At 70.5% G+C, this 55,137-nt stretch carries 51 protein-coding genes, 1 tRNA gene and 1 pseudogene (1 of these 53 only partly in view); 21 read left to right on the forward strand and 32 right to left on the reverse strand.

Annotation, left to right across the window (positions count from 1 at the left end; genetic code table 11):
• Positions 1 to 481 (forward strand): annotated as a pseudogene (locus ACODT0_RS29890) (DUF349 domain-containing protein); the annotation flags it as partial.
• 103 nt (positions 482 to 584) lie between these two features.
• Entirely contained in the window at positions 585 to 1,880 is a 1,296-nt protein-coding gene (locus ACODT0_RS29895) for a flavin-dependent oxidoreductase (protein WP_489042949.1), read from the forward strand.
• On the opposite strand, the gene ACODT0_RS29900 is transcribed toward ACODT0_RS29895, so the two are convergent.
• From ACODT0_RS29900 to ACODT0_RS29920, 5 genes are all read right to left on the reverse strand, one after another.
• A complete protein-coding gene (locus tag ACODT0_RS29900; RefSeq protein WP_261212804.1) occupies positions 1,877 to 2,683 on the reverse strand; it encodes a M90 family metallopeptidase in 807 nt (268 codons plus the stop codon). The genes ACODT0_RS29895 and ACODT0_RS29900 overlap by 4 nt on opposite strands.
• A gap of 14 nt (positions 2,684 to 2,697) precedes the next feature.
• Positions 2,698 to 3,474, reverse strand: coding sequence for a UDP-2,3-diacylglucosamine diphosphatase (locus ACODT0_RS29905; RefSeq protein ID WP_489042950.1), 777 nt, complete (start codon positions 3,472 to 3,474; stop codon positions 2,698 to 2,700).
• A 25-nt stretch (positions 3,475 to 3,499) separates the two neighbouring features.
• Positions 3,500 to 4,012 (reverse strand): peptidylprolyl isomerase, encoded by a 513-nt coding sequence (locus ACODT0_RS29910; RefSeq protein ID WP_057594469.1) that lies wholly within the window; start codon positions 4,010 to 4,012, stop codon positions 3,500 to 3,502.
• 32 nt (positions 4,013 to 4,044) lie between these two features.
• Positions 4,045 to 4,632, reverse strand: a complete 588-nt coding sequence (locus tag ACODT0_RS29915; RefSeq protein WP_082321896.1) for a peptidylprolyl isomerase — start codon at positions 4,630 to 4,632, stop codon at positions 4,045 to 4,047.
• Positions 4,633 to 4,743: 111 nt separating this feature from the next.
• On the reverse strand, positions 4,744 to 5,334 hold the full coding sequence (locus tag ACODT0_RS29920; RefSeq protein WP_057594467.1) for a tetratricopeptide repeat protein: 591 nt from the start codon (positions 5,332 to 5,334) through the stop codon (positions 4,744 to 4,746).
• A 251-nt stretch (positions 5,335 to 5,585) separates the two neighbouring features.
• Here ACODT0_RS29920 and cysS point away from each other — a divergent pair, with 251 nt between their 5' ends.
• The 6 genes from cysS (at position 5,586) to ACODT0_RS29950 (ending at position 11,086) form a co-directional block, all read left to right on the forward strand.
• Entirely contained in the window at positions 5,586 to 6,965 is a 1,380-nt protein-coding gene (gene cysS / locus ACODT0_RS29925) for a cysteine--tRNA ligase (protein ID WP_057594466.1), read from the forward strand.
• Positions 6,966 to 6,982: 17 nt separating this feature from the next.
• On the forward strand, positions 6,983 to 7,636 hold the full coding sequence (locus tag ACODT0_RS29930; RefSeq protein WP_057594465.1) for a DNA-3-methyladenine glycosylase family protein: 654 nt from the start codon (positions 6,983 to 6,985) through the stop codon (positions 7,634 to 7,636).
• Positions 7,637 to 7,652: 16 nt separating this feature from the next.
• Positions 7,653 to 8,633, forward strand: a complete 981-nt coding sequence (locus ACODT0_RS29935) for an acetyl-CoA carboxylase carboxyltransferase subunit alpha (protein ID WP_057594464.1) — start codon at positions 7,653 to 7,655, stop codon at positions 8,631 to 8,633.
• A gap of 19 nt (positions 8,634 to 8,652) precedes the next feature.
• Positions 8,653 to 9,618, forward strand: coding sequence for a tRNA lysidine(34) synthetase TilS (tilS, locus tag ACODT0_RS29940; RefSeq protein WP_489042951.1), 966 nt, complete (start codon positions 8,653 to 8,655; stop codon positions 9,616 to 9,618).
• Positions 9,619 to 9,697: 79 nt separating this feature from the next.
• The gene (locus ACODT0_RS29945; RefSeq protein WP_057594462.1) at positions 9,698 to 10,966 is read left to right on the forward strand and encodes an aspartate kinase; all 1,269 of its coding nucleotides are present in this window, start codon (positions 9,698 to 9,700) and stop codon (positions 10,964 to 10,966) included.
• Between the two features lie 27 nt (positions 10,967 to 10,993).
• Positions 10,994 to 11,086: transfer RNA gene (locus ACODT0_RS29950), tRNA-Ser, on the forward strand.
• Positions 11,087 to 11,257: 171 nt separating this feature from the next.
• Here ACODT0_RS29950 and ACODT0_RS29955 read toward each other — a convergent pair.
• Positions 11,258 to 11,494, reverse strand: coding sequence for a hypothetical protein (locus ACODT0_RS29955; RefSeq protein WP_057594461.1), 237 nt, complete (start codon positions 11,492 to 11,494; stop codon positions 11,258 to 11,260).
• Positions 11,495 to 11,814: 320 nt separating this feature from the next.
• Between ACODT0_RS29955 and ACODT0_RS29960 the strand changes: the two genes are divergently transcribed.
• A complete protein-coding gene (locus ACODT0_RS29960) occupies positions 11,815 to 12,135 on the forward strand; it encodes a hypothetical protein (protein WP_296725272.1) in 321 nt (106 codons plus the stop codon).
• A 159-nt stretch (positions 12,136 to 12,294) separates the two neighbouring features.
• Positions 12,295 to 12,522 (forward strand): hypothetical protein, encoded by a 228-nt coding sequence (locus ACODT0_RS29965; protein ID WP_057594459.1) that lies wholly within the window; start codon positions 12,295 to 12,297, stop codon positions 12,520 to 12,522.
• Between the two features lies 1 nt (position 12,523).
• On the opposite strand, the gene ACODT0_RS29970 is transcribed toward ACODT0_RS29965, so the two are convergent.
• The 8 genes from ACODT0_RS29970 to ACODT0_RS30005 are packed head-to-tail and all read right to left on the reverse strand — an operon-like array spanning position 12,524 to position 20,394.
• Positions 12,524 to 13,507: a Bug family tripartite tricarboxylate transporter substrate binding protein gene (locus ACODT0_RS29970; protein WP_064262298.1), complete on the reverse strand. Its 984-nt coding sequence runs from the start codon at positions 13,505 to 13,507 to the stop codon at positions 12,524 to 12,526.
• Positions 13,508 to 13,523: 16 nt separating this feature from the next.
• Complete coding sequence (locus ACODT0_RS29975; RefSeq protein ID WP_057594458.1) at positions 13,524 to 14,375, reverse strand: SDR family NAD(P)-dependent oxidoreductase; 852 nt, start codon at positions 14,373 to 14,375, stop codon at positions 13,524 to 13,526.
• Between the two features lie 49 nt (positions 14,376 to 14,424).
• Positions 14,425 to 14,949 carry a carboxymuconolactone decarboxylase family protein gene (locus ACODT0_RS29980; RefSeq protein ID WP_261212786.1) on the reverse strand — a complete coding sequence of 175 codons (525 nt, stop codon included), beginning with the start codon at positions 14,947 to 14,949 and terminating at the stop codon, positions 14,425 to 14,427.
• A gap of 35 nt (positions 14,950 to 14,984) precedes the next feature.
• Positions 14,985 to 16,520: an ABC transporter substrate-binding protein gene (locus ACODT0_RS29985; RefSeq protein WP_296725255.1), complete on the reverse strand. Its 1,536-nt coding sequence runs from the start codon at positions 16,518 to 16,520 to the stop codon at positions 14,985 to 14,987.
• Positions 16,517 to 17,548 carry an oligopeptide/dipeptide ABC transporter ATP-binding protein gene (locus ACODT0_RS29990; RefSeq protein ID WP_489042952.1) on the reverse strand — a complete coding sequence of 344 codons (1,032 nt, stop codon included), beginning with the start codon at positions 17,546 to 17,548 and terminating at the stop codon, positions 16,517 to 16,519. The genes ACODT0_RS29985 and ACODT0_RS29990 overlap by 4 nt, the downstream gene beginning before the upstream one ends.
• Positions 17,545 to 18,534 (reverse strand): ABC transporter ATP-binding protein, encoded by a 990-nt coding sequence (locus ACODT0_RS29995; RefSeq protein ID WP_489042953.1) that lies wholly within the window; start codon positions 18,532 to 18,534, stop codon positions 17,545 to 17,547. Before ACODT0_RS29995 ends, ACODT0_RS29990 begins: the two co-directional genes overlap by 4 nt.
• Positions 18,531 to 19,415: an ABC transporter permease gene (locus tag ACODT0_RS30000; RefSeq protein WP_422096746.1), complete on the reverse strand. Its 885-nt coding sequence runs from the start codon at positions 19,413 to 19,415 to the stop codon at positions 18,531 to 18,533. Before ACODT0_RS30000 ends, ACODT0_RS29995 begins: the two co-directional genes overlap by 4 nt.
• Positions 19,405 to 20,394, reverse strand: a complete 990-nt coding sequence (locus tag ACODT0_RS30005) for an ABC transporter permease (protein WP_489042954.1) — start codon at positions 20,392 to 20,394, stop codon at positions 19,405 to 19,407. Before ACODT0_RS30005 ends, ACODT0_RS30000 begins: the two co-directional genes overlap by 11 nt.
• Positions 20,395 to 20,707: 313 nt before the next feature.
• On the opposite strand from ACODT0_RS30005, the gene ACODT0_RS30010 reads away from it, so the two are divergent.
• Positions 20,708 to 22,390 (forward strand): long-chain fatty acid--CoA ligase, encoded by a 1,683-nt coding sequence (locus ACODT0_RS30010; protein WP_261212776.1) that lies wholly within the window; start codon positions 20,708 to 20,710, stop codon positions 22,388 to 22,390.
• Between the two features lie 25 nt (positions 22,391 to 22,415).
• Here ACODT0_RS30010 and ACODT0_RS30015 read toward each other — a convergent pair whose 3' ends face one another.
• The 5 genes from ACODT0_RS30015 to ACODT0_RS30035 are packed head-to-tail and all read right to left on the reverse strand — an operon-like array spanning position 22,416 to position 27,909.
• A complete protein-coding gene (locus ACODT0_RS30015) occupies positions 22,416 to 23,492 on the reverse strand; it encodes a phosphotransferase (protein ID WP_489042955.1) in 1,077 nt (358 codons plus the stop codon).
• Positions 23,493 to 23,506: 14 nt separating this feature from the next.
• Positions 23,507 to 24,634: an acyl-CoA dehydrogenase family protein gene (locus tag ACODT0_RS30020; RefSeq protein WP_479670045.1), complete on the reverse strand. Its 1,128-nt coding sequence runs from the start codon at positions 24,632 to 24,634 to the stop codon at positions 23,507 to 23,509.
• 40 nt (positions 24,635 to 24,674) lie between these two features.
• A complete protein-coding gene (locus ACODT0_RS30025) occupies positions 24,675 to 25,877 on the reverse strand; it encodes an acyl-CoA dehydrogenase family protein (protein ID WP_489042956.1) in 1,203 nt (400 codons plus the stop codon).
• A gap of 11 nt (positions 25,878 to 25,888) precedes the next feature.
• Positions 25,889 to 26,653: an SDR family NAD(P)-dependent oxidoreductase gene (locus ACODT0_RS30030; protein ID WP_057596516.1), complete on the reverse strand. Its 765-nt coding sequence runs from the start codon at positions 26,651 to 26,653 to the stop codon at positions 25,889 to 25,891.
• A gap of 23 nt (positions 26,654 to 26,676) precedes the next feature.
• Positions 26,677 to 27,909 carry an acyl-CoA dehydrogenase family protein gene (locus ACODT0_RS30035; RefSeq protein ID WP_489042957.1) on the reverse strand — a complete coding sequence of 411 codons (1,233 nt, stop codon included), beginning with the start codon at positions 27,907 to 27,909 and terminating at the stop codon, positions 26,677 to 26,679.
• A 258-nt stretch (positions 27,910 to 28,167) separates the two neighbouring features.
• On the opposite strand from ACODT0_RS30035, the gene ACODT0_RS30040 reads away from it, so the two are divergent.
• A complete protein-coding gene (locus ACODT0_RS30040) occupies positions 28,168 to 29,421 on the forward strand; it encodes a TetR/AcrR family transcriptional regulator (protein ID WP_261212766.1) in 1,254 nt (417 codons plus the stop codon).
• A gap of 6 nt (positions 29,422 to 29,427) precedes the next feature.
• Here the strand turns inward: ACODT0_RS30040 and ACODT0_RS30045 are convergent, their stop codons facing one another.
• The 4 genes from ACODT0_RS30045 to ACODT0_RS30060 form a co-directional block, all read right to left on the reverse strand.
• On the reverse strand, positions 29,428 to 29,991 hold the full coding sequence (locus ACODT0_RS30045; protein ID WP_479670043.1) for a carboxymuconolactone decarboxylase family protein: 564 nt from the start codon (positions 29,989 to 29,991) through the stop codon (positions 29,428 to 29,430).
• A gap of 25 nt (positions 29,992 to 30,016) precedes the next feature.
• Positions 30,017 to 30,868 (reverse strand): SDR family NAD(P)-dependent oxidoreductase, encoded by an 852-nt coding sequence (locus ACODT0_RS30050; RefSeq protein ID WP_261212764.1) that lies wholly within the window; start codon positions 30,866 to 30,868, stop codon positions 30,017 to 30,019.
• A 145-nt stretch (positions 30,869 to 31,013) separates the two neighbouring features.
• Positions 31,014 to 32,072 carry a LacI family DNA-binding transcriptional regulator gene (locus ACODT0_RS30055; RefSeq protein ID WP_057596511.1) on the reverse strand — a complete coding sequence of 353 codons (1,059 nt, stop codon included), beginning with the start codon at positions 32,070 to 32,072 and terminating at the stop codon, positions 31,014 to 31,016.
• 48 nt (positions 32,073 to 32,120) lie between these two features.
• Entirely contained in the window at positions 32,121 to 33,935 is a 1,815-nt protein-coding gene (locus tag ACODT0_RS30060; protein WP_261212761.1) for an ABC transporter ATP-binding protein, read from the reverse strand.
• A 147-nt stretch (positions 33,936 to 34,082) separates the two neighbouring features.
• On the opposite strand from ACODT0_RS30060, the gene ACODT0_RS30065 reads away from it, so the two are divergent.
• Positions 34,083 to 34,751 (forward strand): hypothetical protein, encoded by a 669-nt coding sequence (locus ACODT0_RS30065; RefSeq protein WP_057596509.1) that lies wholly within the window; start codon positions 34,083 to 34,085, stop codon positions 34,749 to 34,751.
• Positions 34,752 to 34,814: 63 nt separating this feature from the next.
• On the opposite strand, the gene ACODT0_RS30070 is transcribed toward ACODT0_RS30065, so the two are convergent.
• The 5 genes from ACODT0_RS30070 to ACODT0_RS30090 all read right to left on the reverse strand — a co-directional run bounded on the left by ACODT0_RS30070 (position 34,815) and on the right by ACODT0_RS30090 (position 38,560).
• Positions 34,815 to 35,009 carry a hypothetical protein gene (locus tag ACODT0_RS30070; protein ID WP_057598659.1) on the reverse strand — a complete coding sequence of 65 codons (195 nt, stop codon included), beginning with the start codon at positions 35,007 to 35,009 and terminating at the stop codon, positions 34,815 to 34,817.
• A 151-nt stretch (positions 35,010 to 35,160) separates the two neighbouring features.
• Positions 35,161 to 35,967, reverse strand: coding sequence for a PPK2 family polyphosphate kinase (locus ACODT0_RS30075; RefSeq protein WP_057596507.1), 807 nt, complete (start codon positions 35,965 to 35,967; stop codon positions 35,161 to 35,163).
• A 62-nt stretch (positions 35,968 to 36,029) separates the two neighbouring features.
• Positions 36,030 to 36,458 carry an RNA-binding S4 domain-containing protein gene (locus ACODT0_RS30080; protein ID WP_057596506.1) on the reverse strand — a complete coding sequence of 143 codons (429 nt, stop codon included), beginning with the start codon at positions 36,456 to 36,458 and terminating at the stop codon, positions 36,030 to 36,032.
• 3 nt (positions 36,459 to 36,461) lie between these two features.
• Positions 36,462 to 37,883: a sensor histidine kinase gene (locus ACODT0_RS30085; RefSeq protein ID WP_296739673.1), complete on the reverse strand. Its 1,422-nt coding sequence runs from the start codon at positions 37,881 to 37,883 to the stop codon at positions 36,462 to 36,464.
• On the reverse strand, positions 37,880 to 38,560 hold the full coding sequence (locus ACODT0_RS30090; RefSeq protein ID WP_261212757.1) for a response regulator transcription factor: 681 nt from the start codon (positions 38,558 to 38,560) through the stop codon (positions 37,880 to 37,882). The genes ACODT0_RS30085 and ACODT0_RS30090 overlap by 4 nt, the downstream gene beginning before the upstream one ends.
• A 198-nt stretch (positions 38,561 to 38,758) precedes the next feature.
• On the opposite strand from ACODT0_RS30090, the gene ACODT0_RS30095 reads away from it, so the two are divergent.
• The 6 genes from ACODT0_RS30095 (at position 38,759) to ACODT0_RS30120 (ending at position 46,246) form a co-directional block, all read left to right on the forward strand.
• On the forward strand, positions 38,759 to 39,718 hold the full coding sequence (locus tag ACODT0_RS30095) for a Bug family tripartite tricarboxylate transporter substrate binding protein (protein ID WP_057596503.1): 960 nt from the start codon (positions 38,759 to 38,761) through the stop codon (positions 39,716 to 39,718).
• A 94-nt stretch (positions 39,719 to 39,812) separates the two neighbouring features.
• Positions 39,813 to 40,364, forward strand: coding sequence for a tripartite tricarboxylate transporter TctB family protein (locus tag ACODT0_RS30100; protein ID WP_261212756.1), 552 nt, complete (start codon positions 39,813 to 39,815; stop codon positions 40,362 to 40,364).
• An 89-nt stretch (positions 40,365 to 40,453) separates the two neighbouring features.
• Positions 40,454 to 41,974 carry a tripartite tricarboxylate transporter permease gene (locus tag ACODT0_RS30105; RefSeq protein ID WP_057596501.1) on the forward strand — a complete coding sequence of 507 codons (1,521 nt, stop codon included), beginning with the start codon at positions 40,454 to 40,456 and terminating at the stop codon, positions 41,972 to 41,974.
• A 170-nt stretch (positions 41,975 to 42,144) separates the two neighbouring features.
• Positions 42,145 to 42,657 (forward strand): sigma-70 family RNA polymerase sigma factor, encoded by a 513-nt coding sequence (locus ACODT0_RS30110; protein ID WP_489042958.1) that lies wholly within the window; start codon positions 42,145 to 42,147, stop codon positions 42,655 to 42,657.
• A gap of 61 nt (positions 42,658 to 42,718) precedes the next feature.
• Complete coding sequence (locus ACODT0_RS30115; RefSeq protein WP_489042959.1) at positions 42,719 to 43,690, forward strand: FecR domain-containing protein; 972 nt, start codon at positions 42,719 to 42,721, stop codon at positions 43,688 to 43,690.
• A 126-nt stretch (positions 43,691 to 43,816) separates the two neighbouring features.
• Positions 43,817 to 46,246, forward strand: coding sequence for a TonB-dependent receptor (locus ACODT0_RS30120; protein ID WP_489042960.1), 2,430 nt, complete (start codon positions 43,817 to 43,819; stop codon positions 46,244 to 46,246).
• Here the strand turns inward: ACODT0_RS30120 and ACODT0_RS30125 are convergent.
• Genes ACODT0_RS30125 through ACODT0_RS30140 form a run of 4 tightly spaced genes read right to left on the reverse strand, consistent with a single transcriptional unit; the run spans position 46,243 to position 52,912 of the window.
• Positions 46,243 to 49,347: an efflux RND transporter permease subunit gene (locus ACODT0_RS30125; RefSeq protein WP_413763336.1), complete on the reverse strand. Its 3,105-nt coding sequence runs from the start codon at positions 49,345 to 49,347 to the stop codon at positions 46,243 to 46,245. The two genes, ACODT0_RS30120 and ACODT0_RS30125, sit on opposite strands and share 4 nt — an antisense overlap.
• 21 nt (positions 49,348 to 49,368) lie before the next feature.
• Positions 49,369 to 50,556: an efflux RND transporter periplasmic adaptor subunit gene (locus tag ACODT0_RS30130; protein ID WP_489042961.1), complete on the reverse strand. Its 1,188-nt coding sequence runs from the start codon at positions 50,554 to 50,556 to the stop codon at positions 49,369 to 49,371.
• Positions 50,553 to 52,151, reverse strand: a complete 1,599-nt coding sequence (locus ACODT0_RS30135) for an efflux transporter outer membrane subunit (protein WP_489042962.1) — start codon at positions 52,149 to 52,151, stop codon at positions 50,553 to 50,555. The genes ACODT0_RS30130 and ACODT0_RS30135 overlap by 4 nt, the downstream gene beginning before the upstream one ends.
• Entirely contained in the window at positions 52,148 to 52,912 is a 765-nt protein-coding gene (locus ACODT0_RS30140) for a CerR family C-terminal domain-containing protein (RefSeq protein ID WP_489042963.1), read from the reverse strand. The genes ACODT0_RS30135 and ACODT0_RS30140 overlap by 4 nt, the downstream gene beginning before the upstream one ends.
• 303 nt (positions 52,913 to 53,215) lie before the next feature.
• Between ACODT0_RS30140 and ACODT0_RS30145 the strand changes: the two genes are divergently transcribed.
• Entirely contained in the window at positions 53,216 to 54,742 is a 1,527-nt protein-coding gene (locus ACODT0_RS30145) for a sigma-54 interaction domain-containing protein (RefSeq protein ID WP_057594311.1), read from the forward strand.
• Positions 54,743 to 54,782: 40 nt separating this feature from the next.
• On the forward strand, positions 54,783 to 55,137 hold the start of the coding sequence (locus ACODT0_RS30150; RefSeq protein ID WP_489042964.1) for a DUF4272 domain-containing protein. The gene runs 755 nt beyond the window's last position; only the first 355 of its 1,110 coding nucleotides appear in the window; its start codon is at positions 54,783 to 54,785; its stop codon lies off the right edge, out of view.

Genomic DNA, 55,137 nt, shown 5'->3' on the forward strand with positions numbered 1-55,137 from the left:
CGAGGACCGCGGTCCTCGCCTGGGCGACACCGCCTTCCGTGCCCAGCGCGAGGCGCTCGAGCGTGCCGACATGGCACTGCGCAAGCTGGCGGCCCAGGCCCACGGCGAAGCGCTGACCCAGGTGCTCGGCGCCTGGGAGCAGCGCGATGCCGCGCGCCTGCCGAGCGTTCAGGAACTCGGCCGCGCGGTCACGCCCGCGGTGCGCAGCAGCTGGTCGCAGGCAATCGGCGCTTCGCCGGCCGCGCGTGCCGACGAGGCTGCCGAAGCGCTGCTGCGCCTCGAGATGGCCGCCGAAGTGCCCACGCCCGCCGAGCAGCTCGAAGCGCGCCGTGCGCTGCAGCTCAAGCTGCTGACCAAGCGCGGCGATCCGGCGCCGGCCCAGACCTGGGGCCAGGATGCCGGCAAGGTGCTGGCCGCTGCGCACGACGCGACCAGCGCGCGGCGCCTGCAGAACGCGCTGAAGGCGCTGCTGCGCAAGTAAGCGGCCGACGCGCCGCCGCGGGCCCGGGCGCCCGTGGCGAGCCCGGCATTCCTCGGGCCGCTTCGTGCGGCCCTTCCTTTTTCCGACTTTCGACGATCGCCGCATGGCCTCCACTCCTGACGCATCTCCCGTACTGATCGCCGGTGGCGGCATCGGCGGCCTTTCGCTCGCGCTGACCCTGCACCAGATCGGCGTGCCCTGCCGCGTGCTCGAAGCGGTGCCCGCGCTGCAGCCGCTGGGCGTGGGCATCAACCTGCAGCCCAACGCGGTGCGCGAACTGCACGAGCTCGGCATCGGCAACGACCTGCTCGACCGCATCGGCATCCAGGCGCGCGAATGGGCGCTGGTCGGGCGCAACGGCAACGAGGTCTATGCCGAGCCGCGCGGACTGCGCGCGGGCTACCGTTGGCCGCAGTACTCGCTGCATCGCGGCGAGCTGCAGATGCTGCTGTATCGCACGGCGCTCGAGCGGCTCGGGCCGGATGCGATCCAGCTCGGCCAGCGGGTCACGGGCTATCGCAACGGCGAGCAGGGCGTGACCGCGCTGGTCGAGTCGCGCGACGGCCAGCGCAGCGAGGTCGAGGGCCGCCTGCTGGTGGCGGCCGACGGCCTGCATTCGGCGGTGCGCGCGCAGATGCATCCGCAGCAGCCGCCGATCCAGTGGGGCGGCGCCATCATGTGGCGCGGCACCACGCCGGGCGTGCCGGTGCGCAGCGGCGCGTCCTTCGTCGGCGTCGGCTCGCTGCGGCATCGCGTGGTGCTCTATCCGATCTCGCCGCCCGATCCCGCCACGGGCCTGGCCACCATCAACTGGATCGCCGAGATCACGGTCGACAACGCGGAGGGCTGGACGCAGGGCGACTGGAACCGGCGCGTCGAACTGAAGGACTTCGCCCACCACTTCGATGGCTGGGACTTCGGCTGGCTCGACGTGCCCTCGATGCTGCGCGGCGCGAAGGAGGTCTTCGAGTACCCGATGATCGACCGCGACCCGGTGCCGACCTGGGTCGACGGCCATGTCGCGCTGCTCGGCGACGCCGCGCACGTGATGTACCCGGTGGGTTCCAACGGCGCGAGCCAGGCCATCGTCGATGCGCGCGTGCTCGGCGCCTCCATGCTCTCGCACGGCGTGACGCCGGCCGCGCTGCGCGCCTACGACGAGCGCCTGTGCGCCGACATCTCGGCGCTGGTGCTGCGCAACCGCGGAGCCGGTCCGTTCGGCCTGCTGGGCCTGGTCGACGAGCGCTGCGGCGGCGTGTTCGACGACATCGAGCAGGTCATTCCGGCGGCCGAGCGCGAAGCCTACATGGCGCGCTACAAGGCCGCGGCCGGCTTCGCGATCGAGACCCTCAACGCGGCGCCGTCGACGATCGCGCCGGGCGCGAGGATCGCCGCCTAGCCTCGGCTCGGCGGCGGGCCGAAGAAGCGGTCGAACAGTTCGAGCACGCCCGGAAAGTCGCGCCCGAAGTTCGCGCGGTTCACGAAGTAGGCCTCGCAGGCCACCGCGAAGAATTCGCCGATCGAGGTCGCGCCATAGTCGTCGAGCCAGGGCGGCTCGGCGCCGAAGCGCTCGGCCATGATGGTCTGCTCGCGGAAGGCCTCGTAGGCGGGCTGCAGCACGCCGAGCCAGGCCGCGCGCGCCTCGCGCGCATTGCGGCTGCCAGCGAAGCCCGGCGGCAGCGGCGGGCAGCCGTCGGCATCGCCGCCGCGCATGTCGATCTTGTGGGCGAACTCGTGGATCACCACGTTGTAGCCGCCCTCGCTGGTGGCGCCGCTGGCGAGCACGTCCTGCCAGCTCAGCATCACCGGACCGTGGTCCATGGCCTCGCCGGCCACGACTTCCTCGTATTCGTGGACCACCGAGGCCTCGTCGACCACCTTGCGCTGGGCGACCACCTCGGAGGGATGCACCACGATGCCGACGAAATCGTCGTACCAGACCAGGCCGCCGCGCAGGTGCAGCACCGGCAGCACGGCCTGCGCCGCGATCGCGAGCGCGACCTCATCGGTGATGACGAAGCCCTGGGCACCATGGAACTGCTTGTCGCGCAGGAACTGCGCCGTGAGCACGCGCAGCCGCTCGACGTCGGCGGCCGGGCGCTCGGCCAGGAAGGCATAGCGCGCGAGCGTGGCCTGCCAGGCGGCTTCGGGAATCGGGGGCAGGGCGCGCGGATGGCGCAGGCGGCGCAGCCAGTCGAGCATCGCGTGGGGTGTGTCTAGCGCAGATCGACGCGCTGGGCGCCCGCCGGGGACAGGCACAGCAGCTGCGCGCGGGGCGGATGCGCGGCGGCATCCCAGTCGCTGAGCACGAGGCGGCGCAGGCCGTTGCCGAGGTCGTGGTCGGCCGGGCGGTGCGTGTGGCCGTGGATCAGCGTGCGTGCGTTGCCACGCGCGAGCCAGTCGCGCGCCGCATCGGCATCGACGTCGGCCCAGACCACCGAGGGATCGCGCTTGCGGTCCTCGCTTTGCACGCGCATCGCGCGCGCGAGGGCGCGGCGCTCGGCGAGCGGGCGCGCGAGAAAGGCCGATTGCCACTCGGGCGTGCGCACCTGGGCGCGAAAGCGCAGGTAGTCGGTGTCGTCCAGGCACAGCGCGTCGCCATGGCTCAGCAGCCAGCGTTCGCCGTGCAGCACCAGCACCGTGGGATCGTCGAGCAGCGTGAGACCGCTTCGGGCCGCGAGCGCGGCGCCGACGAGGAAGTCGCGGTTGCCGTGCATGAAGAACACCGGCAGCCGCGCGGCCGTGCGGCGCAGCAGCTCGGCGCACTGGGCCTCGAAGCCCGGCTCGTCGGCCGCGTCGTCGCCGACCCAGACTTCGAACAGGTCGCCGAGGATCACCAGCGCGTCGGCCGGCGTGCTCTCGAGATAGCCGCGCCAGGCCTCGAAGGTGGCGGGCTCGCCGGCCTGCAGGTGCAGGTCGGAGATCAGGTCGACGGTGCGCCAGGAGGCAGGCGCCACCAGTTCCGCGAAGGCCGCGGGTGCAGTGGCTGCCATGCTCATGCCGCCGCCGGCCCTGTCGTCATTCGCCGACGACGACGGCCTTCTCGATCACGACGTCCTCGAGCGGCACGTCGTCATGGAAGCCCTTGCGGCCGGTCTTCACGGCCTTGATCTTGTCGACCACCTCGGTGCCCTTGACCACCTTGCCGAACACGGCGTAGCCCCAGCCCTGGGCCGAGGGGGCGGTGTGGTTGAGGAAGCCGTTGTCGGCCACGTTGATGAAGAACTGGGCGGTGGCCGAGTGCGGCGCGCTGGTGCGGGCCATCGCCACGGTATAGACCGCGTTCTTCAGGCCGTTGTTGGCCTCGTTCTCGATCTCCGCGCCGGTGGGCTTCTGCTTCATGCCGGGCTCGAAGCCGCCGCCTTGAACCATGAAGCCGGGGATCACGCGGTGGAACACCGTGTTGTCGTAGTGGCCCTTCTTCACGTACTCGATGAAGTTGGCGGTCGACTTCGGCGCCTTCTCGGCGTCGAGTTCGAGCGTGATCACGCCGAGGTTTTGGATGTGCAGGTCGACTTGGGGATTGCTCATGCTGGATGCTCCTTGAAAGGGGTGGGGCTGGCTTACTTCGCCAGGGTGGCGGACTGGATCACGACCGGCGTGACCGGCACGTTCTGCATGCCGTTCTTGTTCCCGGTGGCGACGCCGCGGATCTTGTCGACCACGTCGGTGCCCGCCACCACCTTGCCGAACACCGTGTAGCCGTAGCCGTCGGGGTTGGGGGCGTTGAGCGAGTCGTTGTTCTTCACGTTGATGAAGAACTGCGAGGTGGCCGAGTTCGGGTTGCCGGTGCGCGCCATGGCGATCGTGTACTTGTCGTTCTTCAGGCCGTTGCTCGCCTCGAGCGGGATCGGCGCGCGCGTGGGCTTCTGCTGCAGGTCGGCCGTGAAGCCGCCGCCCTGGATCATGAAGCCGTCGATCACGCGGTGGAACACGGTGCCGTCGTAGTGCTTGTCCTTGACGTACTGCAGGAAGTTCTCGACCGTCTTCGGCGCCTTTGCCGCGTCGAGCTCGACCACGATGTCGCCGGCCGAGGTCGCGAGCTTCACGCGCTGCTGTGCCTGGGCATGGCCCGCGGCGGCGAAGGCGAGGGTGGCCGCGAACACGAGGGCGCCGCGGCGGCTGAAACGGGAGAGGGCTTGGATCGTCAAGGAAAGAGCTCCGTGTCCGAGGGATGAAAAGGATGAAGGCTGGCCGTGGGAGCGCGAGCCTGCGAAAAACGTTCCGGCGCGAGGCCGCGTTTCGACGGCGGCTCGCGTCGCCTACTTGCTGGTGCGGCCCACCGGCTTGCGCACCACGGGCGCGGCGCCGGGCAGCGCGGCCGCGTCGGCTTCGGCCTTCGGCGTGAAGATCTGGCGGATCAGTTCGAGCTTCGGCGCGACGCTGGTGTTGGTGGTCGCGAAGCGCTGCGCCTTGGTGTAGGACTGGGCGGCGAGGCGCGCATACACGTCGCCGAGGTTCTCCTCGGCCGTGGCGTAGTTGGGGTTGAGCTTGAGCGCGGTCTCGAGCGCATCGCGCGCCTTGTCGAACTGGCTCTGCGAGGCATAGAGCGCCGCGAGGTTGTTGTAGGGCTCGGGCAGTTCGGGGAAGTCCTGCGTGAGCTGGGTGAAGGTCTTGACGGCCTCGTCCTTCTTGCCCTGCTCGGTGAGGATCACGCCGCGCAGGAAGCGCATCTGCGGATCGCGCGGCTTGCCGGCGATGTAGGTGTCGGCCTTGGCCAGCGCCTCGTTCGATTTGCCCTGGCGCAGCAGCAGGTTGACGTCGTCGTAGTCGTTGGCCTGGGCCGCGGAGGCCCACAGGCCGAACAGCAGGGCGATGGCGATCGAAAGTCTGGGAAACACGGCGTTCTTCATGAAGCCTCTGCAAAAGTGCGGCACGAATGCCGCGGAATTGGGGGCGGGGTGGAGCCGGGTCGGGAGCAAGCCTTGCGCTGCGCAAGGGCTCGAAAACACCCGGAAGAAGACTCGGCGGCAGCCGTTTATACTGCCCGGCATTGTAGCCGAGGGCCCCTGTCCAGCCGCCTCGTCGCCACAGCCCCATCACCCCTGAAAACACCGTCGTTCGCCCGCATCGCACGAGCGCGACACGACGCTTTCCGAATCTCATGAGTCTGCGCATCTACAACACGCTTTCGCGTGAACTGGAGGAGTTCTCCCCTTTGCTGCCCGGTCAGGTGCGCATGTACGTCTGCGGCATGACGGTCTACGACTTCTGCCACCTGGGCCATGCGCGCTCGATGATCGCCTTCGACGTGGTGCAGCGCTGGCTCAAGACCAGCGGCTTCGCCGTGACCTACGTGCGCAACATCACCGACATCGACGACAAGATCATCCGCCGCGCGGTCGAGAATGGCGAGAGCATCCGTTCGCTGACCGACCGCATGATCGACGCGCTGCACGAGGATGCCGATGCGCTTGGCATCGAACGCCCCACGCACGAGCCGCGCGCCACCGAGTTCATTCCGCAGATGCTCGCGATGATCGGCACGCTCGAGCAGAAGGGCCTGGCCTATCGCGCGCCCAACGGCGACGTGAACTACGCGGTGCGCAAGTTTCCCGGCTACGGCAAGCTCAGCGGCAAGTCGCTCGACGAGCTGCATGCGGGCGAGCGCGTGGCTGTGCTCGACGGCAAGGACGATCCGCTCGACCCGGTGCTCTGGAAGAGCGCCAAGCCCAGCGAGCCCGACGAGGTGAAGTGGGCCAGCGAGTTCGGGCCCGGCCGCCCGGGCTGGCACATCGAGTGCTCGGCCATGGCCTGCGACCTGCTGGGCGAACGCTTCGACATCCACGGTGGCGGCGCCGACCTGCAGTTCCCGCACCACGAGAACGAGATCGCGCAATCCGAGGGCGCGACCGGCCAGGCGCCGTTCGCGCGCACCTGGATGCACAACGGCTTCATCAACGTCGACGACGAGAAGATGTCCAAGAGCCTGGGCAACTTCTTCCTGATCCGCGACGTGCTCGAGAAGTACGACGCCGAGACCATCCGCTTCTTCGTCGCGCGCACGCACTACCGCAGCCCGCTGAACTACAGCAACGTGCATCTCGACGATGCACGCAACTCGCTCAAGCGCCTCTACACCGCGCTCGACGCGGTGGCGCCCGCGAACGTGGCGATCGACTGGACGCAACCGCACGCGGCGCGCTTCAAGGCCGCGATGGACGAGGACTTCGGCACGCCCGAGGCGATCGCCGTGCTGTTCGAGCTCGCGGGCGAGGTCAACCGCACGCGCTCGGCCGAGGTCGCGGGCCTGCTCAAGGCGCTGGGCGGCGTGCTCGGCCTGCTGCAGGGCAGCCCGCAGGCCTTCCTGCAGGCGGGCAGCGCGCTCGACGACGCGGCCATCCAGGTGCTGATCGCACAGCGTGCCGATGCCAAGGCCGCGAAGAACTTCGCCGAGGCCGACCGCATCCGCAAGGAGCTGCTCGACCAGGGCATCGTGCTCAAGGACTCGCCCACCGGCACCACCTGGGCCGTTGCCCAGTGAACGGAACGACCAATCCCATGCCCACCCTGCCCAAGACGAGCGTCGAGATCATCACGCCGGACTATTGGGAGGAGGCCTGCAGGCACCTGTCCAAGAAGGACCGCGTGATGAAGCGGTTGATTCCGCAGTTCGGCGATGCCTGCCTCGAATCGCATGGCGACGCCTTCGTCACGCTGGCGCGCAGCATCGTCGGGCAGCAGATCTCGGTGAAGGCCGCGCAATCGGTCTGGGACCGCTTCGCCGCGCTGCCGCGCAAGCTCACGCCGCGCAACGTGCTCAAGCTCAAGGTCGACGACATGCGCGCGGCCGGCCTGTCGGTGCGCAAGATCGACTACCTGGTCGACCTCGCGCTGCATTTCGACTCGGGCAAGGTGCACGTCGATGCCTGGAAGGACATGGCCGACGAGCTGATCATCGAAGAGCTCGTCGCCATTCGCGGCATCGGGCGCTGGACCGCCGAGATGTTCCTGATCTTCCACCTGATGCGGCCCAACGTGCTGCCCGTGGACGACCTGGGGCTGCTCAACGGCATCAGCGTCAACTATTTTTCGGGCGACCCCGTCAGCCGCAGCGATGCCCGCGACGTGGCCGTGGCCTGGGCCCCGTATTGCAGCGTGGCGACTTGGTATATTTGGCGCTCTCTCGACCCGGCGCCGGTCGTCGCATACTGAAAAACAGGAGAAGACGTTGGCGAAACGAACCTTCCTAGACTTCGAGCAACCCATCGCGGAGCTCGAAACCAAGATCGAAGAATTGCGCTATGTGCAGACCGAATCCGCGGTCGACATCTCGGAAGAAATCGATCAGCTCGGCAAAAAGAGCCAGCAACTCACCAAGGACATCTACAGCGACCTGACGCCCTGGCAGATCACCAAGATCGCGCGGCATCCGGAACGCCCCTACACGCTCGACTACGTCCACGAGATCTTCACCGACTTCGTCGAACTGCACGGCGACCGCCACTTCTCGGACGACCTCTCGATCGTCGGCGGCCTCGCGCGCTTCAACGGCACGCCCTGCATGGTGCTCGGCCACCAGAAGGGCCGCGACACCAAGGAGCGCACCGCGCGCAACTTCGGCATGAGCAAGCCAGAGGGCTACCGCAAGGCGCTGCGCCTCATGAAGACGGCCGAGAAGTTCAAGCTGCCGGTCTTCACCTTCGTCGACACGCCCGGTGCCTATCCCGGCATCGACGCCGAGGAGCGTGGCCAGTCCGAGGCCATCGGCCGCAACATCTTCGAGATGGCGCAGCTCGAGGTGCCGATCATCGTGACCATCATCGGCGAGGGCGGCTCCGGCGGCGCGCTGGCGATCTCGGTCGGCGACCAGGTGCTGATGCTGCAGTACTCCGTGTATTCGGTGATCAGCCCCGAAGGCTGCGCCTCGATCCTCTGGAAGACCAGCGAGAAGGCGCAGGAAGCCGCCGACGCGCTCGGCATCACCGCGCACCGCCTCAAGGCTCTGGGCCTGGTCGACAAGATCGTGAGCGAGCCGGTCGGCGGCGCGCACCGCGACCATCGCCAGATGTCCGCCTTCCTCAAGCGCGCGCTCAACGATGCGTTCCGCCAGGTCAGCGACCTGAAGCCGCGCGAACTGCTCGACCGCCGCTACGAGCGCCTCCAGAGCTACGGCCGCTTCACCGACACCAAGGCCGACGCCGGCCGCTGAGCCCGCTGGCGCAGCTTTCATGATCGCCGCCTTCGAACGGGCCCTGGCCGCGTTCGAGCCGGCGCATCTGCCGCTGGCCGTGGGCTTCAGCGGCGGGGCCGATTCCACCGCACTGCTGGCGGCCTGCGCCGCGCGCTGGCCGGGCCAGGTGCGTGCCTTGCACGTGCATCACGGCCTGCAGTCGGCGGCCGACGATTTCGAACGCCATTGCCGCGCGGTCTGCGAGCGGCTCGGCGTGCCCGCGAGCGTGCGGCGCGTCGATGCGCGCCATGCCGCCGGCGACAGCCCCGAGGATGCGGCGCGGCGCGCGCGCTACGAGGCCCTGGCCGCGATGGCGAGCGAGCAGGGGGTGCGCGCCATCGCGCTGGGCCATCACGCCGACGACCAGGTCGAGACCCTGCTGCTGGCGCTGTCGCGCGGCGCGGGGCTGCCGGGTCTTTCGGCCATGCCCGCGCATGCGCTGCGCGGCGGCATCGACTTCCATCGACCGCTGCTCGCGGTGCCTGGCAGCGAGATCCGCGCGTGGCTCGAGGCCACCGGGCTGCCGTGGATCGAGGATCCGACGAACACCGACGCGCGCTTCACGCGCAACCGCATCCGCGCCGTGCTGCTGCCCGCGCTGGCCGAGGCCTTCCCGCAGTTCCGCGGCACCTTCGCGCGCAGCGCCGGCCATGCGGCGCAGGCGCAGCAACTGCTCGACGAGGTCGCGGCGCAGGATCTGGAGACCGTCGGCGAGCCGCCGCGGATCGCCGCGCTGCAGGCGTTGTCGCGTGCCCGGCAGGCCAACGTATTGCGCCATTGGCTCGCGCGCGTGCACGGTCGCGCACCGAGCGCGGCGCAGCTCGACCAGTGGCTCGACCAGGTCCGCGCCTGCACCACGCGCGGCCACCGGATCCACCTCAAGGTGGCCGACGGTTTCGCCGAACGCAGGGGGGATCGGCTGCATTGGTACAATGCCCCGCCCTCGCCACCAGCCTCGCGCTGACAGCCTGCGGGGCGCCGCCTTCGCCGCATGCGCCGCATATGGTTGAAGCGCGGGATTTTTCTTCTCTCAGAATTCACCCATGGCATTGATCGTTCACAAATACGGCGGCACGTCGATGGGCTCGACCGAGCGCATCCGCAATGTCGCCAAGCGCGTCGCCAAGTGGGCGCGCGCCGGCCACCAGATGATCGTGGTCCCGAGTGCCATGAGCGGCGAAACCAATCGCCTGCTCGGCCTGGCGAAAGAGCTCGCGCCCAGCAAACCGGCCGAGGCGCACAACCGCGAGCTCGACATGCTCGCCTCCACGGGCGAGCAGGCCTCGTCGGCGCTGCTGGCGATCGCGCTGCAGGCCGAGGGCGTGGAGGCCGTGAGCTACGCGGGCTGGCAGGTGTCGGTGCGCACCGACAGCTCCTACACCAAGGCCCGCATCGAGAGCATCGACGATGCCCGCGTGCGCGCCGACCTCGCGGTCGGCCGCGTGGTCGTCATCACCGGCTTCCAGGGCGTGGACGATGCCGGCAACATCACGACGCTGGGCCGCGGCGGCAGCGACACCTCGGCGGTGGCGATCGCGGCCGCGATGAAGGCCAACGAGTGCCTGATCTACACCGACGTCGACGGCGTCTACACCACCGACCCGCGCGTCGAGCCCGATGCGCGCCGCCTCTCGACCGTGAGCTTCGAGGAGATGCTCGAGATGGCGAGCCTGGGCTCCAAGGTGCTGCAGATCCGCTCGGTGGAATTCGCCGGCAAGTACAAGGTGCCGCTGCGCGTGCTGTCCAGCTTCACGCCCTGGGACATCGACATCAATGAAGAGGCCAAGTCCGGCACGCTGATCACTTTCGAGGAAGACGAAAACATGGAACAAGCCGTCGTATCCGGCATCGCTTTCAACCGCGACGAAGCCAAGATCTCGGTGCTCGGCGTGCCCGACAAGCCGGGCATCGCGTATCACATCCTCGGTGCGGTGGCCGACGCCAACATCGAGGTCGACGTGATCATCCAGAACCTCAGCAAGGACGGGAAGACCGACTTCAGCTTCACGGTGCACCGCAACGAGTACGCGCGCACCGTCGACCTGCTGCAGGCCAAGGTCATGCCTTCGCTGGGCGCGACCGAGATCGTCGGCGACACCAAGATCTGCAAGGTCAGCATCGTCGGCATCGGCATGCGCAGCCACGTGGGCGTGGCGAGCAAGATGTTCCGCGTGCTGAGCGAAGAGGGCATCAACATCCAGATGATTTCGACCAGCGAGATCAAGACCTCGGTCGTGATCGACGAAAAATATATGGAGTTGGCGGTGCGCGCGTTGCACAAAGCCTTCGATCTGGACCAACCAGCCGCCTGAGTGATGGCATAATCTCGGCTTCTTTCAGGAACTGTGACCGAGTGGCCGAAGGTGCTCCCCTGCTAAGGGAGTATGGGGTGTAGAGCCTCATCGAGGGTTCGAATCCCTCCGGTTCCGCCAAGACCCGTGCCGAGGACGCAAGTCCAAGGACGGAAAAGCCCAGAAGCATCGCTGCTTCTGGGCTTTTTTCTTGGCCGCTCGGAATGCGCTCTGGGTGGCGCTTCCTTCTTTTCGTTCCTTCGCGGCCTGACAGCATGGCGGCGGCATTGCATGGCCGCCCGATCGTTTCGCCTACTGCCCGTGCACCGACACCTGCGACTCGGGCATGGCAGGCACGCCCGCCGGCATCGTGTCCACCAGCCGCACTTCCAGCGGATCGCAGGGCGCGCCGTTCTGGCGGCCGTCGAAGCGCACGCGGATGTGCGAATGCGTCGCGCCGGTGATGGTGCCCAGGCGTCCGTCGCAGAACACGCGGCTGCCGCGCTGGAACTGCAGGCCGAAACGGTCGTTGATCTCCTTGAAGCTCATCAGTACCTCCTGTTGTCGATGGGCTGGAGCGATGGTCGGGTGATTTAACAAAGGTTGCCGTCAGTTACCTGATGTCTTTGGTTGTAGGCGGAGTCGTGCGCGTCACGAAGGTCAAAACCTTAGCGTCGCGCGGTCAAGCCTTGTGAACTGCGTCGGCCTGAAAGCCATCGACGACGGCAATGAGGACGTGAAACCGTGAACTGTGAATCCGCAAGCGTGTGTTATTCACAAACCGTCCATGCAAAACGTAACTCGATTCTTCCTACCCATGCAGGGAGGAATTAACTTACGTAACTCGTCACACAAAAAAGGTACAGGGAGTGACAAACACATTGCAGGACAGCTTCGCCTGTCGCGTCAGCATGCCCATCGCCACGGCCGAGGAGCGATGTTTCCGCTACGTGCCGGCGGTCGCCATCTTTCGCCGGATTCCGCCGGAAATGCTCGATACCTGGCTGATGCCCGACGGAAAAGCCCGCGGCGACCGCGAGCTCGCGAGCGAGGTGCTGATCGAGGTGCGGCACGCGGGCGACGACAGCGGCGCCACGCCGCAGCGTTTCGATCTGTCGGAGGTGCTCGAGGTCGGGCGGGCCGCATCGCTGTTCGTCTCGACCTTTCTCTCGAGCCTGCCGCGGCCCTGAGCCGGAACGACAGCGGGCAGGCTGGCCCAAATCCAGTCGAAACATTGCCGAATTGCCAGCAAATCATTTCTGCTTTTGCGCGGAAAACGTGATTTTGTTCCGGCAAGAATGTTAACTTTTGTTGTCTATTTCGAGCCTGAGTCCTAAGATGGAGCGCACATGCACGCTCCCTCCCTCGTTCTCGAACTGCCGGATCACTGGACCGGCGCCTTCGAACCCACGATGAATGCCGACGGCTCCTGCGCCGGCGTGGCCGAGATCTTCCTGGACGGCGTTCCACGCTGCGCCCTGGTGATTTCCGAGCAGCCGACCTGGGACATCGCCTTCCAGCGCGCCCAGGCCAAGGCGGTCCAGTTCGTGCGCGCCTGGAACTGCAGCGCCGACTGAATCAGTCCGCCTTCGCGCCGGTCAGCTTCACCGCGTCGCCCCAGAACGCCATCTCGCTGCGGATGAAGGCCGCGAACTCCTCGGGCGTCCCGCCCTGCGGTTCGCTCGCGTTGTCGCGCATCGCCTGGCGCACCTCCTCGGTCTGCAGCGCCTTGTTCGCGGCCTCGTTGAGCCTGCGGATCACCTCGCGCGGCGTATGGGCCGGCGCCACCAGGCCACCCCACGAATAGATGCCGAAGCCCGGCAGGCCCGACTCGGCGATGGTCGGCACCTCGGGCAGCACCGCCGAGCGCGCCGTGGCCGCCACCGCGATCGGCCGCACCTTGCCGGCCCTGATCAGCGACTGCGAGGAGGAGATGTTGTCGAACATCACCTGCACGTCGCCCGACATCAGGTTCGACAGCGCGGGCCCGCTGCCCTTGTACGGCACGTGCAGCAGCTCGACCTGCGCGCGATGGGCGAACAGCGCGGTGGTCAGGTGGAAGGTGCTGCCCGGCCCGGCGCTCGCATAGGCCACGCGCCCGGGCCTGGCCCTGGCCTGCGCGATCAGCTCGCCGACGGTCTTCGCGGGAAAGTCGTTGTTCGCGATCAGCACCATGGTGGTCTTGCCCACGCGCATGATCGGCGCGAAGTCCTTCACCGGGTCGTAGGGCAGGCGCGCGAACAGGTTCGGGTTGATGCCGTGCACCGTGCTCGTGGTGTACATGATCGTGTAGCCGTCGGCCGGCGCGCGCGCGACGAACTCGGCGCCGATGTTGCCCGAGGCACCGGGCTTGTTCTCGACCACCACCGGCTGGCCGAGGATCCTGCCCATCTGGTTGGCGAGCAGCCGTGCCGTGATGTCGGTGGCGCCGCCGGGCGTGAAGCCGGCCACCAGCTTGATCGGGCGCGTGGGGAAGCTGTCGGCCTGGGCGCTGGCCGGCAGCGGGAGCGCCGCCGCCAGCAGGGCCAGGAGCGCGCCGCGGCGCGAGGCGTCTGCGTTCATGAGGAGGTCTCCTCGCTCAGGCGCGGGCCACGCCCACGCCCAGCCCGCCGTCGACCATCAGCGCGTGCGCGTTGACGTAGCTCGATTCGTTCGAGATCAGGTAGAGGCAGCCGTAGGCCACCTCCCAGCCCGTGCCCTGGCGGCCGAAGGGCACGGCCGCCGCGCGGCCCGGCCGCCGGCGCGAGGCGTCGCGGCCCATGGGCGTGTCCATCAGGCCCGGCAGCAGCGCATTGCAGCGGATGCCGCGCGGCTCGCCAGCCACCGCGATGGCGCGCGCCAGCGCCACCTGCGCGGCCTTCGAGGATTCGTAGGCCGGGTTGCGCCCGCTGTTGCGCACCGCGGCCAGCGAGGACATCAGCACGATGGCCGAGCCCGGCGCCATGAGTTCGAGCGCCGCCTGGCTGAACAGCATGTGGCTGCGCACGTTGACGGCGTACTCCTCGTCCCAGTCGGCCGCCGTCTGGCGGTCCAGCGGCAGGGCGCGCGAGATGCCGACGTTGAGCACCAGCCCGTCGAGCCCGCCCAGGCGCTCGGCGCAGCGCCGCACCAGCGGCGCGATGGCCGCGGCATCGCGCACGTCGGCGACCTCGGCGAAGGCCCGGCCGCCCTCGCGCTCGACCAGCGCGCAGGTCTGCTCGACCGCGGGCCGCGACATGTCGACGCAGGCCAGGCTCGCGCCCTCGCGCGCGAACAGTAGCGAGATCGCGCGGCCGTTGCCCACGGGCGGCTGTTCCTCGGGGATGTCGCGCTGGCCGGCGCCGATCACGAGCACGCGGCGGCCCTGCAGGCGGCCGCGGCCCGGCGAGCGGCCCAGCGTTTCGTCGTGCATCTGGAGGCCGGGGTCGAGTTCCTGGGGAGCGAGGTTCATGGTGCTGAAGGAAGAAGTTGTTCGGGGAAAGGGCGGGAAGGGCGGCCGTTCACTCGACCGTGCCGGGCGGCTCGATGTCGACCTCGAAGTTCTCGAGGAAGCGGCTCACCAGCATGTAGAAGCCGATCACCAGCGTGAGCTCGGCGACTCCGCCGGGCGTGAGCCGTTCGCACAGCGCCTCGAACATCGCGTCGGGCGCCTTCACGTGCAGCAGCACCTGGTCGGTGTAGGCCAGCACCATGCGTTCGGTCTCGTCGAGCGCGGCGGTGTCGGCGCCTTTCTCGAGCGCGGCGATCTTGTCCTCGGCCAGGCCGACGCGGCGCGCCACGCGCTTGTGCTGGTGCACCTCGTAGCTCGCGCCACTGAGGATGCCCACGCGCAGGATCGCGATCTCGCGCAGCTTCGCGTCGATCCGGTTGTCGCGCAGGATCGCGCCGCCCAGCGCGAGGAAGCCCTCGGCCGCCTTGCCCGCGTGCGGCAGCATGCGGTAGAGGTTGAGCGGCGGGCGCGAGGCGATCAGCCGGGTGTAGGAGTCGGGTGCCTGCGCGAGGTCGAAGTAGGGGATGCGGGCCATGGTGTGTCCGTTGGTGGTTGGAGGAATGGAGCAGCTCAGCGGTCGAGCCAGATCGCGCGCGTGCGGATCACGCTGTTGAGCATCGGCGGCACGTCCCGGACCTTGGGGCTCGCCACCGCGTAATAGGTGACGCGGATCGGGATCAGCTGGAACGCCTCGTCCGACACGATCTGCGCGACCTCGCAGTACATGGCCTTGCGCTTGCCCTTGTCGGTCTCGGCGCGCGCCTTGGCGAGGATCGCGTCGACCTTCGCGGTGTCGTGGCGGCTCACGGGCGCGCCGTTCTCGCCGCCGAAGTAATAGGCCAGCGCCACGTCGGGCTCGCCCACGATGTCGCTGAAGCGCCAGACGTCCATCTGGTAGTCGCCGCTCAGGCCCACGCGCACGTTCTGGCTCTGCTCGACCAGCCGGATCTCGGCCTCCATGCCGGCCTCCTTCACGAACTGCTGCACCATGCCGGCCTGGCGCCGGCCCGCGGGCGTGTTGGTCGACACCAGCTGGAACTTGATCGGCTTGCCCACCGAGGCCACCAGCGCGCGCGCCTTGGCGAGGTCGTAGCCGCGCCAGTTCAGCTTCGGGCAGTGCCATTCCGAGTTCGAGCCCAGCAGGTCGGTGGTGGCGACCGTGGTGCCGAGGAAGAAGGTGTCGAGCATCGCCTTGCTGTTGAAGGCATGCACCACGGCCGCGCGCACGCGCTGGTCGTTGAAGGGCTCCTTCGAGGCATTGAAGTTCCACGAGATCGCGCCCGAGCCCTGGTACTCGTGCACCTTGAGCTGCGGGTCCTTCTTCGCGTCGAGCACGTGGTTCGCGGTGTCCATGCGGCCGATGTCGACCTGGCCCGACTTGATGCTCTGGTAGCGCGTGTTGCCGTCGGGCAGCACGCGGTAGACCAGCCGGTCGAGGTAGGGCAGCTTCGGGTCCCAGTAATCGGGGTTGCGCTCCATCACGATGCGGTCGCCGGCCTGCCATTCCTTGAACACGAAGGGCCCGGTGCCGACCGGCTTGCGATGGAAGCCCTCGGGATCGGCTTTGAGCGCGGCCGGCGAGCCGAAGAAGTTGACGAGGTTCTCCGACGCCAGCGCCGACTGCAGCGCCGACCACGGCTGCTTCAGCACGAAGCGCACCGTCAGGTCGTCGACCTTCTCCACCGTCTTGACTGGCGCGATGATCGACAGGTTGATGCCGCTCTCGGGTGCCATCAGCCAGGCGTAGTGCGCCACCACCGCGTCGGCGTCGAAGGGCGTGCCGTCGTGGAACCTGACCTTCGGGCGCAGCTTCACGGTCGCGCTCAGGCGGTCGGGCGCCTCGGCGAAGCTCAGGCCCAGCCGCGGCACGATCTGCTTGCCCTCGAACACGAACAGCGTCTCCATCACCGAGGAGGCCGGCGCGCTGGTGTTCTGGTTGAAGATCTTGGCCTTCGCGGCATTGAAGCCGCTGAACTCGGCCTCCATGCCGAGCGTGAGCGTGCCGCCCTTCTTCTGCGCGTGGGCGCAGGGGACGAGCAGGGCGGTGCCGAGCAGGCCGGCGGCGCACAGCGCGGCGATGCGGGAGACGGGAGCGGAGTGCTTCATGCGGTGATTTCCTCGGGTTCCAGGGGGGCGACAGCGGCGGGCGGCGGCACCGCCACCGAGAACGGAAAGTGGCACGCGACCTCCCGCCCGTCGGGCAGGCGCGCGAGCGGCGGCGCGGCGGCCGCGCAGGCGGCCTGCGCGCCCGGGCAGCGGGTGCGGAAGCGGCAGCCCGTGGGCAGCGCCATCGGCGAGGGCATCTCGCCGCGCAGCGCGATGCGCCGCGGCTGCAGGCCCGGATCGGCGCGCGGCACCGCGCTCAGCAACGCCGCGGTGTAGGGATGGGCCGGACGCTCGAGCACCTCCCGCGCGGGGCCGATCTCGCAGATCGCGCCGAGGAACATCACGGCCACGCGGTCGGCCACGTTGCGCACCACCGCGAGGTCGTGCGAGATGAACAGCATGCTCAGGCCGAGCCGGCCGCGCAGCGCATTGAGCAGGTTGAGCACCTGCGCGCGCACCGACACGTCGAGCGCCGACACCGGCTCGTCGCACACCAGCAGCACCGGCTCGAGGATCAGGGCGCGCGCGATCGAGATGCGCTGGCACTGGCCGCCCGAGAACTCGTGCGGATAGCGCCCGAGCACGCTCTCGCTGTCCAGGCCCACGATCTCGAGCGTCTCGCGGATGCGCCGGGCGCTCGCGACCGGATCGAACAGGCCGTTCACGCGCAGCGGGAATTCGAGGATCTCGCGCACCGTGCGCTGCGGGTTCAGCGAGGAGATCGGGTCCTGGAAGATCATCTGGAAGCGGCGGCGCAGCCGCTGCAGCGCGCGCGCATCGAGCCGCGCGAGCGGCTGGCCCTCGAGCGCGATCGCGCCGCCGGCCACCGGCGCGAGCTGCATCACGGCCTTGGCGACCGAGGACTTGCCGCAACCCGACTCGCCGACCAGCGCCAGCGTCTCGCCGTGCGCGATCTCGAAGCCCACGCGGTCGACGGCGCGCATGGCCTGCCGGCCGGCCAGCGGATAGACCACCTCGAGGTCCCGCACCGCGAGCACCGGTGCCGTCGATGGATCGATGCCGTTCATGCCGCGTGCTCCAGCGGACGCCAGCAGCGACAGGCCCGGTCGCCGCGCCCATCGACGGCTTCGAGCGCGGGCCGCAGCGCCTCGCAATGCGCGCTGCGCCGGTCGCAGCGCGGTGCATAGCGGCAGCCGCCGGCGAGCGAGTGCACGGCGGGCGGCCGGCCGCCGATGGTGTGCAGCGCGGCATGCGGCGGATCGTCGAGCCGCGGGATCGAGCGCAGCAGGTCGCGCGTGTAGGGCATGCGCGGCGCGTCGAAGAGCGCGGCGGTCGGTGCCTGCTCGACGACCTGGCCCGCGTACATCACGGCGATGTCGTCGGCATGGCCGGCCGCCACGCCGAGGTCGTGGGTGACGAGGATCATGGTCATGCGGTGCTCGCGCTGCAGCCGGCGCAGCAGGTCGAGGATCTCGGCCTGCACCGTCACGTCGAGCGCGGTGGTGGGTTCGTCGGCGATCAGCAGCTCGGGTTCGCAGGCGATCGCCATCGCGATCACCACGCGCTGGCGCATACCGCCCGAGAGCTCGTGCGGCAGCTGCCGCAGGCGGCGCTCGGGCGAGCCGATGCCGACTTGCGCGAGCAGCGCGACGGCGCGCGCCTCGGCCTCGTGGCGCGTGAGCCGCAGGTGCTGGCGCATGCCCTCGGCGAGTTGCACGCCGATCGGTCGCACCGGGTTCAGCGCCGTCATCGGGTCCTGGAACACCATCGCGATGCGCCGCCCGCGCACCGCCTGCATGCCGGCGCGGTCCAGCCGCAGCAGGTCGCGGCTGTCGAACAGGATCCGCGCTTCGGGCGAGGTCGTCGCGGCGGGACCGAGCAGCCGCAGGATCGAGCGCGAGAGCACCGACTTGCCCGAGCCCGATTCGCCGACGATCGCCAGGGTGCGCGAGCGCGCCACCGCGAGCGAGACGTCGTCGAGCGCGTGCAGCGTGCCGCGCGGGGTCTGGAACCGCACGCCGAGCCGGCTCACCTGGAGCAGGGTGTCGTTCATCGCAGACCTCCGCGCCCGCCGCCGCGGCGCTGCCGCAGGCTGTCGCCGAGCAGGTTCAGGCTCAGCACGGTGAGGAACATCGCGGCCGCGGGGATCAGGCTCGCATGCGGCACGCGCTCCAGCGATTCGCGGCCCTCGGCGATCATGCCGCCCCAGCTCGGCGTGGGCGGCGGCACGCCGACGCCGAGGAAGCTCAGCGAGCCCTCCGCGACGATCATCACCGACATGATGGTGAGCGCGTAGGTCAGGAGCGACATGCGCATGTTCGGCAGGATCTCGCGCAGCATGATCTGCAGGTCGCTCGCGCCCGCGGTGCGCGCGGCCAGCACGAACTCGCGGCCGATCAGCGGCAGCGCGTTGGCGCGCGCGATGCGCGCGAAGGCGGGGATCGACATCACGCCGAGCGCCAGCGTCACGTTCTGCACCGAGGGCCCGAGCACCACCGTGAGGCCGAGCGCGAACACCAGGCTCGGAAAGGCCAGCATGGCATCGAGCAGCGCGAGGATCGCGGTGCGCAGCGGCCCGCCGTACCAGGCCGCGAGCAGGCCCAGCGCCGAGCCGAACACCAGCCCGATCAGCGGCGCGACCAGGCTCACGGCGAGCGACACCCGCGCGCCATGCGCGAGCCGCGAGAGGATGTCGCGGCCATCGAGATCCGCCCCCAGCAGGTGGGCCGCGCTCGGGCCCTGCTCGGCGGCCGCGAAGTCCATGTCGGTGGGCGAGGGCAGCGGCAGCCAGTCGGCCGCGATGGCGCAGCCCAGCACCAGCAGCAGCCAGGCGCAGGGCAGGCCCAGGCGCAGCACGCCGCGCAGCCCGATGCGGCGCTTCGGCACGGCGACGGCGGCCTGCGCCGGCGCGGCGGGCAGCGATTCAGCGTGCATGGCGCTCTCCCACGCGAGGGTCGAGCAGCGCGTAGGCCGCGTCGACCGCCAGGTTCACGAGCACGAAGGCCACGCCGATGAACAGCACCACGCCCTGCAGGGTGACGAAGTCGCGCTTCGTGATGGCCTCGATCAGCAGCCGGCCCACGCCTGGCAGCGCGAACAGCGTCTCGATGATCACGGCGCCGCCGATCAGGTGGCCGACGTTGATGCCCATCACCGTGATCAGGCTGAAGGAGGAGGGCCGCAGCGCATGCCGCACCAGGATCTGCAGGTCCGGGAGCCCCTTGGCGCGCGCGACGGTGATGAACTCCTCGCGCAGCGTGCTGGCGATGTCGCTGCGCAGCAGCCGCAGGTAGATCGGCGCCTCGACCAGTGCCAACGTGAGCGCGGGCAGCGCCAGCGAGCGCAGGCTCGCGAGGGGATCGCTCGAGAAAGGCACGTAGCCGGTGGCCGGGAACCAGCGCAGCCAGATCGCGAACAGCAGGATCAGCAGCAGGCCCAGCACGAAATGCGGCACCGCGAGCACGCCGAAGGCGGCGCTCGAGATCGCGCGGTCGGCCGTGCCGCCCGCGCGGTAGCCGGCCCAGATGCCCAGCGGCAGCGCCAGCGCCAGCGCGATCAACTGCGCCAGAAGCATCAGCTGGATCGACACCGGCAGGCGGTGCGCGATCGCCTGCGACACCGCTTCGCCGCTCAGCGGCGAGGTGCCCAGGTCGCCCTGCAGCGCGTTGCCGAGCCAGCCGAGGAAGCGCAGGTGCATCGGCTGGTCGAGGCCGAGCTCGCGCTGCAGCCGCGCGATCTCCTCGGGGCGTGCGTTGTCGCTGAGCATGGCGTCGATCACGTTGCCCGGCAGCAGCTCGAGCATCAGGAAGGTCGCGACGCTCAGCAGCGCCACCACCAGCAGCACATGGCCGGCGCGGCGCGCGAGGGCCGGCACCGCACTCCCGGTGCCCGCGGCCTTGATGAATCGTTTCACCGCAGTGCGCGGCGAAGGGCATGGGGGCGCGTGGCCTGAGGGGCGCAAGGCTTGTCTCCTGAATCGTTTCATCGCTGGCGCCAAAAAAAAAGCGCGAGCGGTGTTTTCGTCGGCGGAATCCGGCGGTGAACGCCGGTCGTAAGAATTATAGGTATGGCTTTCTGGCGAGATCAATGGAGAATTTCCTCAGTGTTTTCCCTGCGAAATAATTGACGTCCATGGGGTGTGATCTGGAGAATTAGAAGTTGCAGTATGTTCTGAGCGAAAGCAGGACGGCTGCGCAGAACCGCCCATCCACCAACGAAAGAGGACGATGTCCAACCGGCACCTTGCCCACCTGCCATCGCACGTGGCGCCGTCGATCCCGATGCCCGCGACGCATCTCTACCGCAACCTCGAGATCTCGGCGCTGCGCTACCCGGACAAGGCTTGCGTGGTCTTCTACGACAACGCCGTGAGCTATGCGCGCTTCCAGCGCGAGACCGAGCGCATCGCGGCCTGGCTGCAGCAGGTCGGCGGCGTGGCGCGCGGCGACCGGGTGCTGCTCTACATGCAGAACAGCCCGCAGTTCATGCTGGCCTACTACGCCATCCTGCGCGCCGACGCGGTGGTGGTGCCGGTGAACCCGATGAACCTCGCGCAGGAGCTGCGGCACTGCGCGAGCGACAGCGGCGCGAAGGTCGCGTTCGCGTCGCAGGAATTGCTGGCGCGCATCCAGCCGCTGCTGGGCCACGAGCTGGCGCACCTGGTGGTGGCCAGCTACAGCGACTACCTGCATGAGCCCACCAGCCTGCCGGTGCCCGATTTCGTGGCCGAGCCGCGGCGTGCGCTGTCCGAGGCCGACATCGCCGCGGGCGCCGTCGCCTGGTCGGACGTGCTCGCGGCCGCGCGCGAGCCCGCGCCGCTGGCCGGCGGCCCCGACGACCTCTGCGTGATGCCCTACACCTCGGGCACCACCGGCCTGCCCAAGGGCTGCATGCACACGCACCGCAGCACCATGGTCAACACCGTCTCGGGCGGGCTCTGGTATTCGGGCAACCAGGGCTCGGTGACGCTGTCGGTGTTGCCGATGTTCCATGTCACGGGCATGCAGAGCGGGCTCAACGGCACCATCTACAACGGCGCCACCACGGTGCTGCTGCCGCGCTGGGACCGCGACGCGGCAGCCCGGTGCGTCCAGCGCTACGGCGTCACGAGCATGGCGCTGATCACCGCGATGGTGATCGACTTCATGGCCAACCCGCGGCTCGACGACTACGAGCTCGGCAGCCTGCGGCGCATCGGCGGCGGCGGCGCGGCGATGCCGCGCGCGGTGGCCGAGCAGATGAGCGAGCGGCTGGGCTTGAGCTATGGCGAGGGCTACGGCATGTCGGAGACCATGGCCGCCACGCACATGAACCCGCCGCAGGCGCCGAAGGCGCAGTGCCTGGGCATCCCGATCTTCGACGTCGACGCGCGCGTGGTCGATCCGCAGACGCTGGCCGAGCTGCCGCCCGGCGAGGTCGGCGAGATCGTGGTGCACGGGCCGCAGCTGATGCGCGGCTACTGGAACAACCCCGAGGCCACGCGCCAGGCCTTCGTCGAGATCGACGGCCAGCGCTTCCTGCGCACCGGCGACCTGGGCCGCACCGACGAGGAGGGCTACTTCTTCTTCACCGACCGGCTCAAGCGCATGATCAACGCGGCCGGCTTCAAGGTCTGGCCGGCCGAGGTCGAGGCGCTGCTGCACCAGCATCCGGCGGTGCAGGAGGCCTGCGTGATCGCGGTCAGCGACGCGCGGCGCGGCGAGACCGTGAAGGCGCTGCTGGTGCTGCGCCCGGCCTTCGTGGACAAGATCGGCGCGCAGGAGATCGTCGACTGGTCGCACGCCAACATGGCGGCCTACAAGATTCCGCGCATCGTGGAGTTCGTGGCCAGCCTGCCGAAGTCGGGCACGGGCAAGGTGCAGTGGCGCGAGCTGCAGGAGCGCGAGAACGCGCGCGCCGCGGCGGCCTGACGCGGCCGCCGGCGCGGCGCCGGGCTCAGTCCAGCGCCCGCGCCATCGCCCAGGCCTGCTCGGCCAGCGGCCGCGCGCGCCGGCCGGCCTCGAGCGCCTTCGCATTCGAGGCATTGCCCGCGAGCGCCCGCGCCATGATCCCCTGCAGGATCCCCACCAGCCGGAACATGTTGAACACGAGGTAGTAGTTCCAGTCGCGCGCGCTCACCGCGTCGGGCGCGCGGCCGCTGCGCTCGAGGTAGCGCCGCAGGTGCTCGGCCTCGGAGGGAATGCCCAGCGCGGCCAGGTCCGCGCCCGCGAGGCCGCGCGAGTGGCCGCCCATGCGCCAGCTCATGCAGTGGTAGGCGAAGTCCGCCAGCGGATGGCCCAGCGTCGACAGCTCCCAGTCGAGCACCGCGAGGATGCGCGGTTCGTCCGGATGGAAGATCACGTTGTCGATGCGGTAGTCGCCATGGACGATGCGCGTTTCGTCGCCCGCCGGAATGTGCCGCGGCAGCCACTCGATCAGCCGGTCGGCCGCCTCGATGGTCTCGGTCTCGGCGGCGCGGTACTGGCGCGTCCAGCGCGCCACCTGCCGCTCGATGTAGTGGCCGGGCTTGCCATGGTCGGCCAGGCCCACGGCCAGCGGGTCGACGCGGTGCAGCTCGGCGATCACGCGGTTGAGCTCGTCGTAGTGCGCCGCGCGCGCGGCCGGGTCCATGCCGGGCAGCGCCGGGTCCCAGAGGATGCGGCCCTCGACGCAGTCCATCAGGTAGAAGTCGGTGCCGATCACCGACGGGTCCTGGCACAGCGCGAGAGGCCGCGCCACCGGCACCGGCGTGGCGGCCAGCGCGCAGATCGCGCGGTACTCGCGGTCCACCGCGTGGGCCGAGGGCAGGAGCACGCCCGGCGGCTTGCGCCGCATCACGTAGCGGCGTCCGCCCGCGCTCAGGCGGAAGGTCGGGTTCGACTGGCCGCCCTTGAACTGCTCGACCGCCAGCTCGCCCTCGAAGCCTTCCACGTGCGCGCGCATGAAGGCCGCGAGCGCGGCCACGTCGAAGGCATGCTGCGGCGCGACCTCGCGCGTGCCGGTGAAGCTGTCGGTGTCCTGCGATGCGCTCATCGTCGCGCTCCCGCTCAGTAGCCGCGCAGCCGCGCCAGGCGGTCGGCGTGGAAGTCCGCGTCGCCCCACAGCTCCTGCAGCACGCGCGCGCGCTTCATGTAGAGGCCGGCGTCGAACTCGTCGGTCATGCCCATGCCGCCATGCATCTGCACGGCCTCCTGCACCGCGAGCGTGGCGGTGCTGCCCGCGCGCGACTTGGCGATGGAGGCGGCGGCCGCGGCCTCGGCCCCACCGGCGGCCAGCGTCTGCTGGGCATGGACCAGCGCGGCGCGCGTGATCGCGAGTTCGGTGCACAGCAGGGCGGCACGGTGCTGCAGCGCCTGGAATTCGCCGATGGCGCGGCCGAACTGCCGGCGTTCCTTGAGGTAGGCCAGCGTGCGCTCGAAGGCGGCCTCGGCCAGCCCGAGCAGCTCGGCCGCGGCCGCGACGCGGCCCGCGTCGAGCGCGGCCTCGATCGCGGCCGCCGCGCCATGCGCCTCGCCCAGCAGCGCGGCCGCCGGCAGCGCGACGCCGTCGAGGACCAGCCGCGCCGTCGGCCGCGCATCGACCATCGCCACGCGCTCGACCGCGAGGCCGGCGGCATCGGCCGGTACCAGGAACAGGCTGGGGCCCGGCGCTTGCGGCGCGCGCGCCGACACCACGAAGGCATCGGCCGCATGGCCGTCGACCACGAAGCACTTGGCGCCGTCGAGACGCCAGCCCTCGGCCGCGGGCTGCGCGCGCAGTTCGATGCACGCGGGGTCGTGCTTGCTGCGCTCGTCGAAGGCCGGCGCCACGATGCGTTCGCCCGAAGCGATGGCCGCGAGCCATTCGGCCTGCTGCGCCGGGCTGCCCGCGCGCATCAGTGCGGTGGCCGCGACCACGCCCGAGGCGAGGAAGGGCGAGGCCGTGAGCTGGCGGCCGATCTCCTCCATCACCACGCCGGCCTCGACCGCGCCGAGGCCCAGGCCGCCGTGCGCCTCGGGCACCAGCACGCCCGTGTAGCCCATGCCGGCGAAGCGCGCCCAGAGCTCGCGGCAGAAGCCGTCGTGGTCGTTCGCGTCGCGCAGCCGGCGCAACTGCGCGACGGGGCCGTTCTCGGCGATGAAGCCGCGCGCGCTGTCGCGCAGCAGGGTCTGTTCTTCGGTCAGGACGAGCGGCATCGCCGGGGTTCCTCGCGGTGTCGGTGAAGGAAGAGAGGGGTCAGGCGTCGGGCAGCGCGAGCAGGCGCTTGGCGATCACGTTGAGCTGCACCTCGCTGGTGCCGCCCTCGATCGAGTTGCCCTTGGTGCGCAACCAGGCCCGCGCGTGCGCGCCATGCTGCGAGCGTTCGCTGTCCCACTCGAGCGCATCGCTGCCGCCGGCGGCCATCAGCAGTTCGAAGCGCCGCTTGTTGAGCTCGGCGCCGTAGAACTTCAGCACCGACGAGAAGGCCGGATGCACGCCGTGCTCGCCGCCGCCTTCGGCGTTGCGAGCCAGGCCGCCGGTGCGCGCCATCGCGAGCCGGAACGCGGCCTCGTCGACCTCGAAGGCCGCGATGCGCGCGCGCAGCAGCGGGTCGGCGAGGCGGCCACCTTCGTCGAGCCCGAGCCACTGCGCCGCCAGCTCGCCCATCGGCCGCGGCGCCGCGCGGTCGCCGATGGCGCCGATCATTTCGCGCTCGTGCGTCAGCAGGTACTTGGCCACGGTCCAGCCGGCGTTGAGCTCGCCGACCACGTTGTGCTTCTCGACCCGCACGTCGTCGAAGAAGGTCTCGCAGAACGGCGACTTGCCCGAGATCAGCCGGATCGGCCGCGTGCTCACGCCCGGCGTCGCCATGTCGAACAGCACGAAGCTGATGCCGGTGTGCTTCTTCGCGCCGGGGTCGGTGCGCACCAGGCAGAAGATCCAGTCGGCCTGGTCGGCATAGCTGGTCCAGATCTTCTGGCCGTTGACGACGAAGTGGTCGCCGCGGTCCTCGGCGCGCGTCTGCAGCGAGGCCAGGTCGGAGCCGGCATTGGGTTCGGAGTAGCCCTGGCACCAGCGGATCTCGCCGCGCGCGATGCGCGGCAGGTGCTCGCGCTTCTGCGCTTCGGTGCCGAACTTCAGCAGCGCCGGGCCGAGCATCCAGATGCCGAAGCTCTGCAGCGGCACGCGGCAGCCGAGCGAACGCATCTCCTCGGCCAGCACGCGTGCCTGCGCGGCATCGAGGCCGCCGCCGCCGTAGTCGCGCGGCCAGGCCGGCACGGTCCAGCCGCGCTCGGCCATGCGCGCGAGCCACAGGCGCTGCGCCTCGGACCGGAAGCGGAAATGGCGTCCGCCCCAGCAGACCTCGTCCTCGCTGCGCGCGGGCGTGCGCATCTCGGGCGGGCAATGGGCTTCGAGCCAGGCGCGGGTTTCGGCGCGGAAGTCGTCGAGCGAGGACATGGCCCGCTTCCTCAGCAGGTCACGCCGCCGTCGATGACCAGGCTCTGCCCGGTCATGAAGGCGCCGGCGCGCGAGGCCAGGAACACGGCCGCGCCCGCGATCTCGTCGGGGTCGCCGATGCGCCGCAGCGGCGTGCTCTCGGTGCGGCGGCGCAGGTTCTCGGGATCTTCCCAGAGCGCGCGCGCGAAGTCGGTCCTGATCAGGCCCGGCGCGATGCAGTTCACGCGCACGTTGTGCGGCCCGTACTCCACCGCGAGGTTGCGCGCGAGCTGGAAGTCGGCCGCCTTCGAGACGTTGTAGGCGCCGATCACGGGCGAGCCGCGCAGGCCGCCGATCGACGAGACGATGATGATCGAGCCTTCCCTGCGCTCGATCATCTGCGGCGCCGCGAAGTTGATCAGCCAGTGGTTGGCGATCACGTTGTTCTCGAGGATCTTGCGGAACTGGTCGTCCTCGATGCCGGCCAGCGGGCCGTAGTAGGGGTTCGAGGCGGCGTTGCACACCACGATGTCGACGCGCCCGAGCTGGCGCGTGGTCTCCTCGACCAGGTGGCGCAGCTCCTCCTTCGACGAGATGTTGGCCGGGATCGAGATCGCCGCGCCCGCGCCGTGCGCGGCGTTGATGGCGTCGCGCACCTCGGCGCAGGGCTCGGGCTTGCGCGACGAGATCACGACCTTCGCGCCGTGCTCGGCCAGGCGCTCGGCGATGGCGCGGCCGATGCCGCGCGAGGAACCCGTGACGATGGCCACCTTGCCGGCCAGCGAGAACAAGGACATGGTTTGGTGTCTCCTCGAAATGGTCAGTTCGCGTAGCGCCCGTACTCCATGCGGGCGATGGAGCGGTTGTGCACCTCGTCGGGGCCGTCGGCCAGCCGCATGGTGCGCATGCTGGCGTACTGCTTGGCCAGGCCGAAGTCGGTGGTGACGCCGGCCGCGCCATGGGCCTGGATCGCCATGTCGATGATGCGCAGCGCGGTGCGCGGCGCCGCCACCTTGATCATCGCGATCTCCAGCCGCGCCACCTTGTTGCCCACGCGGTCCATCAGGTCGGCCGTCTTGAGGCACAAGAGGCGCGTCATCTCGATGTCGATGCGGGCCTCGGCCACGCGCTGCTCCCACACCGACTGGTCGGCGATGCGCTTGCCGAAGGCGGTGCGCGACTGCAGCCGGCGCACCATCTTCTCGAGCGCCACCTCGGCGCCGCCGATCGAGCGCATGCAGTGGTGGATGCGCCCCGGGCCGAGCCGGCCCTGCGCGATCTCGAAGCCGCGGCCCTCGCCGAGCAGCAGGTTCGCCGCCGGCACGCGCACGTCGCGGAACACCACCTCGGCATGGCCGTGCGGCGCGTCGTCGAAGCCGAACACCGGCAGCATGCGCACGATCTCGATGCCGGGCGTGTCCAGCGGCACCAGGATCTGCGACTGCTGCGAATGGCGCGGCGCCTCGAGGTCGGTCTTGCCCATCACGATGGCGATCTCGCAGCGCGGATCGCCCACGCCCGAGGACCACCACTTGCGGCCGTTGATCACGTAGTGGTCGCCGTCGCGGCGGATCGAGGTCTCGATGTTGGTGGCGTCGGAGGAGGCCACGTCGGGCTCGGTCATCAGGAAGGCCGAGCGGATCCGGCCCTCGAGCAGCGGCTGCAGCCAGCGCTTCTTGTGTTCCTCCGTGCCGTAGCGGATCAGCACCTCCATGTTGCCGGTGTCGGGCGCCGAGCAGTTGAAGACCTCGGACGCGAAGCCGACCTTGCCCATCTCCTCGGCGCAGACGGCGTACTCCAGATTGGTGAGGCCGGCGCCCTTGTAGGGGCTGTCCCGCGGCACCGAATCGAGCGGCAGGAACAGGTTCCACAGTCCGGCCTCGCGCGCCTTGGCCTTGAGCTCCTCCACGATCGGCACGACCTGCCAGCGGTTCTCGCCGAAGCCCTGCATCTGCGCCATGTAGGTGGGCACGGCGGGATAGACGTGCGCCTTCATGAACGCGATCACGCGATCGCGCCAGTGCACTTGCTTGTCGGACAGGGTGAAGTCCACGACGGTCTCCTCTTTTTTCGTTCGTCGGATCCGGCGGATGCCGGGCCAGGCGACGATAGCAGGGGAGTCGCTTCCATACAAACCGGTAATTCTAAAATTGTGGAACATAGGTGACTCGTATGGCTGGTTCTGTTTGAATTCCGCATACTTATTATTCGATTCATGCGCGCCCGTCCTCGCGAGACTGGGGCGTGCCCGGGCGGAGCCCGGCATAATCGCGGCCCACCGCCCCACCCGCCGCCGAAGAAGCCTGCCCCCATGACCGCCGTCACCGCCCGCGAGCCGCAGACCGCGCGTTTCCAGGAAAAGCGCGATGCCATCCTTAACGCGGCCGCGGCGCAGTTCAATGCGCAGGGCGTCAAGGGCGCGACCCTGGCCGGCATCGCGGCCAGCGTGGGCCTGGTGACCAACAGCGTCACCTACTACTACCGCAAGAAGGAAGACCTGGCCGCGGCCTGCTTCCTGCGCGCCATCGCGCTGTTCGACGGCATCGCCGAGGCCGCGGCGCGCGAGGCCACGGTGGCGGCGCGGGTGCGTGCCTTCCTGGCGGGCCATGCCGCGCTGCTGGCGGCGGTGGCGCTCGGCGAGCATCCGCCGGTGGTGGCTTTCAGCGACGTGCGCGCGCTGCCGAGCCCGCAGCTCGAGACCGTGCACACCGCCTACACCGGCATGTTCCGCCGCGTGCGCGGCCTGTTCAAGGACGACACCACGGCGCACTGGCCGCGCGAGATGCGCAATGCGCGCACCCACCTGCTGCTGTCGCTGGTGCACTGGCTGCCGGCCTGGTTCGGCCGCTACGAGGAGGCGCAGTACCCGCGCATGGTGGAGCGCGTGGCCGACATCGCGCTGCACGGGCTGGGTGCACCGGCGGCGCGATGGGAGGAGGCGGCGGCGCTGTCCGAGGAGACCGTGCTGCACGCGCCGACCGACAACGCCGCGATGGATGCCTTCCTGCGCGCGGCCACCGCGCTGCTCAACGAGCAGGGCTACCGCGGCGCCTCGGTCGACAAGATCTCGGCGCGGCTCAACGTCACCAAGGGTTCGTTCTATCACCACAACGACAACAAGCTGGACCTGATCTCGGCCTGCTTCGAGCGCACCTTCCAGGTCATCCGCCGGGCCTTCGATCTCGCGGAGGCGTCCGGCGACAGCGGCTGGCAGCGCGCGGGCCTGGCGGCGCGCATGCTGGTGCGCTTCCAGCTCTCGGCCGAGGGGCCGCTGCTGCGCCTGTCGTCGACCAGCGCGCTGCCCGAGGCGGCCGACCGCGCGCGCGTGCACAAGACGCTGCAGCAGCGCATCGAGCGCATGGCGGCGATGCTGGTCGACGGCCTGGTCGACGGATCGGTGCGGCCGCTCGACGCCGCGATCGCGGCGCAGTTGGTGGTGGGTCTGATCAACGGCGCGGCCGAGCTGCACCGCTGGGTGCCCGACGCGAGCGAGGCCTCGGTGGTCGAGCTCTACGTGCGGCCGATCTTCATGGGGCTGCTCAGCGAGGCCTCCGCCACCGCCTGACGGCGCTCACATGCGCGCGCGGTGCGCCTCGTAGCCGGGCTCGAGTTCCACGTCCATCGACTGCAGGAAGCGGCTCACGCAGACATAGAAGCTCGCGGTCAGCACCAGTTCGACCACGGCCGCGTCGTCGAAGCCGAGGGTCTTGAGCTGCGCCACGGTGTCCGCCGAGGCCGAGGGGCCGCGCGTGACCTCCTCGGCCAGCTGCAGCACCGCGCGTTCGTCGGCATCGAAGAGATCGCTGTCGCGCCAGTGCGCGAGCGCGTCGATCCGCGCCTCGCTCACGCCGGCTTCGGTGGCCATCGGCAGGTGATGGGCCCATTCGTAGGCGGTGCCCGAGAGCTGCGCGCCGCGCAGGATCATCAGCTCGCGCAGCGGCCGCGGCGTCTTCGCGTTCAGGCGCAGCGGCCATGCGAAGTCGAGCCAGCCGCGGAACAGCTCGGGCGCGGTGCCCAGCACGCGGTAGAGATGGGGCAGGTGGAAGTCCGGCCCGCGCGCCGCGCGCACGCGCTCGAACAGCGCGGCGGCGCCGGGGTCTTCGGGATGCTCGGGCAGCAGGGGAACGCGGGGCATGGGCGGGGTCCTCGGTCGGTGGATGTCAGGCGGCGCGGGTGTCGGGCCGCAGGCCGGGCGAGGGCGCGTTGCCGGCCGTGGTGCCGGCGTCGACCGGCAGGATCACGCCCGTGACCCAGCGTGCCTCGTCGCTCGCGAGGTAGGCCACGGCCTGGCCCACGTCCCAGCCCGAGCCCTCGGTCTGCAGCAGCGAGCGCTTGCGGCGCTGCTCGCGCACCTCGGGCGTCATGCGGCCCGCGACCATCGGCGTGTAGACCATGCCGGGCGCCACGCAGTTGACGCGGATGCCCTCGACGCCGTGGTGCGCGGCCATGGCGCGGGTCATGTTGACCACCGCGCCCTTCGAGGTCGGATAGAGCAGGGCCGGCGTGCCGCCGATCAGGCCCGCGACCGAGGCGATGTTGACGATGGCGCCGCGGTTCAGCTTGCGCATCTCGGGGATCGCGTACTTCGCCATCAGCATCATCGAGGTGACGTTGACGCGCAGCGCATGGTCCCAGGCCTCGAGGTCGAGGTCGACCGCGTTGCCGGCCGGCCCGCCGATGCCGACGTTGTTGACCAGGATGTCGACCCGGCCCCAGGCCTCGACCGCATGGGCCACGGCCTGGCGGCATTGCGCGGCGTCCGAGACGTCGCAGCCCAGGGCGAGCGCGCTGCCGCCCTCGGCCGCGATCATGCGTTCGGTCTCGCGCGCGCACTCGGGCTGCGCATCGAGCAGCAGCACGCGCGCGCCGCGGCGCGCGAGCAGGATGGCGGCGGCGCGGCCGTTGCCGATCTCGGCGCTGCGCGAGCCGGCGCCGGTGACGATCGCGACGCGGCCTTCGAGGCTGCTGCTGGCGGCCTCGGCATGGGGTGTGGGGGCGGTGGAGGTGTTCACGTTGCGGGCACGAGGCCGGGGACGATGGAGGGAGTGGTCCGCAGCTTAAGTCGCGAGGCCCGTGCCGAAGAACGGTGTTTCTCCCAGGGTGAATCGTTTCATTGAAAGGTGTAGGGGCGGCGCGTCGAACTGCGTGGAGGGCGGGTCAGGCCGCGCGCTTGCGCGGCTTCGGGGCCGTCGGCGCCGGCACCGGCCCGCACGAGCCGCGCAGCACGAACTGCGTGGGCGCGAGCACGCGGCGCGGCGGCGCGTCGGGCGCCTCGCGCATGCGCTCGAGCAGCATCTTCACGCCGTCCTCGGCCGCGCGGTCGAGGTTCACCGTCACGCTGCTGATCGGCGGGCGGTGGCTGCGCGCGAAGTCGGGGTCGCCCATGGTGACCAGAGAGATGTCCTGCGGAATGCGCAGGCCCTGCGCGGCGATGGCGTTGAGCACGTCGGCCAGCACGCTGGTGCCGAGGGTGACGAGCGCGGTCGGGCGCGGCGTGCCCTCGAGCAGCTGCGTGACCGCGTCGAAGGCGGGGCTGGTGGAGGTCGGCAGCCGCACGATGTGCCCCGGTTGCGCGGCCAGGCCGCTGGCCTCGAGGCCGGCCGTGAAACCCTCGATGCGGCGGCGCATCGGCCGGTTCTGCATGTCGGCCACCACCAGGCCCATCTCGCGATGGCCCAGGCCCGCGAGGTGCATCACGGCCTCCTTCATGCCGCGCGGATGGTCGAATAGCAGCTGGTCCTGCGCCACGTCCATGTCGCGGTCGAGGATCACGGCCGGGATGCCGAGCTTCTCGACCGCCTCGAGCACCGCCGGGTCGCGCTCGTTGCCCGGCGCGATGATCACGCCGTCCATGCGGCGGCTCTGGAACATCGAGAGGATCTCGAGCTCCCATTGCGGATCGTTGAGGCTGTTGGCCAGCAGCACCATGTAGCCGGCCTTGCGCAGCTTGGCCTCGAAGGTGCGGTAGAGCTTGGCGTAGAGCGGGTTGGCGACGTCGGTGAACATGCAGCCCACCGTGTGCGAGCTGCGCGAGCGCAGCGTCTGCGCCGCATGGTTGAGCCGCCAGTCGAGCTCGCGCATCGCGCGCTCCACGCGCTCGCGCAGCGCGGGGCTCACGTTTTCGACCTTGTTGATCACGCGCGAGACGCTGCCCAGCGACACGCCCGCGAGGGTGGCCACGTCCTTGATGCTTGCCTTGCCGGCCTTGGGGTTCATGCGCAGTGCGGTGCTCGTGCCCGAAAGCGCGAGATTCTAGGGGCCGGCTCAGCGCGCCGCGGGCGCCACCATGCGCTGCAGGAAGGGTTGGCGCGCGAACACCGCGTCGCGCGGACCGGCGTCGACCACGCGGCCGGCCTCCATCAGCACCACCGCGTCGAAGCGCTCGAGCAGGCTCAGCCGGTGCACCGAGGCCACCACGCAGGCGCGCGGGAAGGCCTGCGCGATGCGCTCGAGCACGCGTGCCTCGGTGGCGGCGTCGAGCGCGCTGGTGGGTTCGTCGAGCAGCAGCAGCGAGCTGCCCTGGGCCGCGAGCACGCCGCGCGCCAGGCACAGCCGCTGGCGCTGGCCGCCCGAGAGGTTGAAGCCACGCTCCGACACCGCCGTGTCGAGGTCGCCGTGGGTGGCGGCCAGCACCTCGTCGAAAGTGCTCGCATGCAGCGCGGCGCGCAGCGCGTCGTCGTCGAAGGGCAGGCCGAAGGCGAGGTTCTCGCGTACGCTGGCCTCGAACAGCTCGGTCTCCTGCGGGATCAGCGTGGCGAGGCGGCGCAACTGCGTCCAGTCGGCGGGCTGGCCGTCGAGCGCGAGCGTGCCGCCCTGCGGCGCATAGAGGCCCGCGAGCACGCGCAGCAAGGTGCTCTTGCCGCCGCCGCTCGGGCCGACCAGCGCCACGCGTTCGCCGCGCCGCAAGGCGAGCGACACCGCGTGCAGGCCGCCGCGCGGGCGTTCCTCGCCGGGGACGGTCGGGGCGGGCGCGTTGCCGCGCGGCGCGTAGTTCCAGTCCAGCGCATCGATGGCCAGCGTCTGCCAGACGGCCTCGGCATCGATGCGTTCGGCCGCGGGCACCTGCTCGGGCGGCGTGGCCAGCGAGTCGCCCTTCGGCGCCTCCCAGATCGGCGCCGCGCTGCCGTAGTCGGTGTGCATGCGCGCGAAGAAGCTGAAGTTGGCCGCCACCGAGGTGACCACGCCCGCGGCCTGCTGCGCGTACTGGTAGATCATGAACACGCCGCCCAGCATCACCGCCTGGCCCGGCGCGCGCGACTGCCAGACGTAGATCACCACCAGCCCCCAGGTCAGCGCCAGGCCCATCAGGTCGACCGCGAACCACTTGCCCTCGTTGAGCACCACGGTGCGCTTCAGCGGCTCGGACACCGCGCGCATGCGCCGGCGCAACAGCAGCCGCGAGGCGCCCTGCAACCGCAGGCCGATCACGGTCGAGGCATTGCCGAGGAAGTCGAGCAGCGCCGCCACGTAGCGGCGGTCGGCGTCGTTCTCGGTGCGCGCCAGCCGCATCAGCGCGCGGTCGATGCGCAGGATCACGACCGCGATCAGCACGTAGCCCGCGAGCGCGGTGGCGCCGCTGATGCGCGACAGCAGCGCCAGCGCCACCAGCGGCCCGACGAAGTTGACGACGTTGGTGAGCCAGATGAACTGGTTCTGCGCGAAGTCCGACAGCGCGCGGCTGGCCTGGTGCACCCGGTGCTGCAGCTCGCCCGAGTGGTGGCCGTCGTGCCAGGCCAGCGGCGCGGCGGCGATGCGCGCATAGAGCTGGTCGGCCAGGGTCTCGCGCACCTTCACGCCCACGTTGCGCTCGAGGATGCGGCCCGGCCCGTGCAGCGCCCAGGCGCCCACGTAGACGCCGGCCAGCGTGGCGATCCAGCGGCCGGCGCCACCGAAGTCGCCGCGCTGCAGCGCATTGATGGCCTGGCCCGCGAGATAGGGCAGGGTGAGGCGGATCAGCTGCGAGCTGGCCAGCAGCGCGGTGGCGCCCAGCAGCTGGGCGCGCGCGCCGGCGGCGAAATGCCACAGGGCTGCATAGAGTTCGCGGATGGCGCTGCCGGGCCGGGTGCTCGTGGATTGCATGGGGGCAGTGTGCCCAAGGCGGGCCGCCGTCCGGCGTAGGAGCGCGGCACGCACGCGTCGCTGATCCGCAACGAGGCGATGCAAAAGTAACTTTATGTATGGTTAAATCCGCCGCAACTTACGCGAAGTAGAGGACGAGGGGATCCCATGAAGCTGCTGTTGAGCCTTGCGTGCGCGGTCGTGGCCCTGGCCGGCTGCGTGAGCACGCCGCCGACGCCGACCGAGCCCGGAACCGGCCGCGGCCTGTCCTACGTGCCGAAGGTCGCGATGCAAGGCGTGGACCGTGTCCGCTACGACGCCGACGTGGCCGAATGCCGCACGGCCGCCACGCGCATCACCGCGCGCAACGAGGACAACGACTGGATGTGGGCCGCCTTCGGCCTGGGCCTGATCACGGTGCACGGCCAGGGCATCGCGGGCGCCGCGGCCTGGACCGGCCTCGCCGCCGTCATCGTCGACATGAACTCGCGCCCGCCCGAGTCGGTGATCGCCGAGCACCAGCAGATCGCCGTCGTGCACTGCATGGCCAAGCGCGGCTACCGCAACCTCGACCCGAACGTGCGCGACAGCTTCTATGCCTACGGCTACTCGCCGGTCGAGTCGTTCGCGCCGCGGCGCACCGGCGTCGACACCTACAACGTCGAGCGGATCGCGAAGAACGGCCGCTGCAACCTGCAGCCGCGCGCCGAACTCACGGCCAAGGGCCCGGGCTACGAGGCCTATACCGTGCCCTGCGAGAACGGCGGCACCTGGGCCGTGCGCTGCGAGTTCGGCCAGTGCCGCGTGCTGGCGCAGGCGCCGGTCCGGCGCTCCTGAGGCGGCTTCCCGCCGGCCAAGAAAAAGCGGCGCCTCGAGCGCCGCTTGTTCTTTGGGTCAGGCTCAACGCCAGACGTAGTGGCCGCGCACGTAGCGGCCATGCTCGCGATGCGCGGGCACCCAGACCTTGTGCTTGCGGTGGACCGGCGCCATGTGCGGCCGGTCGTAGCCCGGGCCGGGATGTGGCTGCGCCAGGGCGGCGCCGGAGGAAGCGAGCAGGCCGAGAGCGGCCGCGAGGATGAAGAGGGTCTTTTTCATGTTGGAGTCCTTCATGGGAGTGGATGCGCGGCGAAGCACCGTCGCAGGGACTTCGATCCGCACGGTGGAACCTTAGTTCGCTTCGGTGACGGCGCCGCGTAGGCGCTCGCGCAGTCCGCGCGCGGGCGCTCGGCCCTTGAGCGCGTGCAGCTCAGTTCACGACCAGCCCGCGCAGCGCGGGGTCGGCCGGCGGCGGCTTCAGGTCCATCTCGTGCAGGGTCTTCACCAGCAGCTCGGCGATCATCAGGTTGCGGTGCCGCTTGCTGTTGGCCGGGATCACGTGCCAGGGCGCATGCGCGCTCGAGGTCGCGGCCAGCGCCTTGTCGTAGGCGCGCTGGTAGGCATCCCACTTGGTGCGCACCTCGAGGTCGGCCATGCTGAACTTCCATTCCTTGCCGGGCGTGTCGATGCGCGCCTGCAGCCGCTGGCGCTGCTCCTCCTTGTCGATGTGCAGCATGCACTTCACGATGGTGGTGCCGGTCTCCACGAGCAGGCGTTCGAAGTCCTCGATCTGCGCATAGCGGCGCTTCGTTTCGGCCTTGTCGATCCAGCCTTCGACCACCGGCACCAGCACGTCCTCGTAGTGGCTGCGGTTCCACACCATGACCTCGCCGGTGCGCGGCACCACGGCATGGCAGCGCCACAGGTAGTCGTGCGCGCGCTCCTCGTCGTTGGGCGCCTTGAAGGCGCTCACGCGCACGCCCAGCGGCGAGGTGCGCGAGAACACCCAGCGCACGGTGCCGTCCTTGCCGCTGGTGTCCATGCCCTGCAGCACCACCAGCAGCTTGCGGCGGCCTTCGGCATGCAGCAGGTTCTGCAGCTCGTCGAGCTCGATCGCCAGGGCGTCGAGGCGGTCGCGCTGCGCGGCCTCGTTGCCCTTGAGGAAGGGCGTGTCGCCGGGATCGATGCGGGAAAGCTGGAACTTGCTGCCGACGCGGTACTTCTTGAAGCTGGCCATGGCCTGCGGTCTCCGTTGAATGAACGAAGGCCACAGGGTACGCGATGCGCGCGCCGTGGCTGTCAGCGCTCGTCGGGATCGATCGAGGCGCTCCAGCGGCTGTCCCACTCGGCATGGCGCGCCGCGTCGTCGAGCACGCGCCGGTCGCGCTTGGTCGGGCGGCCCTGCTCGATGGCGAGCGCGGGCTCGCTGCCCATGCGGCGCTGCTCGCGGAAGGCGGCCTGCGCCGCCAGGCTCTCGGGCGTCTCTTCATAGAGCTGCTGGGCCACCGGCGCCGGGCCGCGCTGGCCGCTGAGGCCGCGCACGGTGACGGTGCGCGTCAGCGGGCCGAGCCGCATCGCGACCGCGTCGCCGACCTTGACCTCGCGCGAGGCCTTGGCGACGTCGCCGTTCACCAGGATGCGGTTCTTGCCGATCTCCTCGGCCGCCAGCGAGCGGGTCTTGAAGAAGCGCGCGGCCCAAAGCCATTTGTCGATGCGAAGACGATCCATAAATCAGGAGGTGTGCCGGTCCAGGGGCAGGTGCACGACGGCGTCGAGCCCGGCGATATTGTCCCGCGTGTCGGGGCCCGTGCGGTTGTCGAGCGCGATCCGGCCGTCGAGCGCGAGCACGATCTCGCGGCAGATCGCGAGGCCCAGGCCCGAGCCGCTGGCGCTGTCGCCGGCCGAGAAGGGCGCGAACAGCCGCCGCCGCAACTCGGCGGAGATGCCCGGGCCGCTGTCGCGCACCCGCAGCATCGCCTCGCCGGCCTCGGCGCGCACCGCCACCGAGAGCGCGCCCCCGGCCGGCGTCTGCTTGATCGCGTTGTGCAGCAGGTTGCGCGTGAGCTCCTGCAGCATCCAGCGGTGGGCGCGCACCGGCACGGGTTGATCGGCATCGAGCTCGAAGTCGAGCGCCTTGTCGGCGATCAGCGGCGACAGGTCGAGCACGATCTGGCGCGCCACCTCGGCCAGGTCGAGCCGCACCGACTCGGGCTGCTGGCGCAACTGCTCGACCTTGGCCAGCGACAGCATCTGGTTGGCCAGCGCGGTGGCGCGGTCCACGGTCTGGGCGATCTCGACCAGCGCCTGCTCGGGCGCCAGGTCGCCGCGCCGGGCCGACTGCACCTGCGCCTTGAGCACCGCCAGCGGGGTGCGCAGCTGGTGCGCGCTGTCGCGCACGAAGCGCTTCTGGTGGTCGAGCAGCCGCTGCAGCCGCCCCATGACCTCGGTGGTGGCATCGATCAGCGGACGCAGTTCGCGCGGCGCATCGGGCGCGTCGATCGGCGACAGGTCGTCGGCGGCGCGCCGCTCGATCGCCTCGCCGAGCTGGCGCACCGGCCGGGTCGCGCGCTGCACCACGAACACGGTGACGGCCGCGATCACGCCCATCAGCAGTAGCTGGCGCCACAGCGTGTCGAGCAGCAGCTTGCGCACCAGGGTCTCGCGCAGCTCCAGGGTCTCGGCCACCTGCACCACGGCCATGCCGCGGCCGCGCGCGCTGGCCACCGGCTGCAAGAGCACCGCCACGCGCACCGGCTGGTCGCGAAAGCGCGCGTCGTAGAAGTCGACCAGCGCGGCGTAGGGCGTGCGATCGGGAATGCGGCCGTGCCAGAACGGCAGCTCGCCGAAGCCCGAGATCATCTCGCCGTGCAGCGTGGAGACGCGGTAGAAGAGCCGGCTGCGGTTGTCGGCCTCGAAGGCCTCGAGCGCCGAGTAGGGCACGATCGCGCGCAGCTCGGCCTGCTCGTCGTAGCCCGCCACGTCGAGCTGCTCGCCGATGGTCTTGGCCGAGGCGAGCAGCGTGCGGTCGTAGGCGGTGGTGGCGGCGGCCAGGCTCTGGCGGTAGAGGCTCACGCTGTTGATCACGATCAGCAGCGCGACCGGCGCGAGGATGCCGAACAGCAGCCTCGCGCGCAGCGACAGGTTGGTCGTCATGACTCCGCGCGAAGAAGGTAGCCGAGCCCGCGCAGCGTCATCAGCGCGGCGCCGGTGCCCACGAGCTTCTTGCGCAGCCGGTACACCACCACCTCGACCGCCTCGTACTGCACGTCGGTCTCGCCGGGGAACACGAGCTCGAACAGCCGTTCCTTGGTGACGGCATGGCCGGGCTTCATCATCAGCGCCTTGAGCAGCGCGAGTTCGCGCGGCGTGAGTTCGAGCACCTCGGCGCGGTGGTAGATGGCGCCGCTGTCGGGCTCGAAGCGCAGGCCGCCGACCTCCTGCGGGTTGAGCACCGGGTCGGGCCCGGCGTTCTGGTTGCGCCGGCGCAGCGCGCGGATGCGGGCCTCGAGCTCGTCGAGGTCGAAGGGCTTGGGCAGGTAGTCGTCGGCGCCGGCGTTCAGGCCGACGATGCGGTCGCCCACGGTGCCGCGCGCGGTCAGCAGCAGCACGGGCGTGCGCAGGCCCTCGGCGCGCGCCTGCGCCAGCACCTGCAGGCCGTCGAGGTTCGGCAGGCTCAGGTCGAGCGCCACCACGTCGGGCTCGACCGCGCGCCAGTGCGCGAGCGCGAGCGCGCCGTCGCCGCACACGCGCACGTCGATCTTGCTACGCGCGAGGCTGCGCTGCAGCGTGACCTGCATCGAGGGATCGTCTTCGACCAGCAGCAACTTCATGGATCGGGGCGGCCGGCGGGGCGCGCGCGCAAGGCTTGGAAAGGGACTCGGAAGTGGGCCTGGAAGAGGGCTCGGGGCGGGGAGCGGGCTTCGGTGTTTTCCCCAGTCCGCCGGACAGCCAACTGACAGCGGGGCGGCGCATGATAGCGGCTCAGGTCCTAGTCAGGTTCCGTTCTTTCCCCTCAGGAGACACCAACGATGCGTCGCGATACCTTTTTGAAGTCCCTGGCCGCGCTGGCCGCCGCTGGCGCGCTGCCGCTGTCGGCGCGCGCCGCCGCCAACGTCAAGATGATGATTCCCGCCAACCCCGGCGGCGGATGGGACACCACGGGTCGCGCGCTCGGCAAGGCACTGACCGATGCCAAGGTGGCCGACACGGTGGCCTACGACAACAAGGGCGGCGCCGCCGGCGCGCTGGGCCTGGCCCAGTTCGTCAACGGCTCCAAGGGCGACCCGAACGCGCTGATGGTCATGGGCTCGGTCATGCTGGGCGGCATCATCACCGGCAAGCCGCCGGTCAAGCTCGAGCAGGCCACGCCGATCGCGCGCATGACCACCGAATACAACGTCTTCGTGCTGCCCTCGAACTCGCCGTTCAAGACCATGAAGGACGTGGTCGAGCAGCTCAAGAAGGACCCGGGCAGCGTCAAGTGGGGCGGCGGTTCGCGCGGCTCCACCGAGCACATCGCCGCGGCCATGATCGCGCAGAAGGTCGGCGCCGATCCCTCGAAGATCAACTACGTGGCCTTCCGCGGCGGCGGCGAGGCCACCGCGGCCATCCTCGGCGGCAACGTCACCATCGGCGGCAGCGGCTACAGCGAGTTCGCCGAATACATCGCGGCCGGCAAGATGAAGCCCATCGCCGTCACCTCGGCTCAACGCCTGCCCGGCATCAACGTGCCCACGCTCAAGGAGCAGGGCATCGACGTCGAGATCGGCAACTGGCGCGGCGTGTACGGCGCGCCCGGCATCAGCGCCGAGCAGCGCAAGGCCCTGACCGACATGGTGCTGGCCGCGCTCAAGAGCGCCTCGTGGGCCGAGTCGCTCAAGAAGAACGACTGGACGCCGGCCGTGATCTCGGGCGACGCCTTCACCAAGTTCGTCGACGACGACTTCGCGAGCCTGCGCGCCATCATGGCCAAGTCCGGCATGGTCTGAGCGCCCGCTCTGCCCAGCCCACACGGCGCGCTGTCACTCACGACAGCGTGCCGTTTTCAAATCCAGCCCGTCTCGCTCGAATCCGGGAGCAGAAATGACAACACCACATCCCTCGATGGCGCCGCCCGAAGCGGGCGCCCCTCCCGCCGCGCCCTGGCCTCAAACCGCCGTCGGCATCGGCGTGCTGCTGACCGGCGCGGCGCTGGCCTTCGGCGCGATCGGCATCTCCTCCGAAGCCGGCTATGGCGGTGTCGGGCCCAACTTCCTGCCCTGGCTGGTGTCCATCGTGCTGATGGTCTGCGGCGCCTGGATCACCTGGGAGGCGCGCAGCGGCGGCTTTCGCGAACTCGAGGCGCCCTCGGGCGGCGACCGCGCCTACTGGCCCGGCTTCGTGTGGGTCTCGGCCGGGCTGCTGCTCAACGCGGCGCTGATCACCACCATCGGCTTCATCCTGAGCTGCGCGCTGTGCTACCTGCTCGCGGTGCAGGGCCTGCGCCGCGCGAGCGGCCAGCCGGCCGCCGGTTCGGCGCGCACCTGGGTGGTCGACTTCCTGACCGGCGCCGCGATTTCGGCGCCGGTGTTCTGGATGTTCACCAAGTTCCTGGCCATCAGCCTGCCGGGCCTCACTGCCACAGGGTGGATCTGACATGAACCCCCACGCTCATCACTTCGTGTATTCGCTGCCCCCCGGGGGGGCGCAGGCCTCCCTCGGGGCGGCCCAGCGGGAGGCCTGACATGGACATCTTCAACGCACTCCTGGCCGGCTTCGCGGCCGCGATCACCCCGATCAACCTGCTGTGGTGCCTCATTGGTTGCGCCCTGGGCACGGCCGTCGGCGTGCTGCCCGGCATCGGCCCCGCGGTGGCGGTGGCGATGCTGCTGCCGATCACCGGCAAGGTCGACATCACGGCCTCGATGATCTTCTTCTCGGGCATCTACTACGGCGCCATGTACGGCGGCTCGACCACCTCGATCCTGCTCAACACGCCCGGCGAAACCGCCAGCATGGTGACGGCGATGGAGGGCAACAAGATGGCCAAGAGCGGCCGCGCGGGCGCGGCGCTCGCCACCGCGGCCATCGGCTCCTTCGTCGCCGGCACCATCGCGACCGTGGTCGTCACGCTGTTCGCGCCCTTCGTGGCCGACTACGCGGTGCGGCTCGCGGCGCCCGAGTACTTCCTGCTGATGCTGCTGGCCTTCACCACCGTGAGCGCGGTGCTCGGCAAGAGCACGCTGCGCGGCATGACGGCGCTGTTCGCGGGCCTGGCGATCGGCTGCGTCGGCCTCGACCAGATCTCGGGCCAGGGCCGCTACACCGGCGACATGCCCGAGCTGCTCGACGGCATCGAGATCGTGCTGGTGGCCGTGGGCCTGTTCGCGGTGGCCGAGGTGCTCTACGCGGTGCTCTACGAAGGCCGCGTGGTCGAGGGGCAGAACAAGCTGACCCGGGTCCACATGACCGGGCGCGACTGGAAGCGCTCGATCCCGGCCTGGCTGCGCGGCGCGGCCATCGGCACGCCCTTCGGCTGCATCCCGGCCGGCGGCACCGAGATCCCGACCTTCCTGAGCTACGCCGCCGAGAAGAAGCTCGCGAAGGACGAGGAAGCGAAGAAGGAGTTCGGCACCGTCGGCGCGATCGAGGGCGTGGCCGGTCCCGAGGCCGCGAACAACGCCACCGTGACCGCTGCGCTGATCCCGCTGCTCACGCTCGGCATCCCGACCTCGAACACCACGGCCATCATGCTGGGTGCGTTCCAGAACTACGGCATCCAGCCGGGCCCGCAGCTGTTCACCACTTCGGCCGCGCTGGTCTGGGCGCTGATCGCCTCGCTCTACATCGGCAACCTCATGCTGCTGGTGCTGAACCTGCCGATGGTGGGCCTGTGGGTCAAGCTGCTCAAGATCCCGAAGCCGCAGCTCTATGCCGGCATCCTGATCTTCGCGACCGTCGGTGCCTACGGCATGCGCCAGAACACCTTCGACCTGTTCCTGCTCTATGCCATCGGCCTGCTGGGCGTGGTGATGCGGCGCTTCGACTTCCCGACCGCACCGGTGGTGGTCGGCATGATCCTGGGCCCGCTCGCCGAGGCCAACCTGCGCAACGCCATCGCGATGGGGCAGGGCAGCCCGGTGGTGTTCTTCCAGCGGCCCGAATCGATCGTGATCATCGTCGTGATCCTCGCCGTGTTGGTGCTGCCGCGCGTGGCCAAGCGCATGAGCGAGAAGAAGCTGGCGCGGCTGGCGGCCTCGGGCTGAGGCCGGTCTTTCTTCGACAAAGCGCCGCGGGCAGCGATGCCCGCGGCGCTTTTTCTTTGGGTTGCCGCCCTGTGCGCGAACACGAACGGTTTCAGAGGTCGGTCAAATTCCATAAAATGAGAACCATTCTTATTTGTTGATGGGTGCCCGGCACTCGTTGGAGGAGTGCCATGGCCGCGGCCGAATCCGCCTTGCAGCAGGAAGTCCGAAGCTTGTACAGCGACCATCACGGCTGGCTGCAGGGCTGGCTGCGCCGCCGCCTGGGCAATGCCTTCGATGCGGCGGACCTCGCGCACGACGTCTTCATCCGCCTGCTGGCGCGCAGGGAACCGGTCGCGATGAAGGAGCCGCGCGCCTACCTGTCGTCGGTGGCGCGCGGCCTGGTGATCGACCACTGGCGCCGCCGCGAGCTCGAGCAGGCCTGGCTCGAAACCCTGGCGCAAATGCCCGAGGTGACCGCGCCTTCGCCCGAGCAGCGCCTGCTGATCCTCGAGGCGCTGGTCGAGATCGACCGCATGCTCGACACGCTCAAGCCCGCCGTGCGCACGGCCTTCCTGCTGGCCCAGTTCGACGGCCTGAGCTGCCGCGAGATCGGCGAGCGGCTGGGCGTGTCGCTGGCCACGGCCGAGCGCTACGTGGCGAAGGCGCTGCGCGCCTGCTACGCGTTCCGCTTCGAGGCATGAGCGCCGCGCCGGGCCGCCCCAAGCAAGCTCGCACCGCAGTGCGAAGCACGAAGGTATTTCGATGAGCACTGTTTTGCCCGACAGCGTGATCGACGCCGCCATCCTGTGGTCGGTGCGGCTCGACCATGGCGAACCCACGCCGAGGATGCGGCGCGCGCACGCGCAATGGCTGGCGGCCGATCCGCGCCATGCGCAGGCCTGGCAGCGCGTCGGCGACCTGCGGCGCGGCTTTGCCGGCATGCCGGCGGGCCCCGCGCGCGACACCCTGCAGGCCGCGCAGCTGCACCGGCAGCAGCGCGGCCGCCGTGCCGCGCTCAAGCTGCTGTCGCTGGCCGGCGTGGCGCTGGGCGCGGGCTGGCTGCTGCGCGAGCACGCGCCGTGGCAGCGCCTGCTGGCCGATGCCAGCACCGGCACCGGCGAGCAGCGCACCCTGCGGCTGGCCGACGGCACGACGCTGGTGCTCAACACCGACAGCGCGGTCAGCACCGACCTGAACGGCGAGCGCCGCCTCGTGGTGCTGCGGCGCGGCGAGATCATGGTCAACACCGGCGACGATGCCGGCGCCGCCGCGAAGCGCCCATTCTGGGTCTACACGCCGTTCGGCCGCATGCAGGCGCTGGGCACGCGCTTCGTGGTGCGCATCGACGAACGGCGCGCGCGCGTCAGCGTGCAGCAGGGCGCGGTGGCGCTGCATCCGGGCGACGGTCCCGCCGAGGCCGTGGTGCAGGCGGGCCAGAGCCGCTGGCTCGCCGAATCGGGCAGCTCGCCGGCCGCCAGCCTCGGCTTCGACGAGGACGGCTGGGTCGACGGCGTGATCGCCGGCCGGAACATCCGCATGGCCGACCTGCTGGCCGAGCTCGGCCGCTACCGCCATGGCGTGGTGCTGTGCGATCCGGCCGTGGCCGAGCTGCGCGTCTCGGGCGTGTTCCATGTGCGCGACAGCGACCGCGCGCTGCAGTTCCTCGCGCAGACGCAGCCGATCTCGGTGCGGCTGCGCACGCGCTACTGGGTGTCGGTCGGGCCGCCGGCCTGAGCGGGCCTTTCAGAAAAATTTCGAGGACGACTGGAAAAAGCTGAGGGGATCGCGTTTCTCGTCCGACCTCCTGGATGAACCCGCTCGGCGACGAGCGCCTTCCATCCTTCGAGCCTGTCCAGACCCATGAGCCTTTCCCGATTCCGCGCCGCCGGCGCGCCGACCTTCGCGCTGCACACGGCGCTGCATGCCGCGCTGGCCCTCGGCGCGTTCGCCGCCGCCGCGCTGCCCGAGGCGGCGCGCGCGCAGGCGCCCGACGAGATCCGCAGCTTCAGCGTGCCCGCCGGCCCGCTCGATGCCGCGCTCGACCGCTTCGCGCGCAGCGCGGGCGTCAACCTCAGCTACGACCCGGCGCTGGTCGCGGGCGCCGTCACGCGCGGGCTCGAGGGCCGCCACGGCATCGCGAGCGGCCTGGCCGCGCTGCTGGCCGGCAGCGCGCTCGAAGCCGTGCCGCGCCAGGGCGGCGGCTTCTCGCTGCGTCGGGTGGAGACGCGCGCGCCCGTGGTCCCCGGCGCCGGCGGCGCGGCGCTGGCGCCGGTGACGGTCACGGCCGCCGGCCCCGCGGCCGACGTGCTCGCGGCGCCGTACGCGGGCGGGCAGGTCGCGCGTGGCGGCCGGCTCGGCATGCTGGGCACGGCCGACATCTTCGAGACGCCGTTCAGCACCAAGGCCTACACGGCCGAGCTGATCCGCAACCAGGGCGCGCGCAACGTCAACGACATGGTGGCCAACGATCCCTCGATCCGCACCAGTCTGTCGGCCACCTCGCCGCTCGACCAGAGCTCGATCCGCGGCTTCCTCACCAACAGCGACGCCTACCTGTTCGACGGCCTCGAGGGCCTGTTCGCGTACAGCAACATCCCGATCCAGCATTACGAGCGCCTCGAGGTGCTCAAGGGGCCGGCGGCCGGGCTGGTCGGCGCCTCGGGCTACGGCAGCACCACCGGCGGCAGCTTCAACCTGGTGCCCAAGCGCGCCACCGACACGCCGGTGCGCTCGATCACGCTGTCGGCCAACCAGCGCTCGCTGCTTGGCACCCATGTCGACCTGGGCCAGCGCTTCGGCGCCGACCACCAGTTCGGCGCGCGCATCAACCTCAGTGCCGAGGACGGCCGGGTCTACGACGGCGCCGACCGGCGCCTGGCCGCGGCGCAGATCGCGCTCGACTACCGCGGCGACCGCTTCCGTGCCGTGCTCGATGCTGGCTACACGCGGCGCACCTCGTCGCCGCTGTTCAACCACTGGCTGCTGCAGGCCGGTGCCGCGCTGCCGCCGCCGCCCGATCCCAAGGTGCATCCCAAGCCCTCGTGGGAGATGCTCGAGGTGCGCCAGCCCTTCGCGCTGCTGAGCACCGAGTGGGACTTCGCGGACAACTGGACCGCCTATGCGCGCTTCGGCAAGTTGCGCGAGACCGCGCCCGAGCGCCGCTACATCGACCAGACCACCATCAACGGCCTGGGCCAGGTCAACTACAGCAGCGCCTCGAGCCTGCTGTGGACGCAGTCCAACCAGGTGGCCGACGTCGGCGTGCGCGGCAGCTTTTCGCTCGGGGCCACGAAGCACAAGCTCGCGCTCAGCGCCGTGTCGCAGCGCCAGCAGCTGCTCGACATGCGTTCGCAGTCGCTGCCGCTGCCCCAGCGCGTGGTCGGCAGCATCTACACGCCGAACCTGGTGCCGAATCCCTTCGCCTTCGGCGTGCCGGTGGTGCAGGGCGTCGACAGCCCTGCGCTCGACCTCGACAGCCTCGCGGTGGCCGACACGATCTCGGCCTTCGACGATCGCCTGTTCGTCACGCTGGGCGCGCGCCACCAGCGAATCAGGAAGCTGCCCTACGACCAGTCGAAGACCACGCCCACGGTGGCCGCGCTCTACAAGTTCGACAACGGCATCTCGGTCTACGGCAACTACGCCGAATCGCTGGCCCAGGGCGCGGTGGCGCCGGCCGGCGCGCGCAACGCGGGCGAGCAGCTCGCGCCCTATCTGTCGCGCCAGCACGAGTTCGGCCTCAAGTGGGACCGCGGCAGCCATGGCCTCACCGTCGCGTACTTCGACATCCGCAAGGCCACGGCCTTCGTCGACAGCGACAACTTCTTCCGCGCCGCCGGCCTGCAGCGCAACAAGGGCGTGGAGATCGAAAGCTTCGGCGAGATCGGCAAGGGCCTGCGCCTGCTGGGCGGCGTGGCCTGGATCGACGCGCGCATGTCGAAGACCGCGGGCGGCGCGAGCGACGGCAGGAAGGCCATCGGCGTGCCCGAGTTCACCGCCAACCTCGGCCTGGAGTACGACGTGCCCTCCGTGCCCGGCCTCACGCTGACCGGCCGCTACATCTACACCGACAGCGCCTGGGTCGACCTCGCCAACACGCAGCGCGTGCCCTCGTGGAAGCGCATCGACATCGGCGCGCGCTACGCCACGCGCGTGAACGGCGTGGCCACCACCCTGCGCGCCGGCATCTCGAACCTGCTCGACGACAACTACTGGACCATCGCGGGGCGCAACTTCATCTCGGTGGCGCCGCCGCGGACCTGGCAAGTGCAGGCCAGCTTCGACTTCTAGGGCGCCTTCGCCAGGTCGTCGTCGATGTGCGGATCCGGCGGCTGCCCGCGCAGCCTGCGCACCGTGCGCCGGATCCAGTGCTCGATGTCGTCGACGTAGGTGAACACGGCCGGCACCACCAGCAGGCTCAGCACCGTCGAGGTGATCAGCCCGCCGATCACCGCCATCGCCATCGGCGAGCGGAAGCTCGAGTCGGCGGCACTCCAGCCGAAGGCGATCGGCGCCATGCCGGCGCCCATGGCCAGGGTGGTCATGATGATCGGCCGCGCGCGCTTGTGGCAGGCATCGAGCAGCGCCTCCCAGCGGTTCATGCCATGGTCGCGGCGCGCCACGATCGCGTACTCCACCAGCAGGATCGAGTTCTTGGTCGCGATGCCCATCAGCATGATCAGGCCGATCAGCGAGGGCATCGACAGCGCCTTCTGCCCCAGCAGCAGGCCGACGAAGGCGCCGCCCAGCGCGAGCGGCAGCGCGCACAGGATGGTCACCGGGTGCAGGAAGTCCTTGAACAGCAGCACCAGCACGATGTAGATGCACAGCACGCCGGTCAGCATCGCCAGGCCGAAGCTGTTGAACAGCTCGGTCATCACCTCGGCGTCGCCGACCTCGGTCACGCGCACGCCCGGCGGCAGGTTGCGGATCGAGGGCAGGGCCATCGCGGCGTTCTTGGCGTCGCCCAGGCCGACCGAGGAGAGCTCGATCTCGAAGTTGACGTTGCGCGAGCGGTCGTAGCGGTCGATCACGGCCGGGCCGCCCTCGACCGTGAGCTGCGCCACCTGGCCCAGCATCACCGGGCCGCGGCTGCCGGGCACGGTCAGCCGTTCGAGCAGCGCCAGGTCCTGCCGCGCGCTGTCCTCGAGCTTCACCAGGATCGGCACCTGGCGCTGCGCGAGGTTGAGCTTGGGCAGCGACTGGTCGTAGTCGCCCAGGGTGGCCACGCGCAGCGTCTCGGCGATGGCGCTGCTGGTCACGCCCAGGTCGGCGGCGCGCGCGAAGTCGGGGCGCACGGCGATCTCGGGCCGGATCAGGCTCGCGGTCGAGGTGATGTTGCCCAGGCCGGGGATGGTGCGCAGGTCGCGCTCCACGTCGCGCGCGGCGCTCACCAGCGTGGCCGGGTCGTCGCCCGACAGCGAGAGGATGTACTTCTCGCCCGAGCCGCCCAGGCCCACCGTGCTGCGCACGCCGGGCAGGGTCTCGAGGGCGCGGCGGATCTCGTTCTCGATCACCTGCTTGCGCGGCCGGTCGCCGCGCGGGTCGAGCTTCACCGTCAGCGTGGCCTTGCGCGTCTCGGGCGTGCCGAAGTTCGCGAACGGATCGCCGCCCGCGCTGCCGCCGCCCACGGTGGTGTAGACGCTGCGCACATGGCGGATCTTCATCAGCCGGTGGCGCGTCTCCTCGGCCGTGGCCTGCGTCTGCGCCAGCGTGGCGCCGGGCGCGAGCGAGAGGTAGACCTGGGTCTGCGAGTTGTCGTCGGGCGGGATGAAGCCGGTCTTCAGCAGCGGGATCATCGCCAGCGAGCCGAAGAAGAACAGCGTGGCCAGCACCATGGTCTTGAAGCGGTGCGTCATGCACCAGGTGACCCAGCGCATGTAGACCGACAGCCAGCGCGGCTCCTTCTCCTGGTCGACGATGGGCTTGAGCAGGTAGGCGGCCATCATCGGCGTGAGCACCCGCGCCACCACCAGCGAGGCGAACACCGCGAGCGAGGCGGTCCAGCCGAACTGCTTGAAGAACTTGCCGGCCACGCCGCTCATGAAGGCCGTGGGCAGGAACACCGCGATCAGCGTGAAGGTGGTGGCGATCACCGCCAGCCCGATCTCGTCGGCCGCCTCCATCGCCGCGTCGTAGGGCGACTTGCCCATGCGCAGGTGGCGCACGATGTTCTCGACCTCCACGATCGCGTCGTCGACCAGGATGCCGATCACCAGCGACAGCGCCAAGAGCGACACCACGTTGATCGAGAAGCCCAGCAGGTGCATGCCGATGAAGGCCGGGATGGCCGACATCGGCAGCGCCACGGCCGAGACGAAGGTGGCGCGCATGTCGCGCAGGAACAGCCACACCACCAGCACCGCGAGGATGGCGCCTTCGTACAGCAGGTGCAGCGAGCCGTCGTATTCCTCCTGCACCGGCTCCACGAAGTTGAAGGCCTCGGTGAGCTCGATGTCGGGGCGCTGGGCCTTGAGCTCGTCGAGCGCCTTGTGCACCAGCGCGCCCACCTCCACCTCGCTGGCGCCGCGGCTGCGCGCCACCTCGAAGCCCACCACCGGCTTGCCGTCGAGCAGCGCGGCCGCGCGCGGCTCGGCGATGGTGTCGCTGATGCGCGCCACCTGGTCCAGGCGCACGCGCCGGCCGTCCGACAGCGCGATCTGCATCGCGTTGAGCTGGTCGGCCGAGGTCACGGTGGCGAGCGTGCGCACCGGTTGCTCGCTGCCCGAGAGGTCGAAGCGGCCGCCCGCGCTCTCCACCTGCACCTGGCGCAACTGGCGTGAGATGTCGGCGGCGGTGGCGCCGAGCGCCTGCAGCTTGTTGGGATCGATGTCCACGTGCACCTGGCGCGTGACGCCGCCCACGCGCGAGACCGCGCCCACGCCGGGCTGGGCCAGCAGCTTCTTGCTCACGTCGTTGTCGACGAACCACGACAGCGCCTCGGCGTCCATATGGCTCGAGGCGATGGTGAAGGCCAGCACCGGCTGGGCCGCGAAGTCGAGCTTGGTGATGACCGGGTCGCGCACGTCGGCCGGCAGGTCGGCGCGCACCTTCTGCACCGCCGAGCGCACGTCGTCCACGGCCTCCTGCACCGGCTTCTCGAGCCGGAACTCGACGATCAGCGTGACCGCGCCGTCCTGCACCTTGGTCGTGATGTGCTTGAGGCCCTGTACGGTGGCGATCGAGTTCTCGATCTTGCGCGCGACGTCGTTCTCGAGCTGCGAGGGCGCGGCGCCCGGCAGCGAGGCCGAGACGGTGACGGTCGGCAGGTCGATGTCGGGGAAGTTCTGCACCTTCATCGCGTTGAAGGACAAAAGCCCGCCGAAGGTGAGCAGCACGAACAGCATCACCGCCGCGATGGGGTTGCGGATGGACCAGGCGGAAACGTTCATGGCGGTTTCTCCGGGGCTGGCTTACTTGCCGTTGCCGGCGGGCGGGGCGGCCGGGGTGGTCGCCGCGGCATCGACCACCTTCACCAGGTCGCCGTCGTTGAGGAAGCCCGCGCCCTGGACCACCATGCGCGCGCCCTGCGGCAGCGCGCTCGTGATCTCCACGCGGTCGCCGACGCGGCGGCCGGTCTGCACCTTGAGCTGCGAGACGCGGTTGTCGTCCTTCAGCAGGAACAGGTTGTTGAAGCCGTCGCGCGGCACGATCGCGCTCTGCGGCACCGTGGGCGCGCTGCTGCGGCCCAGCTCGAAGTCGCCGCGCGCGAACATGCCGGCCTTGATGCCGGTGTTCTGCTGCACCGGTGGCAGGTCGACGTAGACCAGCGCCGCGCGCGTCTGCGGATCGACCGTAGGCGCGATGCTGCGCACCTTGCCCTGCACCTGCGCGCCGCTGGCGCCCACCACGAACACCGGCGTGCCGAGCGCGATGCGCGCGATCTCGGCCGAGGTGACCTCGGCGCGCCATTCGAGCCGGCCCTGGCGGATCAGCCGGAACAGCTCGGTGCCCGCGGCCACCACGCTGCCCACGGTGGCGCTGCGCGCGGAGATCACGCCGTCGTCGGGCGCCAGCACCTGCGTGTTGCGCCCGCGCACCTGCTGCGCCGCGAGCACCGCCTCGGCGGCCTCGACGCGCGCCTTCGCGGTCTGCTCGCTGGTCTGGTACTGGTTGATCTGCTGCTGGCTCAGCGCGCCCGTGGCCTGCAGGGTGCGTGCGCGCGCCGCGTTGCCTGCCGCGTCGGCCGCGGTGGCGCGGGCCTCGGCCAGCGAGGCCTTGGCCTGCGCGATGTCGGCCTGCACCGTCTCGGGCGAGAAGGTGGCGAGCACCTGGCCCTTCTTCACCGCGTCGCCGACGTTGACGCGCACCTCGGCCAGCCGCAGGCCGTTCGACTCGGAGCCCACGCTGGCCTCCTGCCAGGCCGCGACGTTGCCGTTGGCCGCGAGCGTCACCGCGAGCTCGGTGGCCTCGGGCTGGCCGATGGTGACCGTGAGCACGGGGCGCGACGCGGCGGCCTTGCCGTCCTTGGCGGGCGTTTGCTGGCCTTGCGGCGCCGGTGCGTCGGCGGGCTTGCCGCGGCCGAACAGGAACAGTGCCCCGGCGACGGCGGCGACGACGACCAGGACGACGATGAGGGTGGTGCGGGAGGGGCTTTTCATGGCGACGTCGCGACCTTGGCGGCCGGGGTGGAAGAGCGGTGGATAGTGAGGGTGCGGCCCGGCGTGGTGATGATGGTCACGGGGGGGCGCTTCGGCGCGGCTTCGGCGGCGGCTGCCGCGGTGCCCGGGCGGGTCCAGCCGCCGCCCATGGAGCGGTACAGCGCGACCCAGGCCTCGGCGCGCTCGCGTTGCAGCGAGACGCGCGCGGTCTGCGCGCTGAACAGCGTGCGGCGCGCATCCTCGAGCTCGAACAGGCTCGCCAGGCCGCTGTCGAAGCGCGCCTGCGTGGCATTGAACGAGGCCTGGTAGTTCTGCACCGCGGCGTCGGCGTCGCCGGTGCGCGCATCGGTGGCGTCGAGGTTGACCAGCGCCTCCTCGACCTCGCGCACCGCCTGGCGCACGTTGGCGCGGTAGAGCGAGACGGCTTCGGTGTAGCGCGCCTTGGCCGCGTCGGCATTGGCCGCGCGCGCGCCGCCGTCGAGCAGCGGCACGGTGAGCGCCACCGGGCCGACGGTCCAGGTCTCGATCGATTCGCGGAAGCCGCTGACGCGAAAGCCCGTGCGGCCGATGTTGCCGGAGATGGTGAGCCGGGGATAACGCTCGGCCTCGGCCGAGCCCACGTCGGCGCTGGCCGCGGCCACGCCGAGCTCGGCCGCGTAGACGTCGGGCCGCTGGGCGATGGCGTTGGCCGGCACGCTGTCGATGCGGCCCACGGCCGGCAGGGCGCGCTGCGCGGGTGCCGCGGCGAGCCGGGTCTCGAGCTCGGTCTCGGCGATGCCCGTGAGCGCCACCAGCGCCTTGCGCTGCACCGCGCACTGGGCGCGCTGCTGCGTCAGCCGGCCCGAGGCGTCGGAGGCGCTGGCGCGCGCGAGCGCGGCATCGGCCGGCGCGGTGAAACCGGCGCGCATCGACAGATCGGTCAGGCGCGCGGTCTCGCCGCGCGAGCGGGTGTCGGATTCGGCCACGCGCAGCTGCTGCTGGCAGGCGCGCTCGGCGAAATAGGTGTTGGCGGTTTCGGCCGCGACCGAGACGCGTGCCTCGTGCCACTTGGCATCGGCGCTGCGCTCGCGCTGCACGGCCGCGTCGCGGTCGGCGCGCAGGCGGCCGAACAGGTCGATCTCCCACTTGGTCTGCAGGCCGGCCTGCAGCGTGGTGATGGGCGTGGTGGCCGAAGTGCTGCCCGAGCCCGAGCTGGCGCCGCCGCTGCTTCCCGATGGCGTGCCGCCCGTCAGCCCCGCGGTGCCCCGGCTCGCCGAGCCGGTCGCATCGAGGCTGGGCAGCAGCGCGGCGCCGGCCTGCACGCGGGTCGAGCGTGCCTCGGCCAGCCGCGCCGCGGCGCTCGCCACGTTGGGGCTCGCGCCCTCGGCGGCCGCGATCAGGTCGACCAGCAGCGGATCGTCGAGCTGGCGCCACCATTCGGCCAACTGGGCGAGCGAGCCGCCGTGCGGCAGCGGCGCATGCCATTGCGCGGGGGCGGGCGCGCCGACCGCGGCGGGCGGCCGGGTCAGGCCGCAACCGGCGAGGCCGGTGGCCAGGCCGAGCCCGAGGCCTGCCTTGAGGCAGAGGATGGCGATCGGTCTTGGAACTCGTCTCATGCTGTCTTTCTCCCGGAGCGGGATGGAGGGCGGGGCGCCTGCGCGCGCGCGGGCGGCACCGGTTCGGCGGGGCGGCGCCGCGCCTCGGCCTCGACCAGCGCCACCGCATAGCCGGCGAGGCGCCGGGCCCAGGTGTCGACGGCGCGCGGCGTGCGCAGCAGCGCGGGACGGATCGCCTCGATCACGTCCTGGCTCACGAACAGCTGCATCGCGAGGCCCGTGATCGCGAAGGTCAGCCGGTGGATGTCGTCGTCGGCGCGCGCCACGCCGAGATGGCGGCACAGCATCGCCGCGATCGCGCGGTGCGGGTCCTTGATGTCGCGCTCGAGCTCCTTGGCCCACAGGCTGGTGGGCTCGAGCATCTCGCGCATGTGCAGGTGGATGCACTGGCGCACCACCTCGCCCTGGTCGAAGGGCTCGACCATCTTGGCGAAGAAGATGCGCAGCGATTCCTCCAGCGACAGGCCGGGCGCGGCGTAGAGCGCCACGAAGTCGCCCGCGTTGCCGCCCATGGGCTCGCTGAAGGTGGCGGCGTAGAGGCCGGCCTTGTCGCCGAAGTAGTAGCTGATGGCCGAGATGTTGACCCCGGCCTCGCGCACGATCTCGCGCGTGGAGGTCTTGGCGAAGCCCTTCTGCGCGAACAGCCGCAGCGCGGTGTAGAGCAGCCGCTGGCGCGCCTCGGCGCCGTCGCTGCGGGGCGCGCGCGGGGCGGCGGCGGTCTTTTGCGCCGGCAGCGTCGAAGGAGGAGCCGTGGACTTCATGCGGGCGATTACACCATGCCAAAAATCAAACGATTGATTAACTTAGGACCGACTGAGGCGATGCTGAAGGCCTCCTGAAGACAGGTGCGGCGCAGGCCGGTGGGCACAGGGGAGCGGGACGGAGCGTTCTGGCGGGGCGCGTGGGTGGCGGGGGAGGGGCTCCATCGCTGCCTGGCGGCGGCACCCTGTTCCTGGTGTGGTTGTCGATCGCGGTGCCGGCTCGCGCGCCCGTGCATTCTGACCCGGCCGCGCCGGCCGGCGATGCCGGATTTGTTGCGGATTGATGCAGGCTACGATCCGCGCATGCCTGCCCCTACCGCCGCCGCGCCCTCCGCCCTGCCGCTCGATGCCGACGGCATCCTCGCGCTGGCCGCGCGTTCCATGTTCCACCTGTTCTCGCGCATGAGCCAGGGCATGTTCCTGGTCGACCGCAGCGGGCGCATCGTCTGGGTCAACGAGGGCTACCGGCGCTTCCTGCCCGCGCTGGGCTTCTCGTCGATCGACCAGTTCCTCGGCCACATGGTGGAGGACGTGATCCCCAACACCCAGATGCGCCGCGTGCTCGAGAGCGGCGAGCCGATCCTGATCGACCTGCTGACCAACAAGGCCGGCACCTTCGTCGTGAGCCGCATCCCGCTGCGCGAGGAGCGCGCCGACGGCGCGGGCGAGGTGATCGGCGCCATCGGCATCGTGCTGTTCGACCAGCCCGAGACCACGCTGCAGCCGCTGATCAGCAAGTTCGCGCTGCTGCAGCGCGACCTCGACGATGCGCGGCGCGAGCTCGCGAGCCAGCGCAACAACCCGCTCTACCAGCAGGCGGCCGAGGGCCAGCGGCGTTCCAAGTACACCTTCGCGAGCTTCATCGGCAGCAGCCCGGCCGCGGTCGAGGTCAAGCGCCATGCGCGCCGCGCGGCGCAGTCGGCGAGCCCGGTGCTGCTGCTCGGCGAGACCGGTACCGGCAAGGAGCTGCTCGCGCATGCGATCCATGCGGCTTCGGCGCGCGCCAGGGGCCAGTTCGTGAGCCTCAACATCGCGGCCGTGCCCGACACCCTGCTCGAGGCCGAGTTCTTCGGCGTCGCGCCCGGTGCCTTCACCGGCGCCGACAAGCGCGGGCGCGAGGGCAAGTTCAAGCTGGCCGACGGCGGCAGCCTGTTCCTCGACGAGATCGGCGACATGCCGCTGGGCCTGCAGGCCAAGCTGCTGCGCGCGCTGCAGGAGGGGGAGATCGAGCCGCTCGGTTCGAACAAGCTGATTCCCTTCGACGCGCGCGTGATCGCCGCCACCTCGCGCGACCTGCCCGAGCTGGTGCGCCGCGGCCAGTTCCGCGAGGACCTCTACTACCGCCTCAACGTGCTGCCGCTGCGCGTGCCGCCGCTGCGCGAACGGCGTTCCGACATCCCGGCGCTGGTCGAGGCGCTCGGCGAGGACATGGCGCTGCGCAGCGGCGAGGCCCCGCCCGAGCTCACGCCCGATGCGCTCGCGCTGCTGGCCGGCCAGCACTGGCGCGGCAACATCCGCGAGCTGCGCAACGTGCTCGAGCAGGTGACCATGCGCAGCGACTCGCAGCGCATCGACGCGGCGCAGCTCGAGCGCATCCTGCGCGAAGCCGGCCTCGAGCAGATCGCGCAGCCCGCCGCGCTGCGCGACGCCCACGATGCCGACGAGGAGGCCGCGCTGCTGCGGCCGCTCGCGCAGCAGGTGGCAGAACTCGAGCGCCGCGCGATCGGCGCGGCGCTGGCGGCGACCGGGGGCAACAAGCTCGCGACCTCGCGGTTGCTGGGCATCTCGCGCGCGACCTTGTACGAGCGCATGACGAACCAGGCGGATTGACCCGCGCGCCGAGCGCGGACCACGAAGGAGGAGAGCATCGATGAAGGGCTTGTTGACGCGATTGAAGGGGGCGCTGGGCCGGCCGGCGCCAGGCCGCCCCGAGGAGGCCGGGCAGGGCGAGCGGGTCCTGGTCAACGCCTACTGCACGCGCGCCGATGTACCGGCGCTCGAGTTTCCCCATGCCCTGCAGGGTCGCCGCGATCTGTCGGACCCCGAACTCGCGCCCCACCTGGCCGGTTTCGTCGGCTACGTGCTGAGTCGCGGCGACGGGACGATGTCGCGCAACCGCTATCACGTGATGCGTCATGTCCAGCGCGTGCGCCAGCACCTGAGCCTGTCGCTCGACGAGGGCATGCTCGATGCGTTGTCGGACTGGGCCGTGCGCGCGAACGCGA

This window comes from Variovorax sp. FG153 (genome assembly GCF_057809595.1).

Excerpts from the sequence above, each read along its gene's own strand:
- ACODT0_RS29900 (WP_261212804.1), bottom strand. The coding sequence starts at position 2,683 with ATGCTCGACTGGCTGCGCCGCCTGCGCCATCCGCGCGCCCTGCCCCCG.
- ACODT0_RS30120 (WP_489042960.1), top strand. The coding sequence starts at position 43,817 with ATGAGCCTTTCCCGATTCCGCGCCGCCGGCGCGCCGACCTTCGCGCTG.
- ACODT0_RS30015 (WP_489042955.1), bottom strand. The coding sequence starts at position 23,492 with ATGAGCGCATCGCAGGACACCGACAGCTTCACCGGCACGCGCGAGGTC.
- ACODT0_RS30140 (WP_489042963.1), bottom strand. The coding sequence starts at position 52,912 with ATGAAGTCCACGGCTCCTCCTTCGACGCTGCCGGCGCAAAAGACCGCC.
- ACODT0_RS30020 (WP_479670045.1), bottom strand. The coding sequence starts at position 24,634 with ATGCCGCTCGTCCTGACCGAAGAACAGACCCTGCTGCGCGACAGCGCG.
- ACODT0_RS30145 (WP_057594311.1), top strand. The coding sequence starts at position 53,216 with ATGCCTGCCCCTACCGCCGCCGCGCCCTCCGCCCTGCCGCTCGATGCC.
- ACODT0_RS30100 (WP_261212756.1), top strand. The coding sequence starts at position 39,813 with ATGACAACACCACATCCCTCGATGGCGCCGCCCGAAGCGGGCGCCCCT.
- ACODT0_RS30130 (WP_489042961.1), bottom strand. The coding sequence starts at position 50,556 with ATGAAAAGCCCCTCCCGCACCACCCTCATCGTCGTCCTGGTCGTCGTC.
- ACODT0_RS30045 (WP_479670043.1), bottom strand. The coding sequence starts at position 29,991 with ATGCCCCGCGTTCCCCTGCTGCCCGAGCATCCCGAAGACCCCGGCGCC.
- ACODT0_RS30080 (WP_057596506.1), bottom strand. The coding sequence starts at position 36,458 with ATGGATCGTCTTCGCATCGACAAATGGCTTTGGGCCGCGCGCTTCTTC.
- ACODT0_RS29995 (WP_489042953.1), bottom strand. The coding sequence starts at position 18,534 with ATGAACGACACCCTGCTCCAGGTGAGCCGGCTCGGCGTGCGGTTCCAG.
- ACODT0_RS29910 (WP_057594469.1), bottom strand. The coding sequence starts at position 4,012 with ATGAGCAATCCCCAAGTCGACCTGCACATCCAAAACCTCGGCGTGATC.
- ACODT0_RS30125 (WP_413763336.1), bottom strand. The coding sequence starts at position 49,347 with ATGAACGTTTCCGCCTGGTCCATCCGCAACCCCATCGCGGCGGTGATG.
- ACODT0_RS29895 (WP_489042949.1), top strand. The coding sequence starts at position 585 with ATGGCCTCCACTCCTGACGCATCTCCCGTACTGATCGCCGGTGGCGGC.
- ACODT0_RS30070 (WP_057598659.1), bottom strand. The coding sequence starts at position 35,009 with ATGAAAAAGACCCTCTTCATCCTCGCGGCCGCTCTCGGCCTGCTCGCT.
- ACODT0_RS30095 (WP_057596503.1), top strand. The coding sequence starts at position 38,759 with ATGCGTCGCGATACCTTTTTGAAGTCCCTGGCCGCGCTGGCCGCCGCT.
- ACODT0_RS29980 (WP_261212786.1), bottom strand. The coding sequence starts at position 14,949 with ATGGCCCGCATCCCCTACTTCGACCTCGCGCAGGCACCCGACTCCTAC.
- ACODT0_RS29975 (WP_057594458.1), bottom strand. The coding sequence starts at position 14,375 with ATGAACCTCGCTCCCCAGGAACTCGACCCCGGCCTCCAGATGCACGAC.
- ACODT0_RS30040 (WP_261212766.1), top strand. The coding sequence starts at position 28,168 with ATGACCGCCGTCACCGCCCGCGAGCCGCAGACCGCGCGTTTCCAGGAA.
- ACODT0_RS30030 (WP_057596516.1), bottom strand. The coding sequence starts at position 26,653 with ATGTCCTTGTTCTCGCTGGCCGGCAAGGTGGCCATCGTCACGGGTTCC.
- ACODT0_RS30065 (WP_057596509.1), top strand. The coding sequence starts at position 34,083 with ATGAAGCTGCTGTTGAGCCTTGCGTGCGCGGTCGTGGCCCTGGCCGGC.
- cysS (WP_057594466.1), top strand. The coding sequence starts at position 5,586 with ATGAGTCTGCGCATCTACAACACGCTTTCGCGTGAACTGGAGGAGTTC.
- ACODT0_RS30060 (WP_261212761.1), bottom strand. The coding sequence starts at position 33,935 with ATGCAATCCACGAGCACCCGGCCCGGCAGCGCCATCCGCGAACTCTAT.
- ACODT0_RS29965 (WP_057594459.1), top strand. The coding sequence starts at position 12,295 with ATGCACGCTCCCTCCCTCGTTCTCGAACTGCCGGATCACTGGACCGGC.
- ACODT0_RS29930 (WP_057594465.1), top strand. The coding sequence starts at position 6,983 with ATGCCCACCCTGCCCAAGACGAGCGTCGAGATCATCACGCCGGACTAT.
- ACODT0_RS30010 (WP_261212776.1), top strand. The coding sequence starts at position 20,708 with ATGTCCAACCGGCACCTTGCCCACCTGCCATCGCACGTGGCGCCGTCG.
- ACODT0_RS30000 (WP_422096746.1), bottom strand. The coding sequence starts at position 19,415 with ATGCACGCTGAATCGCTGCCCGCCGCGCCGGCGCAGGCCGCCGTCGCC.
- ACODT0_RS30090 (WP_261212757.1), bottom strand. The coding sequence starts at position 38,560 with ATGAAGTTGCTGCTGGTCGAAGACGATCCCTCGATGCAGGTCACGCTG.
- ACODT0_RS30115 (WP_489042959.1), top strand. The coding sequence starts at position 42,719 with ATGAGCACTGTTTTGCCCGACAGCGTGATCGACGCCGCCATCCTGTGG.
- ACODT0_RS30055 (WP_057596511.1), bottom strand. The coding sequence starts at position 32,072 with ATGAACCCCAAGGCCGGCAAGGCAAGCATCAAGGACGTGGCCACCCTC.
- ACODT0_RS29970 (WP_064262298.1), bottom strand. The coding sequence starts at position 13,507 with ATGAACGCAGACGCCTCGCGCCGCGGCGCGCTCCTGGCCCTGCTGGCG.
- ACODT0_RS30085 (WP_296739673.1), bottom strand. The coding sequence starts at position 37,883 with ATGACGACCAACCTGTCGCTGCGCGCGAGGCTGCTGTTCGGCATCCTC.
- ACODT0_RS29985 (WP_296725255.1), bottom strand. The coding sequence starts at position 16,520 with ATGAAGCACTCCGCTCCCGTCTCCCGCATCGCCGCGCTGTGCGCCGCC.
- ACODT0_RS29905 (WP_489042950.1), bottom strand. The coding sequence starts at position 3,474 with ATGGCAGCCACTGCACCCGCGGCCTTCGCGGAACTGGTGGCGCCTGCC.
- ACODT0_RS30110 (WP_489042958.1), top strand. The coding sequence starts at position 42,145 with ATGGCCGCGGCCGAATCCGCCTTGCAGCAGGAAGTCCGAAGCTTGTAC.
- ACODT0_RS29955 (WP_057594461.1), bottom strand. The coding sequence starts at position 11,494 with ATGAGCTTCAAGGAGATCAACGACCGTTTCGGCCTGCAGTTCCAGCGC.
- ACODT0_RS29990 (WP_489042952.1), bottom strand. The coding sequence starts at position 17,548 with ATGAACGGCATCGATCCATCGACGGCACCGGTGCTCGCGGTGCGGGAC.
- tilS (WP_489042951.1), top strand. The coding sequence starts at position 8,653 with ATGATCGCCGCCTTCGAACGGGCCCTGGCCGCGTTCGAGCCGGCGCAT.
- ACODT0_RS29920 (WP_057594467.1), bottom strand. The coding sequence starts at position 5,334 with ATGAAGAACGCCGTGTTTCCCAGACTTTCGATCGCCATCGCCCTGCTG.
- ACODT0_RS29945 (WP_057594462.1), top strand. The coding sequence starts at position 9,698 with ATGGCATTGATCGTTCACAAATACGGCGGCACGTCGATGGGCTCGACC.
- ACODT0_RS30025 (WP_489042956.1), bottom strand. The coding sequence starts at position 25,877 with ATGTCCTCGCTCGACGACTTCCGCGCCGAAACCCGCGCCTGGCTCGAA.
- ACODT0_RS30105 (WP_057596501.1), top strand. The coding sequence starts at position 40,454 with ATGGACATCTTCAACGCACTCCTGGCCGGCTTCGCGGCCGCGATCACC.
- ACODT0_RS30135 (WP_489042962.1), bottom strand. The coding sequence starts at position 52,151 with ATGAGACGAGTTCCAAGACCGATCGCCATCCTCTGCCTCAAGGCAGGC.
- ACODT0_RS30075 (WP_057596507.1), bottom strand. The coding sequence starts at position 35,967 with ATGGCCAGCTTCAAGAAGTACCGCGTCGGCAGCAAGTTCCAGCTTTCC.